This window comes from Kamptonema sp. UHCC 0994 (genome assembly GCF_029167235.1).
Classification (GTDB): domain Bacteria; phylum Cyanobacteriota; class Cyanobacteriia; order Cyanobacteriales; family Microcoleaceae; genus Kamptonema.
Window position 1 is genome coordinate 1 of sequence record NZ_JARFTR010000288.1, and the last position, 40,522, is coordinate 40,522.

General features: G+C 42.5%; 36 protein-coding genes. 19 read left to right on the plus strand and 17 right to left on the minus strand.

Going from position 1 to position 40,522, the window contains the following annotated elements; translation table 11 throughout:
• Positions 1–199 precede the first annotated feature (199 nt).
• Complete coding sequence (locus tag PY364_RS25610; protein WP_275570531.1) at positions 200–346, minus strand: isochorismate synthase; 147 nt, start codon at positions 344–346, stop codon at positions 200–202.
• A 432-nt stretch (positions 347–778) separates the two neighbouring features.
• On the opposite strand from PY364_RS25610, the gene PY364_RS25615 reads away from it, so the two are divergent.
• The 8 genes from PY364_RS25615 to PY364_RS25650 all read left to right on the plus strand — a co-directional run bounded on the left by PY364_RS25615 (position 779) and on the right by PY364_RS25650 (position 12,257).
• Positions 779–2,227, plus strand: a complete 1,449-nt coding sequence (locus tag PY364_RS25615) for a nicotinate phosphoribosyltransferase (RefSeq protein ID WP_275570532.1) — start codon at positions 779–781, stop codon at positions 2,225–2,227.
• A gap of 187 nt (positions 2,228–2,414) precedes the next feature.
• Complete coding sequence (locus tag PY364_RS25620) at positions 2,415–3,017, plus strand: nicotinate-nucleotide adenylyltransferase (RefSeq protein WP_275570533.1); 603 nt, start codon at positions 2,415–2,417, stop codon at positions 3,015–3,017.
• Positions 2,975–3,703 (plus strand): NUDIX domain-containing protein, encoded by a 729-nt coding sequence (locus PY364_RS25625; RefSeq protein WP_275570534.1) that lies wholly within the window; start codon positions 2,975–2,977, stop codon positions 3,701–3,703. Before PY364_RS25620 ends, PY364_RS25625 begins: the two co-directional genes overlap by 43 nt.
• Positions 3,704–3,907: 204 nt before the next feature.
• Positions 3,908–5,620 carry an NAD+ synthase gene (locus tag PY364_RS25630; RefSeq protein ID WP_275570535.1) on the plus strand — a complete coding sequence of 571 codons (1,713 nt, stop codon included), beginning with the start codon at positions 3,908–3,910 and terminating at the stop codon, positions 5,618–5,620.
• Positions 5,621–5,799: 179 nt separating this feature from the next.
• A complete protein-coding gene (locus tag PY364_RS25635) occupies positions 5,800–6,630 on the plus strand; it encodes a prohibitin family protein (RefSeq protein WP_275570536.1) in 831 nt (276 codons plus the stop codon).
• Between the two features lie 263 nt (positions 6,631–6,893).
• Positions 6,894–7,811, plus strand: a complete 918-nt coding sequence (locus PY364_RS25640) for a DUF192 domain-containing protein (RefSeq protein ID WP_275570537.1) — start codon at positions 6,894–6,896, stop codon at positions 7,809–7,811.
• Positions 7,812–7,877: 66 nt separating this feature from the next.
• Positions 7,878–9,869 (plus strand): adenylate/guanylate cyclase domain-containing protein, encoded by a 1,992-nt coding sequence (locus PY364_RS25645; RefSeq protein WP_275570538.1) that lies wholly within the window; start codon positions 7,878–7,880, stop codon positions 9,867–9,869.
• Between the two features lie 186 nt (positions 9,870–10,055).
• Positions 10,056–12,257, plus strand: coding sequence for a CHAT domain-containing protein (locus PY364_RS25650; RefSeq protein ID WP_275570539.1), 2,202 nt, complete (start codon positions 10,056–10,058; stop codon positions 12,255–12,257).
• A 199-nt stretch (positions 12,258–12,456) separates the two neighbouring features.
• Here the strand turns inward: PY364_RS25650 and PY364_RS25655 are convergent, their stop codons facing one another.
• Entirely contained in the window at positions 12,457–12,960 is a 504-nt protein-coding gene (locus tag PY364_RS25655) for a hypothetical protein (protein WP_275570540.1), read from the minus strand.
• Between the two features lie 18 nt (positions 12,961–12,978).
• On the opposite strand from PY364_RS25655, the gene PY364_RS25660 reads away from it, so the two are divergent.
• Positions 12,979–13,101, plus strand: coding sequence for a hypothetical protein (locus PY364_RS25660; RefSeq protein WP_275570541.1), 123 nt, complete (start codon positions 12,979–12,981; stop codon positions 13,099–13,101).
• 252 nt (positions 13,102–13,353) lie between these two features.
• Here the strand turns inward: PY364_RS25660 and PY364_RS25665 are convergent, their stop codons facing one another.
• The 6 genes from PY364_RS25665 to PY364_RS25690 all read right to left on the minus strand — a co-directional run bounded on the left by PY364_RS25665 (position 13,354) and on the right by PY364_RS25690 (position 21,364).
• On the minus strand, positions 13,354–14,640 hold the full coding sequence (locus tag PY364_RS25665; RefSeq protein WP_275570542.1) for a RusA family crossover junction endodeoxyribonuclease: 1,287 nt from the start codon (positions 14,638–14,640) through the stop codon (positions 13,354–13,356).
• Positions 14,641–14,814: 174 nt separating this feature from the next.
• Positions 14,815–18,333 (minus strand): maltose alpha-D-glucosyltransferase, encoded by a 3,519-nt coding sequence (treS, locus tag PY364_RS25670; protein WP_275570543.1) that lies wholly within the window; start codon positions 18,331–18,333, stop codon positions 14,815–14,817.
• Between the two features lie 386 nt (positions 18,334–18,719).
• Entirely contained in the window at positions 18,720–19,139 is a 420-nt protein-coding gene (locus tag PY364_RS25675; RefSeq protein WP_275570544.1) for a hypothetical protein, read from the minus strand.
• Between the two features lie 16 nt (positions 19,140–19,155).
• Complete coding sequence (locus tag PY364_RS25680) at positions 19,156–19,488, minus strand: 2Fe-2S iron-sulfur cluster-binding protein (RefSeq protein ID WP_275570545.1); 333 nt, start codon at positions 19,486–19,488, stop codon at positions 19,156–19,158.
• A gap of 299 nt (positions 19,489–19,787) precedes the next feature.
• Entirely contained in the window at positions 19,788–20,432 is a 645-nt protein-coding gene (locus PY364_RS25685) for a sigma-70 family RNA polymerase sigma factor (protein ID WP_275570546.1), read from the minus strand.
• Positions 20,433–20,602: 170 nt separating this feature from the next.
• Positions 20,603–21,364, minus strand: a complete 762-nt coding sequence (locus tag PY364_RS25690) for a pentapeptide repeat-containing protein (RefSeq protein ID WP_275570547.1) — start codon at positions 21,362–21,364, stop codon at positions 20,603–20,605.
• A gap of 279 nt (positions 21,365–21,643) precedes the next feature.
• On the opposite strand from PY364_RS25690, the gene PY364_RS25695 reads away from it, so the two are divergent.
• From PY364_RS25695 to PY364_RS25710, 4 genes are all read left to right on the plus strand, one after another.
• Positions 21,644–22,504: an ABC transporter permease gene (locus PY364_RS25695; RefSeq protein WP_275570548.1), complete on the plus strand. Its 861-nt coding sequence runs from the start codon at positions 21,644–21,646 to the stop codon at positions 22,502–22,504.
• A gap of 212 nt (positions 22,505–22,716) precedes the next feature.
• Complete coding sequence (locus tag PY364_RS25700) at positions 22,717–23,601, plus strand: ABC transporter permease (protein WP_275570549.1); 885 nt, start codon at positions 22,717–22,719, stop codon at positions 23,599–23,601.
• A gap of 49 nt (positions 23,602–23,650) precedes the next feature.
• Positions 23,651–24,733, plus strand: coding sequence for a spermidine/putrescine ABC transporter substrate-binding protein (locus tag PY364_RS25705; protein WP_275570550.1), 1,083 nt, complete (start codon positions 23,651–23,653; stop codon positions 24,731–24,733).
• Positions 24,734–24,960: 227 nt separating this feature from the next.
• Positions 24,961–26,064 carry an ABC transporter ATP-binding protein gene (locus tag PY364_RS25710; RefSeq protein ID WP_275570551.1) on the plus strand — a complete coding sequence of 368 codons (1,104 nt, stop codon included), beginning with the start codon at positions 24,961–24,963 and terminating at the stop codon, positions 26,062–26,064.
• Between the two features lie 214 nt (positions 26,065–26,278).
• Here the strand turns inward: PY364_RS25710 and PY364_RS25715 are convergent, their stop codons facing one another.
• Together PY364_RS25715 and glpX are read right to left on the minus strand one after the other, a co-directional pair.
• The gene (locus PY364_RS25715; RefSeq protein WP_275570552.1) at positions 26,279–27,565 is read right to left on the minus strand and encodes a glutamyl-tRNA reductase; all 1,287 of its coding nucleotides are present in this window, start codon (positions 27,563–27,565) and stop codon (positions 26,279–26,281) included.
• Positions 27,566–27,665: 100 nt separating this feature from the next.
• The gene (gene glpX, locus PY364_RS25720) at positions 27,666–28,703 is read right to left on the minus strand and encodes a class II fructose-bisphosphatase (RefSeq protein ID WP_275570553.1); all 1,038 of its coding nucleotides are present in this window, start codon (positions 28,701–28,703) and stop codon (positions 27,666–27,668) included.
• Positions 28,704–28,932: 229 nt separating this feature from the next.
• Here glpX and PY364_RS25725 point away from each other — a divergent pair, with 229 nt between their 5' ends.
• The 4 genes from PY364_RS25725 (at position 28,933) to PY364_RS25740 (ending at position 33,448) form a co-directional block, all read left to right on the plus strand.
• On the plus strand, positions 28,933–29,259 hold the full coding sequence (locus PY364_RS25725; RefSeq protein WP_275570554.1) for a thioredoxin family protein: 327 nt from the start codon (positions 28,933–28,935) through the stop codon (positions 29,257–29,259).
• Between the two features lie 191 nt (positions 29,260–29,450).
• Positions 29,451–30,647 (plus strand): LL-diaminopimelate aminotransferase, encoded by a 1,197-nt coding sequence (locus tag PY364_RS25730; RefSeq protein WP_275570555.1) that lies wholly within the window; start codon positions 29,451–29,453, stop codon positions 30,645–30,647.
• 37 nt (positions 30,648–30,684) lie between these two features.
• Positions 30,685–31,869 carry a tetratricopeptide repeat protein gene (locus PY364_RS25735; protein ID WP_275570556.1) on the plus strand — a complete coding sequence of 395 codons (1,185 nt, stop codon included), beginning with the start codon at positions 30,685–30,687 and terminating at the stop codon, positions 31,867–31,869.
• Positions 31,870–31,924: 55 nt separating this feature from the next.
• Positions 31,925–33,448: a carboxypeptidase M32 gene (locus PY364_RS25740; protein ID WP_275570557.1), complete on the plus strand. Its 1,524-nt coding sequence runs from the start codon at positions 31,925–31,927 to the stop codon at positions 33,446–33,448.
• 353 nt (positions 33,449–33,801) lie between these two features.
• Here the strand turns inward: PY364_RS25740 and PY364_RS25750 are convergent, their stop codons facing one another.
• The 4 genes from PY364_RS25750 to PY364_RS25765 all read right to left on the minus strand — a co-directional run bounded on the left by PY364_RS25750 (position 33,802) and on the right by PY364_RS25765 (position 36,464).
• On the minus strand, positions 33,802–34,233 hold the full coding sequence (locus PY364_RS25750; RefSeq protein ID WP_275570559.1) for a heavy metal-responsive transcriptional regulator: 432 nt from the start codon (positions 34,231–34,233) through the stop codon (positions 33,802–33,804).
• A gap of 131 nt (positions 34,234–34,364) precedes the next feature.
• Entirely contained in the window at positions 34,365–35,297 is a 933-nt protein-coding gene (locus tag PY364_RS25755) for a HEAT repeat domain-containing protein (protein ID WP_275570560.1), read from the minus strand.
• A gap of 19 nt (positions 35,298–35,316) precedes the next feature.
• Positions 35,317–35,550, minus strand: coding sequence for a hypothetical protein (locus tag PY364_RS25760; protein WP_275570561.1), 234 nt, complete (start codon positions 35,548–35,550; stop codon positions 35,317–35,319).
• Positions 35,551–35,924: 374 nt separating this feature from the next.
• Positions 35,925–36,464 carry a Dps family protein gene (locus tag PY364_RS25765; protein WP_275570562.1) on the minus strand — a complete coding sequence of 180 codons (540 nt, stop codon included), beginning with the start codon at positions 36,462–36,464 and terminating at the stop codon, positions 35,925–35,927.
• Between the two features lie 190 nt (positions 36,465–36,654).
• Here PY364_RS25765 and PY364_RS25770 point away from each other — a divergent pair, with 190 nt between their 5' ends.
• Entirely contained in the window at positions 36,655–36,720 is a 66-nt protein-coding gene (locus PY364_RS25770) for a galactokinase family protein (RefSeq protein WP_275570567.1), read from the plus strand.
• 29 nt (positions 36,721–36,749) lie between these two features.
• Here the strand turns inward: PY364_RS25770 and PY364_RS25775 are convergent, their stop codons facing one another.
• The 3 genes from PY364_RS25775 to PY364_RS25785 all read right to left on the minus strand — a co-directional run bounded on the left by PY364_RS25775 (position 36,750) and on the right by PY364_RS25785 (position 38,190).
• The gene (locus PY364_RS25775; protein WP_275570563.1) at positions 36,750–36,971 is read right to left on the minus strand and encodes a hypothetical protein; all 222 of its coding nucleotides are present in this window, start codon (positions 36,969–36,971) and stop codon (positions 36,750–36,752) included.
• Positions 36,972–37,359: 388 nt separating this feature from the next.
• Positions 37,360–37,920, minus strand: a complete 561-nt coding sequence (gmk, locus tag PY364_RS25780; protein ID WP_275570564.1) for a guanylate kinase — start codon at positions 37,918–37,920, stop codon at positions 37,360–37,362.
• Between the two features lie 3 nt (positions 37,921–37,923).
• Entirely contained in the window at positions 37,924–38,190 is a 267-nt protein-coding gene (locus PY364_RS25785; protein WP_275570565.1) for a DUF370 domain-containing protein, read from the minus strand.
• Between the two features lie 306 nt (positions 38,191–38,496).
• Between PY364_RS25785 and PY364_RS25790 the strand changes: the two genes are divergently transcribed.
• Entirely contained in the window at positions 38,497–40,272 is a 1,776-nt protein-coding gene (locus PY364_RS25790; RefSeq protein ID WP_275570566.1) for an NFACT RNA binding domain-containing protein, read from the plus strand.
• The last annotated feature ends 250 nt before the right edge of the window (positions 40,273–40,522 follow it).

Here is a 40,522-nt window from a genome sequence, read left to right on the forward strand (position 1 = left end):
CGGTGAAGATACCGCCCAGAGGGCGGCGTTACGTAATCAAAATCCCCATTCACAGAGGTTGTGGATGGGGCTGATTTGAGCTATTTAAAAGTGAGTTCACATTACCGTTGTTTTGGTTGTACAGTCTAAAGCGATCGCCTTACCTCATTTAAAGTAATTACCTTGGGAGGTAAACGAGTAAAAATCCCTGAATGGCTGCTTAATCTGCGGACTTATCTTTTAACGGTTTGCCTTCAAAAGGCTGTACGCCAACGACAGGATACTTGTCATCACTGAGGCTAAAAATCCGCATCGCCGCTTCCGAAACAAAACGCATGGCATTTCTAACACTTTTGGAAAGATTCATACTGTCCACCTCGTTTGTCTAGGTCTTGATATTGTATATATTAACGTCAATTTTGACGTGGGGATCGAATTAGTAATATTTATTTTTATTCCTTATTAGTACGCAATAATTAAGGCAAACTGAAGATTATAAAATTAGGTATTTTTGATTATTTCTTTACAAGCCTTTACTACTAAGAAATTAGCTATTTTTATATAATTCACCATAATATAGATAGGAATTACGCAAGTCCCACAAGATGGGGGTTGATGGTTATAAGTAGTTGGGCTTTAGCCCTCTACAAAAAAGGGCTAAAGCCCAACTACTTACCTAACCTGCGGTACAAGCAAACTCATGGTCAGAGAGATATGACAAATTTTTATCAAATCTTTCCTAGACAGATTTGGTGTATTTCACTATAATTAGAGAAACTGAGCTTGCAGGGATTTATCCATGAAAACTGCCACTGAAAGCAACGGCCCCATCGGCTTGACCGTAGGCGAAGACCAAGAACTAACCATCTCGCCAGAGGATTATAGCCTGTTAACCGACCTTTACCAATTGACTATGGCGGTTTGTTATGTGGGGGAGGGTTTGGATCGGCAACCTGCGAGTTTTGAGCTTTTTACTCGCAAGTTACCTGAAGGTTTTGGCTATTTGATTGCGATGGGTTTGGCTCAAGCATTGGATTATCTGGAGAAATTCCGCTTTAGTCCGGCACAAATTGAGGCTTTGCAGTCTACGGGAATTTTTGCCAATGCTCCTGAGCGATTTTGGGAGTTGTTGGCGGCGGCGCGTTTTACTGGGGATGTTTGGGCGGTTCCAGAGGGGACAGCAGTGTTTGCGAATGAGCCATTGCTGAGGGTGGATGCACCTTTATGGCAAGCTCAGCTAGTAGAAACTTATTTGCTGAATGCGATCAATTATCAGACTTTGATTGCAACGCGATCGGCGCGGCTGCGGGATGTGGCGGGGCCGCAAGCTCAACTGCTGGAATTTGGGACGCGCCGCGCTTTTAGCCCTCAAGCTTCTATCTGGGCTGCGAGGGCGGCGTTGGCGGCAGGTTTAGATGCGACTTCTAATGTTTTGGCGGCTTTAAAGTTGGGCCGGAAACCTGCGGGGACGATGGCTCATGCTTTGGTGATGGCTGTGGCCGCGACTTCTGGGAGTGAGGAGGCGGCTTTTGCGGCGTTTCACCGCTATTTTCCGGGTGCGCCCCTGTTGATCGATACTTACGATACAATTACGGCGGCGCGTGGGTTGGCGGAACGGGTAAATCAGGGTGAAATGCGGCTGGAAGGGGTGCGGTTGGATTCGGGAGATTTGGTTGAGTTGTCGCGGGAAGTGCGATCGCTACTTCCGGGAGTACCGATTTTTGCTAGTGGTGATTTGGATGAGTGGAAAATTGCTGAGTTGAAGAATGCGGGTGCTTGCATTGATGGCTATGGGTTGGGTACTAAATTAGTCAGTGGTTCCCCTGTAAATGGTGTTTATAAGTTAGTAGAAATTGATGGTATACCAGTGATGAAGGAGGCAAGTGGGAAGGTGACTTATCCAGGCCGTAAGCAAATTTTTAGATATTTGCAAAATGGCCAAACGATCGGAGATTGTTTGGGTTTGATGACAGACGAAGGAAGAAGGAAGAAGGAAGAAGGAAGAAGCAATGAGGAAGAGTTATCTTTAGTTAACTGTTATCAGTCTCCTGTCCCATTGATGCAATTAATGGTTAAGGATGGTAAACGGGTGGTGCCGGTGGAAAGCTTGGATGCGATCGCGCAAAGAACGGCCGCTTCTGTGGCTAGTCTTCCCGCTGAAACTCGCCGCTTAGATCGGCCTATATCGCCGATAGTAGAAATCTCGCCAGAGTTAGAAATTCTCACTGAACGAACAAAAAAGCGATGATTGTTAGTTGTTAGTTGTTGGTTGTTAGTTGTTTGATACTCCCTTGATGATTGGGCGATTGAAATCGCTACTACAGAAACAAAGTCCGCCTACGCGGACTAAGAAATCAACGGGGTATTTTACCACTAACAACTAACAACTAACCACTAACAACTAACCACTAACCACTAACCATTAACCATTAACAATGAAAAAAATTGCTTTATTTGGTACAAGTGCCGATCCGCCAACTGCGGGACACAAAACTATTCTTAGTTGGCTTTCTCAACATTTTGATTGGGTAGCAGTTTGGGCATCTGATAACCCTTTTAAATCGCACCAGACATCATTAGAACATCGTTCAGCGATGCTGCTGCTAACAATTCAAGAAATTAATTCGTCCCGAAATAACATTTGCTTACATCCAGAACTTAGCAGTCCTCGGACACAAGAAACAGTGGAAAAGGCACAATTGATGTGGGAAGATGCAGAGTTGACAATGGTTATCGGTTCTGACTTGGTGACGCAGTTACCACGCTGGTACAAGATTGAACTATTGTTAAAACAAGTGAAATGGCTAGTTGTACCGCGTCCGGGTTATCCGCCGGAAGAGATAGATTTGAGACAGTTGAGGCGAATGGGTGCGGAAGTTGCGATCGCATCTTTAACTGGCCCAAATGTCTCTTCTACAGCTTATCGTGAAAAAGGAGATACGGAAGCCCTAACGCCTCCCATTGAAGCTTATATCCACAGAGAGCATTTGTACGCATGGCTGGACGAGACGAAAAAAAGAGTAAAAGTTACTCACTAGCCGACTTCAAAGTAGGAGTTGATAACGTAATTTTTTCAGTCGATACTGTACAAAATCGCCTGTTAGTTTTGTTGGTAATGCGACAAGATGAACCATTCCTAGATCATTGGGGCCTTCCGGGTACGCTGGTGAGGGAAGGAGAATCTATAGAAGATGCAGCTTATCGGATTTTGGCAGAGAAAATCAGGGTAAAAAATCTGTATTTAGAGCAATTGTATACTTTTGGTAATCCTGGGCGAGATCCCAGAGAATTCTCAAGAGGTGTGCGCTATCTTTCAGTAAGTTATTTTGCTTTAGTTAGATTTGAGGAGGCAGAATTAATTGCTGATGGTGTGAGTGGGATTGCCTGGTATCCTGTTAAACAAGTGCCGAAGTTGGCATTTGACCATAATCAAATCTTAGAATATGGTTATCGGCGTTTGCGTAACAAGCTTGAATACAGTCCGATTGCTTTTGAAGTGTTGCCAGAGGTGTTTACTTTGGGAGAGCTTTATCAACTTTATACTACTATTTTAGGAGAGAATTTCTCCGACTATTCTAATTTTCGCGCCCGGTTGTTAAAATTAGGTTTCTTATCGGATACTGGGGTGAAAGTGTCGCGGGGTGCAGGTCGTCCGGCTAGTTTATATCGGTTTGATAAAAATGCTTTTGCTCCTTTAAAGGATAAGCCGTTAGTGTTTATTTAGTCGTAAGTCTATTGGCTATAATACGAAAATATAGTTTTGATACACTCTCGACATTCGGCGATTGAAATCGCTACTAAACAAACAAAGTCCGCCTACGGGGACTAAAGAATAAAGGGGGTATTTAAGTCGGATTTGTTATGATTGGCAAAAAAGCGGTTTTAACCGCTATTAAGGGAGTTCAACTAACAACTAAAACCAATAATTATGAAAATTGCGATCGTACAGCTCAATCCCACAGTCGGTGATTTAACTGGCAACGCTCAACTAATTTTAGATGCTGCTAAAAAAGCGGCTGTTGCTGGTGTTAAATTGTTACTAACGCCGGAACTTTGTCTAGTAGGTTATCCGCCCCGCGATTTATTAATTAATCCCGGTTTCATCGAAGCTGCGGGCGAACAATTGCAACAATTAGCACAGGATTTACCAATAAATTTAATGGTGTTAGTGGGAACGGTGACAGCAAATCCTAATGCGGGAGAACAGGGAGGTAAGCCATTATATAATAGTGTTGCTTTGCTAGAAAATGGGGAAGTAAAGCAAATTTTTAATAAACGCTTGTTACCTACCTATGATGTTTTTGATGAAGACCGATATTTTGAGCCTGGCGATCGTAGCGATTATTTTACTATTGAAAAATTCAAAATAGGCGTAACTATTTGTGAGGATTTATGGAACAATGAAGAGTTTTGGGGAAAAAGAAGTTATCCTGGTGAACCTTTTTCTGACTTAGCCAAAATGGGTGTAGATTTAGTAGTTAATTTATCAGCATCGCCTTATAGTGTTGGCAAAAGAAAACTACGGGAGGCGATGTTGCGGCATAGCGTTAGTCGTTACGGAAAGCCGATTATTTATGCTAATCAAATAGGTGGAAATGATGATTTAATCTTTGATGGTAGCAGTTTTGCTTTGAATCGTCGCGGTGAATTAGTGTGTAGTTTGCGTTCTTTTCAAACAGATTTTTCTGTGTTAGAATTAGCAACCGATTTGGTAACAAATTTAACGGATTCAACCAATGAGTTATCAGTAGATAACACGGATAATTTAAAATCAGTTAATAATGAAGATGAGGAAATTTGGGAAGCACTGGTTTTAGGAGTGCGAGATTATGTCCGCAAGTGCGGTTTTTCCAAAGTTGTGTTAGGTTTGAGCGGTGGGATTGATTCAGCTTTGGTAGCTGCGATCGCAACTTTTGCTCTGGGTGCAGAAAATGTCTTAGGCGTGCTCATGCCTTCCCCTTATAGTTCCGATCATTCTGTTAAAGATGCTGAAGAATTAGGCAAAAATCTCGGCATTACTACAGAAATTATCCCTATCGGTGAATTGATGAAAGTTTATGACAAAACTTTAGATCCTTTGTTTGCAGGGACAAATTTTGGGCTAGCAGAGGAGAATATTCAATCGCGGATTCGCGGTAATTTGTTAATGGCCATATCTAATAAGTTTGGGCATTTACTACTTTCGACGGGTAATAAGTCAGAAATGGCTGTGGGTTATTGCACGCTTTATGGTGATATGAATGGTGGTTTGGCGGTAATTGCTGATGTTCCGAAGACTCGCGTTTATTCCCTGTGTCAATGGTTGAATAGTGGAGAATTGGGTACTGGAAATAAGGCAATTATTCCTGTTAATATTCTGACTAAACCACCAAGTGCCGAACTAAAACCTGGGCAAGTAGATCAAGATTCTTTACCACCTTATGATATTCTGGATGATATTCTATACCGATTAGTTGAAAAGTACCAATCAGCTAAACAAATTATAGCCGCAGGACATGATGAAAAAGTGGTTAAGCGTGTAGTCCAGATGGTAATGAGGGCAGAGTTTAAGCGGCGACAAGCGCCTCCAGGGTTGAAAATTACTGCTCGCGCTTTTGGCACTGGTTGGCGAATGCCAATTGCTAAAACTTGGGTTCAGTAATTCTCTATGAAAATTCCCGTCAAACTTTAGTTCTTCCGTGCGATGATAAATCTATTGATATAATTAGGGTTTTAGGCTCTGACTCACCTTACTCTATGCGCCAGTTGCATAATTCCTGAATGGATAAGTTTCGTAAGTTCCGTAAAAGAAAAAATCAAAACACCACAGGTTATAAAGTTATGAGAAATACTGAGACTGCTTTTCCCTACAACCTTACCCTATACATCGTTGGCGGTATTGTTGTCCTAATTGGTGTTATCCTCTTCAAGCCCTTTACGATTGTTAATGCGGGGGAAAGAGGTGTAGTGATGCGCTTTGGCAAAGTTCAGGATCGCATATTAGATGAAGGTATTCACCCGATTATGCCAATTATTACCTCTGTTAAAACTCTCACTGTTCGGGTGCAAAAGACTGATTTGAATGCAGATGCCGCTTCTAAAGACTTGCAAAAAATTACCGCAGAATTAGCAATCAACTGGAACATAGATCCGATGAAAGCGAATCAAGTTTATCAGCAGGTAGGAGATGAAGAACAAATTGTTAATGGGATTTTGAATCCGGCAGTTTCCGAAGTTATGAAAGCCGCTACTGCCAAAAAAACTGCTTTAGAAATCATCACTAAACGCACAGAATTAAAAGCAGAAATTGACGAAAGCCTCAGAAAACGTTTAGAACCTTATGGGGTATTAGTTAAAGATGTTTCTCTAGTAAGTTTTGGCTTTTCTCCAGAGTTTAGCAAAGCAATTGAATCCAAACAAATAGCAGAACAAGAAGCTAAACAGGCTCAATATTTGGCCCTGAAAGCTACCCAGGAAGCTCAAGCGGAAATCAACCGCGCCAAAGGTCAAGCAGAAGCCCAACGTTTGCAACGCATGACTTTAACTCCTGAACTATTGCAACAGCAAGCAATTCAAAAATGGAATGGTCAATTTCCAACAGTTATGGCAGGTGAAGGTACGCTACCTTTTATCAATATGACAGTACCAAATTCTACAGCCTCTAAAAAGTAACATAGGACTTATGCAACTGGCACGCTTAAATCAACTTGTAGGGTGCGTCAGACGAAGTTATGGATTGATAGAATAAGAGTTTTAGCCTCGGACGCACCCTACTCTATGTGATACTTGCGTAAGTCCTATAGCCTTTCTCAAAAAGATGAGGTATGACTGACAGCTTACATAACCACCCAGACTAAGAGGGCTGAAGCCCAACAACGTACCTCATCTTTCTGAGAACCGCTATATATAAACGTTAATCTAACATCTAAAATCGAATGACTAATATTGACGGTACTCCTACTTTTGATTTTTTTCAAGGAACTCTCAACAATGACACACTAAGAGGATTTGCAGGTAACGATACCATCCAAGGTTTCGGGGGAAATGACTTAATTTTTGGCAATCAAGATAGCGATTCCCTTGTAGGAAATGAAGGTGCAGATACTCTTTTTGGCGGACAGGGAAATGATACCGTTTATGGCAGTGAAGGAAACGATATAATTAATGGCGATCGCGGTCAAGATTTCCTGATTGGTGGCGAAGGCACAGATATTTTAACTGGTGGTGTAGGTGACGATCTATTTGTCCTCGACACCGCAGGCGGATCTACCTTAGCTGAGGCGGATGCGATCGCAGATTTTGGCAACGGTAACGATCGCCTAGTTTTGACAGGCGGACTGAAGTTTGGCGACTTAAATATTTCTTTCGCTGAGGGTAATGCAGTTGTGAAAGATCGGCTTACAGGCAAATATTTAGCAGTTTTACAAGGTGTTAATAACCTAATAGATTCAAACTTTATCTCCTTGATTGGTGGCATAGAACAAGGTCAAATTTTACCTGTTTCTACTACTACCAACATATCAGGTAATGCGATTGGATTGGAAGTCGCGCAGACTCCTGTTGAACAAGCAATCGGTTTAATGTACCGCACTGAATTACCCGATAATCGGGGGATGTTGTTCCCCATTGAACCGCCACGAAATGTTAAATTTTGGATGAGAAACGTGCCAATGGCATTAGATATGATTTTTCTGCGGGAGGGGGTAGTGCAAGCTGTAATCGCCAATGCACAGCCTTGTTTTGCTGAATCTTGCCCTACTTATGGGCCGGATGCGATCGTTGATGGAGTGATTGAACTCAGGGGAGGAAGGGCGGCAGAATTAGGTTTGAAAGTGGGCGATCGCGTTTTTTGACAGCAAGATTTTTTGAGTTAGACTTGGCAATTGCTATAACATGAAAGCAACAATTATTACTAAGTTATGAGCATCGCCAAACCCCCTCTCCGAAAATTCCGGCTCCGCACCAGCGTTGTGTTGCCCTTTGTGCTGCAAATTATCGCTGCTGTTGGGTTTGTGGGTTATCTCTCCTTCCGAAATAGTCAACAGTCGATTAACGAGTTGACCTTCCAACTTAGCAACAAAGTTACTGGTCAAATCGATCGACATCTGGAAAGCTATCTAGAAAAACCTCATTTGTTGCAGGGGGTTTTGGCCTCGGCATTTCGCAATGGCAATTTAGATCCAAATGATTTTCAGGCCCTAGAGCGGCAATTTTGGTCAGATATTAAACTAACAGATTCAGTTGACTACATTTATATTGGCAAAGACAACGGCGATTTTATCGGGGTGCAGCGATATCTTGATGGTAAATTAGTGGTTAAGTTTCGCGATCGCACGACGGATTCTAATCGAGTAGTTTATGAAATCAAGCAACCCGGCGATCGCTTTGAGCAATTGCAATCTAAGCCCTACGATCCTCGCGATCGACCTTGGTATACTGTTACTATGGCTGCTAAAGTCCCTAGTTGGACTCCGATCTTTAATTCAGAAAATTTGGGAGTTTTACAGATTTCTCCTACTACTCCTGTCTACGATAGCCAAGGGCAATTAGTCGGAGTATTGTCTACAAATTTGCTGCTGGCACAACTCAACCAATTTCTTAATGGTTTATCTATTAGCAAGTCTGGTGAAGCTTTTATCATTGAGCGATCGGGAGATTTAGTTGCTAGTTCAACTGCCGAAATTCCTGCGGTTAAAGTTCCGGGAAAAGAAGAGCCAGGGCGCTTGAAGGCTTTGGATAGTAAGGAACCTATCATTCGATTCACTGCTCAAAAATTGCAAGAACAAAGCAATACTTTTATCCAAATTCAAAAACCTCAGCAATTTCAGTTTGTGTTAAATGGTAAAACGCAACTGGTGCAGATTTCTCCACTACAACAGGTTAAAGGATTGGATTGGTTGATTGTGGTTGTGATTCCAGAAGAAGACTTTATGGCTCAAATTTATGAGAATACTCGTAACACGATATTGTTTGTAATAGTAGCATTGGGAATTGCGATTGCCATTGGCATTCAGACGGCTAATTGGATTACTCGTCCGTTGCTAAGAATGTCTCAGGCATCAACAGAAATTGCTCAAGGAAATCTCGATCAACAGATAGAAACCAGCCCGATTATAGAAATTGATATTTTAAGCCAGTCTTTTAATGATATGAGTAGGCAATTGAAGGATTCATTTGCTGCTTTACACCAAAGTCAAGAAGAGTTACGCCTAGCCAATGAAGAGTTAGAAAATCGGGTAGAACGGCGCACGGCTCAATTACGTAAGGAAAAAGAAAGATCGGAACAACTATTATTAAATATCTTACCATCTGAGATTGCGGAACGTCTCAAAAGAACTAATGAATCTCCGGCAGAACACTTTGAGGAGGCGACTATTTTGTTCGCTGATATTGTTGGCTTCACCAGCCTATCATCCCGCATGGAACCGATGGAATTAGTCGGTGGGCTTAATCAAATTTTCTCTGCCTTCGATCAGTTGACAGAAAAGTATAATCTGGAAAAAATTAAAACTATTGGTGATGCCTATATGGTAGTAGGCGGGTTGCCTCTTCCGCGTTCAGATCATGCTACGGCAATTGCTAATATGGCATTAGATATGCAGGCTTATATGCAAAGTCTGGATAGCATTTTTGGGGAATCTTTAGAAATACGGATTGGGATTAATAGCGGGCCTGTTATTGCTGGAGTTATTGGTATTAAGAAATTTATCTACGATCTTTGGGGAGATGCTGTTAATGTGGCTTCTCGGATGGAATCTCATGGTAAACCTGGTTATATTCAGGTGACAGAGGCTACTTATGCTCATTTGAAAGAGGATTATATACTGGAATCAAGGGGTGCGATTGCTGTGAAGGGTCGGGGAGAAATGACTACTTACTGGTTAGTGGGTAGGCGATCGATTGGAGGTTAATAGTTGATGCAAGTTTTGGGTTGATTGGTGATAATTATGGTAGAATTACAGGACTTACACACAACTAACGCAATTCTGTCATTGCGAGGCTGCCGAAGCAATCTCAAACCCTTGGTACACCGTTACAGTGCGTAAGTCCTGAATTACTAAATAATAATTCTCTCGGTCAATCTCCCCCTACCCGAAATGGATCAACTACGCCGCCAAGCTTATCAAAATTTGATTGATGCTCTCCTCACCTGCGATCGCGAGGAAAGAATGAGCATTATGCAGGCTAATTTAGAGTTGATAGACGAGGGTTTTGCCCAATTTTTGCGGCGAGACTGGGCAACTCAAACTCTGGCAAAGTTGCAGGGTGAAGAAGCTTTCAATTGCGCTATTAATTTATACGGTTTGAATCTTGGTTTTTCTAGTCTGCGGCAAGGCAGTCGGGCAAGTAATTTAGAGGTGGCAATCGCTTGTTTGGAGATTGGGTTAACTGTTATTACTCGCGAAGCTTACTCGGAATATTGGGCAGCGTTTCAAAACAGTCTGGGTGCTACCTACAGCAACAGAATCAGAGGGGAAAAAGCTGAGAATTTGGAACTGGCGATCGCGGCTTATTTGGCATCTTTGGAAGTTCGCACCCGTGAGGCTTTTCCCCCAGATTGGGCAAAGACTCAATATAATTTGGGTAATGCCTACAGCCATAGAATCAGAGGGGAAAAAGCTGAGAATTTGGAACTGGCGATCGCGGCTTATTTGGCATCCTTGGAAGTTCGCACCCGTGAGGCTTTTCCGATCGATAATGCGACAACTTTATATAATCTCGGACTTGCCTACCGCCAGGATAATTCCCAACTCCCAGCAGCTTACGATACCTTTAACACTGCCATTGAGACAGTTGAATTAATGCGGAGTGAAATCATTATCGGTGGTGAAGCAGACAGACAGAAATTAGCCGAAGAATGGAATAAACTTTATCAGGTAATGGTTGAAGTTTGCCTAGCAATGGCAAACCAAACTGCCGCCCTAGAATACGTCGAACGTAGCAAAACCAGAAACCTCGTAGAATTATTTTACAAGGCCCGCAGTCTCGCGCAAAATCCACAGCCGATTAGTTTTGCTGAAATTGGCAATCTGTTAGCTGAAGATGAGGCAATTTTGGAATGGTACATTACCATTAACCACTTTAAAGTTTTTATTGTCACCTCTCAACCCCCCCAACCCCCGCTTACTAAGGGGGGGCTAAGAAGGGTAGATATTTGGGAATCTTCCTATCAAGATTTGCAAGCATTAGAGGAATTTCAACGGGAATATATCGACGACATCAAGGATAATGAAAAATACGACAACTGGAAAAACCAGCTAGAAACCCGCCTGGAAAAATTAGCTGAAATCTTACATATAGATGAAATAATTTCTCGCCTCCCGGAAACTTGTCAGCGATTAATCTTAGTTCCCTTCCGATATTTGCACTTATTACCGCTTCACGCCTTAACCAGTCGCAGACTCAGGCAAAATGTAGAAGAAACTGGCAGTCTCCTCGATCTTTTCCCTGGCGGCGTGAGATATACTCCCAGTTGTCAGCTATTACTATTATCTCAGCGGGTAAATCCGCCTGGGGAAGAGTCATCACCTAGAAGATTGTTTGCCATTCAAAACCCGACAGAAGATTTAGACTTCACCGATATCGAAGTTGAAGCAATTGCTAAATCCTTTAATCCTGCGGAAGTTTTGATTCGGGAAAAGGCAAGTAAGACAGGATTGCAGCAACAAATTGCCGGGTTGCAAAATGCCGATATCGCCCACTTTTCCTGTCACGGCTTTTTCGACTTTTCCAATCCCCGGAAATCAGCTTTAATCTTAGCTGGGGCGAAAATTGCCACCGATAACGTTAACTCGGAGGAAAAAAGTTATATTCGTTCCCGCCGAGGCGAAACCTTCGACATCGCCGAATGTCTGACGCTGGAAGAAATCTTTAATTTGTCACTGAGTAAGTGCCGTTTAGTTACGCTTTCCGCTTGCGAAACTGGGTTAACGGATATTAGATATAGCACTGATGAGTATATCGGATTGCCTAGTGGTTTTTTCTATGCCGGGGCTACGAGTGTAATTAGCACTTTGTGGGCGGTTAATGATGTATCTACGGCAATTTTGATGATCAAGTTTTATGAGATTTTGTTGTCTAAAAGTCGGCCGCCTGTGGCGATCGCTTTGCGGGAGTCGCAGTTGTGGCTAAGGGGGGCAAGTGTGCAAGATTTGCTAGATTGGGCTGATAGTTCAAAGTTACTGGATAGCCAGAATAAGGAGAGGATTAAAAAGAGACTTAGACGCAGTGGCAAACTCGATGATAAACCTTATCAAGACTCTTTATACTGGGCGGCTTTTTGCGCCGTTGGACAATAAATGTTAGGGGTTTATGGTGGGTGGGGGCGGGTTTATTTAACCTGTCGATTTTATTTGAGATTATTGGCGAACCCGCCCCTACAAGTTTGTCGAAAATGAGGCAATATTTCAGGTTAAATAGATATAATTTCTGTAGGGGCGGGTTCACCAGTATCTTTAATCTCCCATCCCAGAACTTCATAAACCCGCCCCGCCCATACTATGAAACTAAAACCTCTCCAACTAATTTTTGAAATTGTCCCGTTTGCAGATTTAAACTAAAGCGATCGCCCTCCACCAATTGAATCACCAAATTATTGCCGATCGTAGAAAATTGTTCAGGAAAATCTGGCAAGCCGCGATTAAATCTCAGGGAACCATTCGGATTAAATAATAATATCTCATTTTCAGTCAAAACAGCAGTAACTTTTTGAATAACTGCCATCTGAATTAAGTTAGCAGTAAGAGGCATCGCCAAACTAAGGCGACCACTTTCTAGGCAAATAGCTACTAACTGCTGATCGATGCCAATCCAGAGCATTTTTTGATCGGTTGAATACTCAATACTTAACTCAACTAATTGACTTCGCCAACTTAGCCCATAATATCCCAAAACTTCCCCCAAATCAAGACGAGCAAATTTTTGAGCATATTGGTGACAAATGATTTGCCTAATGCCTGGGATTTGGTCAAATTCTGATTTGCTAATCGTTTCAATCTTCATGGTAGCTTGTTATTAATAATGATTGCCACTCCTGAAAAGTTGATCCTTTCCATCCGAGGCATAGTTGAAATAGAACAAGCCAGAAGCGATCGCGCCCTACAAACCAGAGTCACCGTTATCGGTGTCGGCTTAGGAGTATAAGGAGTAGCCGCCACCGCTTACCCCTACTTAATCAAGCAAGACCCGCCAAATCCAATAAACTTTATCCTATCCATCATCATCAGCATCATTCTCGGAGGAATAGCCGCCGCCATTACCTTTGCAGCTATTCAAATATGGCCTAAAAAGCCCCGAAATTAAACATCTTAAATATCACATTTAAACTATGATTAAACTCACAAATAACTAGCCTTAGTTTCAATAGTAAAAGAGTCAACCTTTGATTTTGAAAAATCAATCAACCGGAGTAATCTCTATCCAAACACCCGTTTTTTCAGCCACCGGTACATACTCAACACTCAACTTAGAAACACAACTAATTCTATCATCCAGAAGCACTCCCGCCCCATTCATAGTTAGCGCATCCAGACACGCACCCGCTAAATTATCCAAATCAGAATTAGTGCGGTGCTTTCCCACAAAACGCATTAAAATCGACGCTCTTTTTATTGGCAATTCTATAGTTAAATTCAACTCAGATAGTTGACTATAAATTTCCACCTCAGCCATATTTCGCCACGTTCGATATCGCTGTGGCATAAATGTCCCATTCCCAGTTACTCGCGGCCGCGCTTTGGGGACTACATTACCGGGTATAAAAAATATTATAACTTCGCTAGATTGAGGAATATCAAAAACTTCTAATTTTTCAACATTTAGAGTAATTATTTCCTGGGGCGATGAGCAATTAAAAACCTCTAAACTCTCAATTACTTCAGGGGTTATTATCTGTTTTTCAGATGTAATATTCTCAATTACTTCAGAAGTTATTATCGGCTCTTCAGATGCGATTTCCTCAATTATTTCAGAAGTTATTATCGACTCTTCAAATATAATATTTTCAATTATTTCAGAAGTTACGAGCGGCTCTTCAGATGCGATTTCCTCAATTATTTCAGAAGTTATTATCGACTTTTCCGATGTAATATTCTCAATTACTCCAGAAGTTATTACTTGTTCGTCCGATGCAGTATCTTCAATTATTTCAGAATTTATTATAGACTCTTCATACACCATCTCCTCTAATTCTAATTCTTCATCTTCCTCTAAATAATTAATAGATTGCGCTCTGTCAAGACTATCCTCCTGAGTAGAAATAATAAAATTTTGTACAAAACTTTCCCTTCCAACACTTCGGGGTTTATCCTTCGGTAAACCCGGCCATCCTTTAGCCATTTGCATATAAGTTTCTGCCGTTCTTTGTGACAGATTACAATTAGCTTTTAGCCAAATTTCCCATTGTTCAGGTTGTAATTTTGCCTGAGCGTCCAACAACCACTCCCCAGCGTTGCGAGCATACAACAGTCCCGCCATCGGAGAAGTCTGACACTGCTCGTGAGCCCCCTTAATTTCCGCCCCCAATTCCAGAAGCGTCATCGGCAAAGGGGCAGAATTCATCAGCACTTCCAAGTAACTAGATAAAACTAGCCACAAAGTTTTTGCACCCGCCATTTCTCCCCCTTCGCTTGCAGGGAAAGGATTTGCAATGTTGAGTTGTTTGTTGAGATTGTTAGTGTCCACTTACTTAGATGCTTTTCCCTACTCAAAAATAGTGCTTAAACTAAAAAAATGCTCCAACGGGATAGATGCCGAAAGTACGATCGCACATCAGCAATTATAGCCGAATGCAGCATTTTTTAGTTATTTAGAAGAGCAGAAAGTAGAAAGCAATAAAAGCAATGGTTTTACTAGAAATCAACCGAGTAACTGCTCAACCGGAAAATCAATCAAATATAAAATCCGTTCGAGAGTAATTTCTGCCCAATCTGGGTGGCTATTGAGTTCATTAGCCAACTCATAAACCACTTTTTCCAAAATATAAGCATCCAGTAATACTTGCAGTTCCTCCGTAGATTTAGGTAGAAAATTTGCATCGCCTGCTGTCATCAAATAACTCTTGAGGAAAGCAACACTAACCCACCCATACCAAAACTTAGCCCATTGATTCATTGTGGGGAGAGTTTCAGCTCGAATTATGCCGTTTTCTATCTCTTTGCGGAGGGATAAAGTGGCAGCATAATTGAAAGATTGCACCATTCCTGCAACATCTCGCAAAGGCGAGCGCTTCATGCGCCGCTCGCTCAAAGGACGTGCCGGTTCTCCTTCAAAATCAATAATGATAAAATCTTTGCCCGTATAGAGCACTTGACCTAAATGGTAATCCCCGTGACAGCGAATACGCTGAGCTGTGATTTTAAGGTTCAAAATAGACCTAAATTTTCCGATCAACTGCTCTGGATGGCTGAGGATAACTTGCGCCATTTTTTGTCCATCTGGCGATAAATTTAAAAGCCCCTTTCTTAGCAGCAATAAAGTTCTACCAGTGAGATTTCTCATCTGCTGATAAATGGAACGCTGGTAAAAAGATGTGAAATTTTCTGCGGCAAAACTGGGATTCTCTAAATCCGAAGCTAAGGTTAAATGCAGTTCCGCCGTTCGCCGACCCAAAAGTTCGGCAGATGTCAAATAAGTACCGATAAGTTCGTGAGCCAATTCTGGCATTTCAACTGATAGATTAGATACCAGCGAGTTTGATGGCTGTTGCACTGGTAAGGGTAAAGCAGTGGGTAAATAACTTTCGCCATAACCTGATAAATTTTCGTGAGAATGCTTTGCACCTACGACCATTACTTGCTCGAAATAGTGACTTAAGCTATCCAATGTATAAGACCAAGCATCCCTAGCTTCGGGAATAAACTTGTGCAATATTCCAATTGTAATCGATTCGCTTCCTGGGCGGCGGTACTCTAAGGCTCCTGCAACTGGAATATATGGTTGGATGGGGTTTTTCTCAGTTAAGAATTGCCCAATTTCTAGGTCGGGATTGATACCTTCCTCAACTTTGCGGAACAATTTAAGGATTAAGCGATCGCCGTAAACTACTGAAGTATTGCTTTTTTCTCCCTTAATTAAACGGGGTTCAACGTGCGATAAGTCTTCTTCCGGGGTTAATTCCTTGGTAATCGTTGTTAGCAATTTACCAGCAGTACCCATGTATTGACGGGAATTGGCGATCGCGTCCAAGGGAAAGCTCAAAAAGTCTTTCTCTCCCCCAGCGTCAAATAGCACGCCAATTTCATCACTTTTGCCGATAAACTTGAGTTCTGCGATCGCCTGTGCAGAATGAAGACTTTGTGATGGCTGGTTTTGCTTATAATTTGTCACGTTGCCCTCAGCCAATATCTCCCCACCATCCCCAACACTACTAATTTTTTCGTAGCCTAGAGGTAGCACATAAGTTTCGGCCATTCCTTCCGTATAATCTACTTTTAAAAATACCAAATAATAGGTATTAATAAATTGTTTGTGAGCCGATATTGATGGTGAACCTGAACTTTCGCCAGCAAATACAGAGGAATTTATCGGAATAACTTCTGTAATTTGTACCGCTTGAATTGTCCGATCTTTGCCACCAAACCAACGAAAGCTACGTAAGTATTTAGGTAAAATAGTAGCAATCTGGGCTGTTGATTTGTTATTGGGATTAAAAATACTCTCCCAATTACCACTAACAGTCAAAGTCGGCAGTTTTATTTGCGGTAATTGCTGTGGATAAACATCCGGTTTAAGTGCGATCGTAAACCAATAAAACGAGTGAGGAGTGAGACTCAGAAAGTAAGGATAATCCCCAATAGTGGGAAATTCAGAGCGACCAAAAATCTCAATTGGCACCGAACCCTTGAAGGGCGACAGGTCTAATTCAACTGTTTGAACAAAGCGCGACAAATTCGCTACAACTAGGATATGTTCTCCATCGTAAATACGCATAAAAGCCAAGACTTTGCGGTTTTCTGGATACAGAAATTCAAAGGTTCCGCGACCAAATGCTTGGAAGTGCTGCCTAATTCCAATTAAGCGTTTCATCCACCACCACAGCGAATTTAGGTTAGATCGTTGCGCTTCTACATTAATGGCTTCATAGTGGTATTCTGGGTCAAGAATTGGCGGTGCGTATAACTTTTGAGGATTTGCCCGACTAAAGCCCGCATTGCGATCGCCACTCCATTGCATCGGAGTTCTTACCCCATTGCGATCGCCTAAATAAATATTATCCCCCATTCCAATTTCATCCCCGTAGTAAAGTACAGGAGTACCGGGAAGAGAAAGCAAAAGAGCATTCATTAACTCAATGCGGCGGCGGTTATTTCCCATTAAAGGAGCTAAACGACGGCGGATACCTAAATTAATCCTCGCTTGGGTATCTTGAGCATAAACTCGGTACATATAATCCCGGTCTTCATCGCTCACCATTTCTAAGGTTAATTCATCATGATTGCGGAGGAATAAAGCCCATTGACAGTTATCAGGGATGTGAGGAGTTTGCTGAATAATATCAATAATTGGGAAGCTATCTTCCATCTGCAACGACATGAATAAACGTGGCATTAGAGGAAAATGAAAGTTCATGTGACATTCATCTCCCTGAGCATAATATTGCACCGCATCTTCCGGCCACTGATTAGCCTCAGCAAGTAGCATTCGATTCGGGAATTTTTCGTCTACGTGCTTCCGTAATTGTTTTAGGAAAAAGTGCGTTTCTGAAAGGTTTTCACAATTAGTACCATCCCGCTCGTACAGATAAGGAACGGCATCCATCCGTAGCCCATCTACACCCATAGCTAACCAGAAATCGACAGTATCTAAAATTGCTTGGCGCACCGCTGGATTGTCATAATTTAAATCAGGTTGATGGGAGTAAAATCTATGCCAATAGTAAGATTTTGCCACCGCATCCCAAGCCCAGTTTGAATTCTCAAAATCTTGGAAAATAATCCGCGCATCTTGATATTTTTCGGGTGTATCGCTCCAAACGTAAAAATCTCGCTCCTTGCTGCCTTTCGGTGCTCTCCGCGCCTTTTGAAACCAGGGATGCTGGTCAGAAGTATGATTGACAATTAACTCAATAATTACCCTAATTCCCCGCTGGTGTGCGGCATCTAAAAGGTTTTGAAAATCTTCTAAATTACCGTAAATTGGGTTGACGCTAGTGTAGTCTGAAGTATCATAGCCATCGTCTCGCAAGGGGGAGGGAAAGAAAGGCAGCACCCAGATAGCTGTAACTCCCAAATCTTGCAAGTAATCTAGTTTTTCTGTCAGTCCCCGAAAGTCGCCAATGCCGTCAGCATTGCTATCAGCAAAGGCACGAACAGGCACTTCATAAATGATGGCATCTTTAAACCACAAAGGATCGTCATTTAAACTTGAGTGGAGCATTTTAAGTAATGGGTAATGGGTAATGGGTAATTGGCAACTGGTAATTACTGATTGCCGATCGTCCTAGATACTACAGATATTGGGTAAAGTTACACCCAACTTGAGTTAATTATACCTGTTAATAGCTAGCTGTCAAAAATTTAACGCTCAGCTTAGTTGAGATCAATTCTATACTAGAGTTGTTGTTCTCAGAATATCTAAAATGCTAAGTTTTATTATCTGTCTTAAGTAAGATAAACACCAAGTCATTTACCTAACTCACAAAAAAGTATTCACTGATACAGCCAAAATGAATGGCTTACTGTTACCTGTAGGTGTTGCCAAAAGAGTTGCCAAAAGATAGGACAAATATTAAAAGCAAAATCAAAAATCTGTCAGTCGCTATTTCAATAATCGAGTCCCTGTTTAATCCAGTTGAGGCAATCACCTTCAGATAAAAATATTTTGGGAGCAGCGATATTGTTTAACTTTCCTGGTGGATAATGGTCATAGAAATATTTACCAGCTTCTTGATAAACAATGATTAAATTGTCCCGATAAGTATACCGGCACTTAAAATAATCTTCCTGAGCGACAATATCTGAATTTTCATCAAGATGCTCTTTGGCAACTTTAATTATTTCCTCTACGCTACTCGAACAAATCCCAGCAGGATTTTCCAATTTGTGAAATTTCCCTTGATGGCTTAATTCAGAAAGTAAGGTATAAGAATAAATATCTTTCCTATCAACTATAGCCACAATAAAAGGCAAAATTAAATGCCCATTATAGGAAACAGACTTTTCGTAAATAAAACGATCTACCATAACTTAATCTCTCAGCTCAACCTGAATTTTGCTGATAATAAAGAGATGATTGATATAAAACTTGTTCTTGATGAGTAAGCAATGTACAATCAGATAGCGGGTAAGCTACACAAGTAACAGTATAACCTGCCTTTAATTCTGATGGTCGCAGAAATTTTTGCTCGCTTTGATCCACTTCGCCGCTTACCAGTTTAGCAATGCAAGCCGAACATTCCCCCTGTTTACATCCAGAAGGAAGGCGGAGACCACCTTCTTCTGCCATATCTAGAATATACTGGTCATCTGGTACTGCAATTGTACGATCTAGTGCGATCGCAGGATTTACTAACCGAACTTGATAAACTACCATTTTTGCTCCTAATAAGAAGAAGGAAGAAGGAAGAAGGAAGAAGGAAGAAGGAAGAAGGAAGAAGTAAAAAATAAAAAATACTTACTTATGTTGTAGCAAGCTTTTTATCTTATTTTACTTAAATTAGGTGGGTTTACTTATTAATATTCCTCTTGTTTAACTAAGATAAACTCTAGATTGCTAATGGCTGATTGTTAATACCTAACAACTAAATCCTGTAGATTTGGCATTACCATAGTATTTTAAAATTTGGTGAGACAGAACCTCTTAATTAGCAATTAGCAATTACCCATTACCCATTACCCATTACCCATTACCATCAAATCCTCCTCAAAGTAAATAGCTCGAATATCCTCCGGCAAATTTACCTCTAAACTTTGATACCCCTTTTGCAACAAAACTCTCACCTGAGCGGGAGAAATTGCTTCACCCTCCGCTTGCAAATAAGCCGCAATTCGCGTCTCGCTCCAGCGAAAAGTCTGAGCCATTAAAACCGTCAACCGCAGCAAGGGAGCTAATTGTTCTAATGCCTGTCCGACGTAACACCAAAGCGGCGGGGGAGCCGCTTGTAAAGAGTAATGAATCGATTCCACTGACGGTAAATCGGTTTGATTAATGCAGATAGCCGTTACATTAATCAGCCAGTTCTGAAGAGTAATATTATCCCCTCCCTCCTCTCGGTTCTCACGCCGCAAATCTAGGCCGCGCAATTCGTAGTAAATATGCCGCCAAGTCCGAGCAAATAGGTAATCAGCCTGCACTGGCGATCGCACTGAATGCCGAATCAGAGTGTAGACAATTTGAGCGTATCGACAAAAAATTGCCGTAAAAAATTTTCCCTGATCGGGATGATTTTGAAACAGAGTCAGCAACTCCTGGTCGCTGTTATGAAACAGCGATTTGACAATCGGATGGTTGGATTCAGGAAATTGAGGCGTTTGCACAATTTTTCCGCACTAGCTGAGCTAAAAAACGCTGATGCACTAGCATAATACATCATCCCTGAGAGTTCTGGCAAACCTCCCACTCAGAATTTTGTAGAGAGGTATTGTCTACCAAAAAAGCTAGAAACTTAAAACCCGCCGTAGCGGGTTTGAATGTGAATGTAGATGTATTAATCGGAATTCCAGGCTTGCGGGTCATTTTCTACCTGCACCGAGCGATTGCTACGGTTAAAGTAAATCCTGATCGTGTTCGTGCGGCCCCGCCCCAAATCCAGTTTGCCAGATTTCCAAGGCTTATACCCAGATTGGCTACCGAAGAAACTGACTCTGTAAGTTGTAGCTGGCAGATAAATTCTCTCCTTAGTATTATTGCCGCTTAATCTAATTTCTTTCCTATTGCCATCTCCTTCTATTTGAATCCTAACCTCATCATTACTGCGAGAAATAAACTCAACTGCTACCCTTTGATTATCATTGCGTCCCCGATCGTTGTCGCGTCCCCGATTATCCCCTGGCAAACCCGTATCTTTTACATTTGCTCCTCTTAAATCGGTTCCCTGGAAATTGATACCTCTGACCTCAGCTCGCTCTAAATCGGCATTCCTTAAGTTAGCATCACTCAAGTTGGCATTTCTCAAATTAGACCTACTCAAATCTGCATCCCTTAAATCAGCTCCTCGGAGGTCAGCATTGCTTAAGTCGGCATTTCTAAGAGCAGCGCCTCGCAGATTTGCACCTCTAAGGTTGGCATTTCTAAGGTCTGCTCCTTGTAGGTTCGCACCTCTAAGATTAGCATCTCTGAGGTCGCACCGAGAACACTGACCAGTTTCTTTTAGTTTCTCGACATCCCTGCGACTTGCGGACTGAACTGGCATCGCTAGGCTGAGTGCGATCGCCAGCGTTGCAAATCCTAAAATAGGTTTCATTTTCATCTTACTGGACTCGAAATTGATTAATATTTCAGACTATGAGACGTTCGATTGGATCGAAAAGATTCCTGCAAATCGACAAATACCATTAGGTAGAGATTAGCCTCTAAGGTATAGTTTAACTTAAGCGAGTAAGTTTTGACTTCTTATACCTGGATTATCCTCTCCGGCAAAGCCATTAGGACTCAACACTTAGGCATTTCTATCCTAAAACCAAGGAAAAAACTTTCTAGGGGGCATTTTTTCTTACCTCCTACTTTTCCAAACTTAATATATCAACAAATGACTAGCAAAACCCGGAAAAAAATTAATCTTTTACTGCTGTTATTTCCCGGCACATTTTGGCTGATAATTTTTTTCGTTGTACCGCTGCTGATTGTCTTACTTTACAGTTTCCTAGAACGTGGTACTTACGGCGGTGTCACCTGGACTTTTACCATCAGTAACTATCAGCGTTTATTAGGCGATATCAATAGTTATATTTACTTAGGAGTGCTTTGGCGATCGCTCTGGCTAGCATTGCTTACCACCGCAGCTTGCTTGCTAATTGGCTATCCCCTAGCATTTTTCATTGCCACGCGATCGCCCCGATGGAAAAATGCTTTACTATTGCTAGTTATTATTCCCTTTTGGACTAACTTTCTTGTACGGACTTACGCCTGGATAGTTCTCCTACAAAGTAAAGGAGTAATTAATGTAGCCCTACAAAGCCTGCAAATTATCAACGAACCATTACACTTGCTTTTCACTCCTTTTGCCGTCACAATTGGTTTAATTTATGGTTATCTGCCATTTATGGTCTTACCATTATATTCTACCATAGAACGTTTCAACTTTAGATTAGTAGAAGCCGCCCAAGATTTAGGAGCTAATGACCTTCGTACCTTATGGCGCATCATATTACCGTTAACAATGCGCGGGATTATCGCTGGTTCTATACTGGTATTTGTCCCAACAGTAGGTGCTTTTATCACACCCGATATTTTAGGCGGTGCTAAAACAATGATGGTAGGAAACTTGATTCAAAATCAATTCCTCAAAGCTCGTGACTGGCCCTTTGGTTCTGCACTTTCTATGTTACTAATGGTATTAATCTTAGTTCCTATGTTAATTTATTTCCATCTTTCAGAAGAGGAAAGCTAAATAGTAAAATTTTCAAATTTCACCCGCCATTCTTTCAACCACAAGACTTACACGCACGCATGGTACGGCCGCAATACGTATACTTTTATATAAGTATTGAACCACAAATTAGCCATTAGCCATTAGCCATTAGCCATTAGCCATTAGCCATTAGCCATTAGCCATTAGCCATTAGCCATTAGCCATTAGCCATTAGCCATTAGCCATTACCAATGAATCACAAAAGCCCCAAATTAGATTTATTAATTCGTTCACTTGGCAAACGTTTGCTCTGGGTACAAGCAGCATTAGGATTTACCTTTCTTTACCTACCAATTTTAATATTAATTATTTACTCCTTCAATACCTCCCGATCTAATGCCGTTTGGCACGGCTTTACCCTAAACTGGTATCGCAGCTTATTCGTAAGTGCGGGTGTAATCGTAGAGGGCTCAGCCCAAGGATCTGCTAACATTAGCGATGCAGGATTATGGGAAGCGCTAAATAATAGCTTGCTAATTGCCGCTATTTCTACTCTGCTAGCGACAATCTTTGGTACGATGATAGCACTGGCATTAGAGCGGTTTCGTTTCCCCGGCAGGAGAACATTAGAAGCCTTACTTTTTTTACCGATTATCATTCCTGAGATTACAATGGGTATTTCCTTGCTAGTTTTCTTTACCCTAGTATTTAGGCTAGTAGAAAATCTAATAGGAATTCGCATTACCCTCGGCTTGCCTACGGTAATTATCGGTCACATTGCCTTTAATATTTCCTTTGTTACTATTACTGTGAGGGCGCGTTTGGCAGAATTAGATCCGGCTTTAGAAGAAGCAGCCTTAGACTTAGGCGCGAATGAATGGCGGACTTTTTGGCGCGTCATCTTGCCTTTAATTTGGCCAGGAATTTTCAGCGCTGCTTTATTAGCTTTCACCATATCCTTAGATGATTTTGTAATAAGTTTTTTTACTAGCGGTGTGGGATCGACAACTCTGCCGTTGTTCGTTTATGGGATGATTAAGTTTACGGTGACACCAGCCATCAATGCAATCTCAACTTTGATGTTGCTAGCTTCCCTGTTACTTGTGGTATCATCGCTAACTATCCAGAAAAGTTAAAATACTTAAAATGGTACAGACTTATTCCCTCTTCCTTCAGACAAAAATTATGAAGCGTCTACTAACCTTCCTCCTGTTGTTTATAATCAGTGCAATCTTACCCTTCGGTTGTAGTAGTAACAATGCAAATACTCCCGGAATAAGTAGCGGCAGTGAAAAAGTGCTAAGCATTTATAACTATTCAACTTATGTCGCACCAGAGGTAATTGCACAATTTGAGAAAGAGAATAATGTCAAAATTAAATACGACACCTACGATAATAGTGATGCCCTTTATGCCAAACTAAAGCAAGGAAACCCCGGTTACGACTTAGTATTTCCAGCCGATTACATGGTGAAAATCATGGTGTCTGAGAATATGCTTGAGCCGCTTAATTTAGAGAAAATTCCTAATCAGAAAAACCTCGATCCTAAGTTTGTAAAGCAATCCTTCGATCCAGACAATAAATACTCATTTCCTTACCAGTGGGGGACTATGGGGATTGGCTATAATCTGAAAGCAACAAAGACTGAAATTAACAGTTGGGAGGCAATGTTTGATCCAAAATTTACTGGCAAAGTAGCATGGCAAGACGATGCACGATACACATTTTCTGGTGTATTGATGTATTTAGGATATAACCCAAATACAACAAATCCCGATGAGATTAACAAAGCCCGTGACTTACTGATCAAAAATAAAGCCATGATTGCCGCTTTTGTCCCAGATACAGGTCAAAACTTGCTTGCTCAAGGAGAAGTAAATTTGACAATGGAATGGAGCGGCGATATTTTCCAGGTGATGACAGAAAACCCAGATTTACGTTTTGCTATTCCTAAAGAAGGAACAATTGTTTTTACTGACAATATAGCTATTCCGAAGGATGCACCAAATAAGGAATTAGCTGAGAAATTTATCAACTTCGTTTTACAGCCAGAAATTGGTGCTAAAATCTCTAATTTTATCCATTTTGGTTCGCCCAATAAGGCGGCTATAGACCAGGGTTTAATAGATGAAAAAGACCGGAAAAATCCTCAAATTTATCCTCCAAATGAAATATTTTCTAAACTCAAATACATTGAAGATATCGGCAAGGCAACGGCATTATACGATCGAGCTTGGACGGAGGTTAAGGCTGCATTTGGCAAATAGGAAATGGTTGTTATTTAGTGGTTATTGGTTGTTAATTAGCAAACAAAAATAAACTTTTATGCGATAATCAACAGATAACCATAGGACTTACGCAAAACTATCCGTAACGCCGCCATCCTGGCGGTAAAGTCACCCCCAGGATCGCGACGTTAGGTAAATGATGCGTAAGTCCTGAAACATTAACCATTAACTATCAACAACTAACAACTAACAACTAACAACTAACAATGTACGCCGTTGAACTGGTTAATATTTCTAAGTGTTTTAAAGATTCCCGGAAAAAAGATTGCTTAGCTGTAGATAACATCAACTTGCAAATTACTGACGGGGAATTCTTTTCACTATTAGGGCCTTCTGGCTGTGGTAAAACTACTACTTTGCGAATGATTGCTGGCTTTGAAATCCCTACAACAGGCGAAATTTACATTCACGGGGAACCGATGAAAGATCGGCCTCCGTTTCACCGCCCAGTCAATACAGTTTTCCAAAATTATGCTTTATTTCCTCATTTAACTCTGGCTCAAAATGTAGCTTTTGGGCTAGAAATGGAGAATTTACCACGCCGAGAAATTCGGAATCGCGTTGCTGATACTTTGGCATTAGTGCAGTTAACTGATATGGAAAAGCGCTATCCACGTCAGTTATCAGGAGGACAGCAGCAGCGAGTAGCTTTAGCAAGAGCATTAGTAAAACAACCTTCTGTATTACTATTTGATGAACCGCTGGGAGCTCTGGATTTGAAGCTGCGGAAGGAAATGCAGACGGAATTGAAACGGATGCAGCAAAAGTTAGGAATTACTTTTATTTATGTGACTCACGATCAGGAAGAAGCTTTAACGATGTCTGATAGAATTGCAGTGATATATGAAGGTCAGATACAACAAGTTGGGACACCTATTGATATTTATGAGTATCCGAAAACTCGCTTTATTGCTGATTTTATTGGGGAGACTAATTTCTTAACTGGGCGAGTAATTCAAACCTTGGCTGGTAAAGTTATCGTGTTGGTTGATGAACAGTTATCAGTATTAGTTACGGAAACAAAAGATATGCCAGTTGGTAAGGTTGTAACCTTGGTTGTGCGGCCGGAAAAGGCGACTATTTATCCTTCAGATTATGGGGTAGAAAATGCTTGGTTAGGAACGGTAGAAGATGAGGTTTATATTGGTACTGATACGCGGTATTCTGTGCGGTTGACGGATCGGAGTTCTGTGGTGGTTCGCAGACAGAATTTGCACCGAGATGATTTGCGGCGGTATGCGGTAGGTGATAGGGTGCGGGTGGTGGTTTCGCCGGAGAGTATTTGTATTTTGGAATCGGATAAGTATTAGATTCTATCATGTTTTTAGTTTGAATTTTAAACAATTCAGAGGCTATCTAAATTATAAGTAGCTGGACAAAAATAAACAATGTCATTGCGAGCCCAGCGAAGCAATCTCAAGGCGCAAGCGAATTGCTTCGCTGGGCTCGCAATGACATGACTACGTTTATTTTTGTCCGACTACTTAACGCTGTAAAGTGGGCGCTATTGCGCCCACTCTGCATTTAACTGAACTGCTTACCCACATCAAGATTGAAAAGCGTTTGCAAAGTCTGCATCGCTTGGCGGCGCACCTCAATATCTTGCTGTGCTCGCAACTGCACCATCGGATCGTGTAAAATTTTATTCACAATCCCCCTGGTTAAAGCTTCAATCACTTCTTGATGTTTTTCTGCAAACTCAGAACCCAAACGAGACAAAGCCTTTTCTAACTCTTGTTCGCGAATTGATTCGATCTTATCCCGCAGACAGCTAATAGTTGGAACGGTTTCCAAACTCCGCCACCAGACATCAAAGGCTTCTACTTCCTCTTCCAACAATCCCTCAGCTTCCTGAGCCATCTTGCGGCGAGTTTCATGATTTTGAGCTACAACAGCTTTCAGGTCATCTACATTAAACGACCTCACATTACGCAAGTCATTAACATCAGCATCAACGTTGCGGGGAACGGAAATATCCACCAACATTAAATACTGATTCTGACCTAAAACTGCTTCTAATTTAGCTTTATTTAACAGCGGATCTGTTGCTGCTGTACTGGTAAAAACCAAATCCGATGCAGCAATAACTTGCATCATTTCCGACAGCGGATAAAGGTTTAACCGCGCTTCTTTAAACTGACTCGCTAATTCCTCAGCTCGTCGTACAGAACGGTTAATAATCGCAATTTCGCTAGCTCCTTTTGAGACCAAATGCTGCACCAAAAGCCGCGACATTTTGCCAGCACCGAGAATAGCGATCTTACTTGATGCTAAATTTTGACCTTTCATGTGAGCTAATTCTGCCGCCGCAGAACTAATAGAAACAGCGCCAGTACCGATGCTAGTTTCGGTGCGAACTCGCTTGCCTGCGGTGAGCGCCTGCTTGAACAAGCGTTCTAAAATTCGGCTAATTCCTTTATACTGCTGTGCGAGTTTATGGGTTTGTTTCACCTGAGCTAAAATTTGCCCTTCTCCGAGCACTAAGCTATCGAGTCCTGCTGCAACTCGCATCAGGTGCATGACGGCATCTTCGTGCAGCAACATGAATAGGTGAGGTCTTAAAGAAACGAGTGGCAATTTGCTTGACTCAGAAAGAAATTGAGTAACTTCTCTAATTCCCGGTTCTGTGTCGCTGGTGACAATATAAATCTCTAAGCGGTTACAAGTGCTGAGAATAGCAACTTCTTCAACGTGAGGATAACCGCAAAGTTGGGCGATCGCGCTTTCTATTTTTGTTTCTGGAATGCTCAGTTTTTCCCGAACTTCCACTGGCGCTGTTTTATGACTGAGACCTATGACTGCAATATTCATTTGCTAATGGTTAATTGCTAATGGTTAATTGCTAATTTGTTAATTTGCTGGTTAACAGTTAACTGTTAACTGTTAACAGTTAACAGTTAACTGTTAAGAATTACTTCAATTGCAGTGACTTCGGTTCATCAAACATATGGATTGTATCCACAAACCGAGCTGTTTTTGACTGAGAAGAAATTACCAAACTTTGGGTACGTGCGCCGCCTGCAAAGAAGCGTACACCTTCCATCAGTGTGCCGGGAGTAATGCCACAGGCTGCAAACAAGACTGTTTCGCCAGAGGCCAGTTCTTCTGCGTTGTAAACTTTGTCTGGGTCTGTGATACCCATTTCTTTCAGCCGCTTAAGATTTCCCTCTTTACTTTCACCGATCAAGCCAGTTTTTACAACGTCTGGATCGTAGATAAGTTGACCTTGGAAGTGACCACCCAAACAGCGCATCGCCGCTGCTGAGATTACGCCTTCAGGTGCAGCGCCAATTCCCATCAATGCGTGGATGTTTGTACCCGAAAATGCACAGGAAATCGCGGCGGAAACGTCACCATCGCTGATCAAGCGCACTCTTGCACCTGCTTCGCGAATTTCATTAATCAAGTCTTTGTGCCGGGGGCGATCCATTACTACCACCACCAAGTCGGAGATGGCGCGATTCATGCAATCTGAAATAATTTTCAGGTTTTCGGTGGCTGACTTGTTAATATCTACATGATTGCGGGCAACTGCTGGAGCTGCTAGCTTTTTCATGTAGAAATCTGGCGCTGCAAACAAACCACCTTTTTCGGAGATTGCTAGCACTGCCATTGACCCGTTTTGACCGTAGGCCACTAGGTTAGTGCCTTCGCAGGGGTCAACAGCGATGTCAATTTCCATCAGTTCATCGGGGTTACAAAAATCTTTGGCATTTTCCTGGGTACAAATGCCGACTTGTTCGCCGATATAAAGCATGGGAGCATCGTCGCGTTCGCCTTCACCGATGACGATGCGGCCGCGCATATGAATTTTGTTCATGCGATCGCGCATGGCTGTCACAGCTACCTGGTCGGCTTCATTCTTGTCGCCTTTACCCATCAAGCGAGATGACGCGATCGCAGCCAGCTCAACTACCTCAATAATCTCTAAACCGATTACATTATCCACGAAGTATATCCTCCCAATTAAGTCGTCCGTGCCTGTATTCTCTAGCACTCCCAGTGTTAAAGTCTATCAGAGGCGGGGATCTCGTTAACGTTGGGGTTTACTTCAGTTTGTGTTAAGTTTTGCTGCTGACTATGGATTAGCTGAGAAAACTGAGGAATCGAGACATAAGTGATATAATATACAGTCCGAGATCGGTGTGTTTCCAGCGGTACTGTCAGATTGGAGAGCCATGAGCAGCAGCGTTTTAGTCATTAGCGACGAGCAATTTGAAACCGAAGTTTTGAAAGCAGAGCAACCTGTTCTAGCATATTTTTGGGCTGCTTGGTGCGGCCCTTGTAAGTTGGTTGCACCTGCTGTGGAGTGGGTAGCGTCGGAGTATAGCGATCGCCTCAAGGTCGTTAAGATGGAAATAGACCCCAATCCCATTGCCGTTAAGCAGTATAAAGTTGAAGGAGTCCCCGCTCTAAGGCTGTTTAAAGACTCTGAGGTAATTGCCACCTTTGAGGGAGCTATTACTAAGCAAAAGTTAGCTAGTCTTCTTGAGGAACACTTGTAAGAGAAATTAAAAATTAAAAATTAAAAATTAAAAATGATATTTTGGGTCGGCGGTAGTGTCTACCAACATTTTTGATTTTTAATTTGTTTTTTTTAACCATAACAACCAACAACTAACAACTAACAACTAACAACTAACAACCAACAACCAACAACTAACAACCAACAACTAACAACTAACAAATTAATATTATGCAATTTGCTAAACGTTTAGACGCTATGAGAGCGAATGTATTTGCTGATATGGATCGGGCGAAGGCATTAGCTAGGGCGGCGGGACAGGAGACAATTGATTTGTCTCTGGGTTCTTCTGATTTGCCAACGGCGCAGAATGTCATAGATGCGATCGCAGAGTCTTTATCTGATAGCAGCACTCATGGCTATTTACTCTTTAACGGAACTAAAGCTTTTCGAGAAGCAGCGGCGAATTGGTACGCCCAGAAATTCGGTATTCAAGTTAACCCTGAAACTGAAGTTTTACCTTTAATTGGTTCTCAGGAAGGGACGGCTCATTTACCCTTAGCAGTGCTAAACCCCGGAGATTTTGCCTTGTTGCTCGATCCCGGTTATCCTTCTCATGCAGGCGGTGTTTACTTAGCTTCAGGTCAGATTTATCCAATGCCATTGTGGGCGGAGAATGGCTTTTTACCTGTATTTGAGGAGATTCCGGCTGCGGTACTCGCACAGTCGAGGATGATGGTGTTGAGCTATCCTCATAATCCTACAACTGCGATCGCACCTCTCTCTTTTTTCCAAAAAGCCGTTGCCTTTTGTCAGGAACACGATCTAGTTTTAGTTCACGATTTCCCTTATGTCGATTTAGTATTTTCAGAGGAGTTATCCCGTTGCGACACCGCCCCTTCCATTTTACAAGCTGACCCCGAAAAAAGCGTTTCTATTGAGTTTTTCACCCTTTCCAAATCCTACAACATGGGGGGGTTTCGAGTCGGATATGCGATTGGAAATGCTCAGTTAATAGAGGCGTTGCGAAAGGTGAAAGCTGCGATTGACTTCAACCAGTACCGAGGAATTTTGAACGGCGCGATCGCAGCATTAACGGGCCCCCAAGATCGTGTCACGACAACAGTTGAAACCTTCCGCCAGCGCCGGGATGCCTTTGTAGCAGCACTTCATAGTATAGGCTGGCAAGTACCTGAGCCTGTGGCTACTATGTATGTATGGGCTAAACTACCTGAGCCTTGGAATCAAGATTCTATCAAATTTTGTATGGAATTAGTACAAAAAACAGGAGTAGCAGTTTCACCAGGTGCAGGTTTTGGTAAGGCAGGAGAAGGCTATGTTAGATTTGCCCTAGTAGAGCCGCCAGCAGTTTTGGAGTTAGCCGCAGCTAAAATTGGCAAATTCCTAAGCGTTTACTCAGATTTCTAAATGGTGAGGCAATTTGATTTTACAGAGGTCAAATACTTTGGAAAAATTAGCTACCATAGAAAAGCCGATCGCTTCTGGGAATAAAGCAGCCATAGAAACCACACCCCACAATCCTCAAGCCTGTTACGACCAGGGCAATGCTCTGGTAGAATTAGGACGCTTCCAAGATGCGATCGCGTCTTGGACTCAAGCTGTCGAACTCGATCCTGACTTTTATGAAGCATGGTACAATCGCGGCGTAGCCCAGAGAAAACTGGGACGCAATCAAGAGGCGATCGCGGACTATGATAAAAGTCTGGAAATTAAACCAGAGAATCCTGAAGCTTGGTACAATCGAGCTAATGCTCTGAGAAGTTTAGAGCGATTTGAAGAAGCGATCGCTGACTACGACAAAGCTTTACAGTTAAGACCAGACTACTACGAGGCTTGGTCAAATCGCGGCAATACTTTCGTCAACCTAGAACGGAATGAAGAGGCGATCGCAGACTATGACAAAGCTTTAGCAATTAGACTAGATTACTACGAAGCCTGGTATAACCGAGGCATGGCATTGAAAAGTTTAGGAAAATTCGCAGAAGCGATCGCCTCCTACGACCAAAGCTTAGAAATCAGACCTAACTTACATCAAGCATGGTATAATCGCGGTTTAGCACTGGCCAACTTAGAGAAATTTGCAGAAGCGATCGCCTCCTACGACAAAACTTTAGAACTCAAACCCAACGCCTGGGAAGTTTGGAACAAAAGAGGAACAGCTTTAATCCAGTCAGGAGAATTACAAGAAGCGATCGCATCCTGGGATCGAGCCGTTGAACTCAAACCAGACTATCACGAAGCCTGGTACAATCGCGGTTTAGCACTAGCCAACTTAGAGAAATTTGCAGAAGCGATCGCCTCTTGGGACAAAAGCCTAGAATTCCACCCACAGAACCGCGAAGCTTGGTACAATCGGGCAATAGCCCTCAGCAAATTGGAGCGAATAGAAGAAGCGATCGCTTCCTACAACAAAGTTCTAGAAATCAAACCCGACGATGCCGCCGCACTTTATCACAAAGCAGGCTTGTACTGCCAACAAAACAACATAGACAGCGCGATCGAAAACCTCCAATACGCGATCGCACTCAATCCCAAAAAATATCGCAAATTGTGCAAAACTGACTCAAAGTTTCATAAACTACAGAAAGATGTGCGATTTGTCGATTTAACTCAAAATAAAGCTAATTGAAATAGAAGAATGCCACAAATACAATGGCATTACTGAGCACCCGTACCCCCAAATCATGCACGCACTCGACCAAACCGAAGCAAAATTCGCTCTCCTCAAAACGCGCCTGAGCGAAATTAGTGACATCGAATCAGCCGCAGCCGTGCTGCACTGGGATCAGGCAACATATATGCCAGTGGGAGGAGCCAATGCTAGAGGCCGCCAACTGGCAACCCTCAAACAAATTAGCCACGAAAAATTCATCGATCCCGCCATCGGACAACTGCTAGAAGATTTGCGACCCTGCGAAGCCAGCCTACCCTACGACTCTACCGCAGCCAGTCTGATCCGCATAGCCCGCAAAGATTACGATCGCGCCGCACGAGTCCCCTCAGAATTCATGGCCAAATTCTCCCGCCACCAAGCCGCCTGCTACGAAGCTTGGGCCAAAGCTAAGGCAGAGAACAACTTCGCCGCCGTAGAGCCCTATTTGGAAAAAACTTTAGAATTAAGTCAAGAATATAGCGACTTTTTCCCCGACAACGAACATATCGCTGACCCGCTAATCGACTTAAGCGACTGCGGAATGACAGTTGCCAAACTCCGACCATTGTTTGCCGAATTACGTCAGGAATTAGTACCAATTGTAGACGCGATCGCCTCCCAACCGCCTACAGACGACTCCTGTTTACACCAAGATTTTCCCGAAAGTCAACAGTTAGAATTCTGTCGCACAATCATAGAACGCATTGGTTTTGATTTTAAACGAGGACGGCAAGATAAAAGTCTGCACCCATTTATGACCAACTTTTCCATAGACGACGTGCGAATTACTGCCCGCATCTATGAAAACAACATCGCTCAAGCACTTTTTAGCACTATCCATGAAATGGGACACGCCCTTTATGAATTGGGCAATTCTCCTGAATTTGAAAGCACACCTCTGGCCGGCGGTATTTCTTCCGGTGTCCACGAAAGTCAGTCCCGATTATGGGAAAATTTAGTAGGTCACAGTCGCGGTTTTTGGGAGTGCTTCTATCCACAGTTGCAAGGCGTATTCTTAAGACAATTAGGCCAGGTTTCTATCAATACATTTTATCGAGCGATTAATAAGGTAGAGCGATCGCTGATCCGCACTGATGCTGACGAAGTAACCTACAACCTCCACGTCATGATCCGCTTTGACTTGGAATTAGCACTGCTAGAAGGAAAAATAGCAGTTCGCGATCTCCCCGAAGCCTGGAATGAACGTTACAGAAGTGACCTTGGTTTAGTACCCACCAGCGATAGCATTGGAGTCATGCAGGATGTCCACTGGTATGTAGCGACGATTGGAGGAATGTTCCAAGGTTATGCCCTTGGTAATTTGATCGGTGCTCAATTTTACGAAGCCGCCGTTAAATTCGATCCAGAAATTCCCGTTGAAATTGAGCAAGGAAACTTTAGTTTACTACACAACTGGCTGAAAGAAAACATCTATCAGCACGGCCGCAAATACACCGCCGCTGAACTGATGGAGCGCGTTACAGGTTCACCCTTAACGATCGAACCCTTTATACGTTACATTCGGCAAAAATATGGGGATTTTTATTCCCTTTGAGGAATTATAGCAACCGCTTTCAGCGGTTAGGGGCTAGGGGCTAGGGGCTAGGGGCTAGGGAAAGAAGGGAAAGAAGGGAAAGAAGGGAAAGTGCTTAAGTTCTGCTCTTGATCTTTTCCAAGAGTGGTGTATATAATAAAAAAAGCTATACAGCTTAGCTTAAAAAGGACAAACTTATGAGACTAAAAAGTTGGGAGTCTCCCCGTAATGAGGGCAGGAACTCCAAAGGTAGAGGCGGATCGGCGAGAGCTCGACAGCTCAAAAAGCAAAATCAAACTCTGCGAAAACAGCTAAAAGCACAAAACAATCAAAACAATCAAGGGAAGAGAACCGATGTTCTCTTCCTTTATTTTTTATCGTTCCAGTTGAATATTCGGGCAAATAGTGCGGCTAACACGCTCAGCAGGGGGTCGGTCTTGCCAGTTATGGAGGATTCCTTGTAACTCCGCTTTCAAAGCTTCTAGGGCCTCAATCTGTTGAGTAATGGCCTCTACCTTGGTTTCTAAATGCCGCTTCACTTCCCCACAGGGTAGCTGACCTCGATCGCGAATGTCTAAAATATCTTTAATTTCGCTCAGACTTAAGCCTAGAGATTGCGATCGCTTGATGAAAGTCAGTCGATTCAGTACCCCTTCCCCAAACAGGCGATAACGTGATTCCGAACGCTCGACTGTAGGCGCTAACAGACCAATCTCTTCATAATAGCGAATAGTTTTTACAGATATGCCGCTAATCGCCGCGACTTCGCCAATTTTGTGCAATTTTTCCGCAACAGATGTACCCATAATTTTAGTTGGTAATAAGGGGACTTAAACAAATTTTAAACCCAAATTTTCTACTCTTATAGGACTTACGCAAAGCTATCCGTAACGCCGCCTTCTAGGCGGTATTCTTACCGCCTAGAAGGCGGCGTTACTTAATCGTGCGTAAGTTCTGTCTTGGTGATTGTGGTTGGGGTGGTGGGGGGATAGTGCCATGCTTCATAGAAAGTCGGGTAAGGGAGACTTTGGGCGCAGTGCCAGAGGACTTTGTAGCAATTATTTAATCTATCAAAATCATTGTTGTAAGTCTCATCTGATAAGTAGTCTTTTAGAGCAGTTACCACTCCTGCTATCTGCTGAGGTAATGTTAAGATTTTCCCTAAGCTTTCTGCCGCTTGCCTCCGGGTCAATTCATACTGAGAAGTGCCGATTAATTCGACTAAACTGGCGATCGCAACTGGGTTGTCTTTGCCGATTTTCCCTAAGCTTTCTGTCGCTGCCACTTCCAGCAGGGTAAATTCATACTGAGAAGTGCGGATTATTTCGACTAAAGCGGCGATCGCAACTGTGTTGTCTTTGCCGATTTTTCCTAAGCTTTCTGCCGCTTGCATCAGGATATATTCATTCTGAGAAGTACGGATTATTTCGACTAAAGCGGCGATCGCAACTGCGTTGTCTTTATCGATTTCCCCTAAGCTATTTGCCGCTTGCATCAGGATATATTCATTCTGAGAAGTACGGATTATTTCGACTAAAGTGGCGATCGCTCTTGGCTTTTCCTTCTCTTTCATAACTTCCCTTGCTCCCTCTACAATTGGATCTAGAAGTTTCCACCACTCTAGTTTCTCATAATTAAAATATACAGAACTCCACATAACAATTTGATCGACTATTGCATTACTTAGGGAACAATCCTTAAACTCTGCCATCAATACAGCAGCTAGAAAATAGGCTCGATACTTATAAACACCTTTTACTTTTCCTGCTTTCCACTCACCACAGTCATCCTCAAACTCTACCAATGCCTTAATAAATCCTTCCTTCTGAGGCTTTAGCTTTTCATCCTCCCGCCCCACCCACAACAACATCACCTCTTTCCACCGCTGCTCAAAAATTTGAAGCGGCTGACTGAATCTCCTGTACGGCTTTACTGTAATCCAAAGGTTGAGCCGGAGCAAGTTCAATAGCGGCTACAGTCTCCGGCGACTGTTCTTGGAGAGATGACAGAAACTTGTTACTTTTATCAAATACCACTTCACCAAGCTTTTCTCCTGTTTTTTCAACAGCCTTTGTAGCCAACGTAGTACCAAGAGCGATAATTGCAGCAAGCAGGAGTTCCATATTAACCTCTTTAAAATTACGAAAAGTTACTTATACTGATTGTGATTATAGTTTAAGTGTTAAACAATTGACTAGCTAAGGACTTACGAAACTGGGACATAGAGTATGGACAGTAGAATAAGACATGGGGCGGAAATGGATGGGAAAATTTCCCAAATAATCTCCGCTTAATTAGCCAGCCATTTATCTACTTCAATCTCAGACAACGCTGGTTGAAGATATTTCCTATTTTCCTCTGCTTAGAGTGACAGAAGAGCGTTAACTACTGCATATAATAATAATATGTAGTTGCGCTTTAGTGAAGATAGCGCAACTACATATTTAAGAGTCAATTATTTAATTGTCTTCATTCCTTAGAAATGAACCCGCCATTTCTAGGCGTGAGACGCGGTAGCAGTTTTAGCTTTTGGTTGCTGGTCATCCGACGAGATGGATTCTCCTTCTATAAAAGAGCGTAGCATCCAGGCCATTTGTTCGTGTTGCTCCATCAAACCAGTTAAGAAATCAGCGGTTCCTTGATCCTTAAATTCTTCTGAGCAACTATCAATATGCTTGCGAAGATTGCGGATAACTAACTCGTGATCTTCCACTAAACGCGCCACCATTTCTGTCGCTAAAGGCAAATCGCCGATGTGTTCTTTAATGGAGGCATATTTCAGAAATCCCTCAGCAGTACCAATTGGATATCCACCTAAAGCTCTCACTCGTTCTGCTAGTGCGTCAATATTGATAGTTAATGCTTGGTAGTGTTCTTCCCACAATTGATGTAGCGAACGAAACTGAGGGCCGACAACATCCCAGTGATACTTTTTGGTCTTGATTAAGAGTAGATAAGCATCTGAAAGATCGTGATTCAATAATTCGATCGCGCCAGCACGCTGATCTTCAGATAGACCGATGTTTAACTTACGCATAGAAACGGCTCCTTACATTCATTATTCTCACTTCATTGGAACAAATTTTATCTATGGATTACATCAACCAAGAGGATGATAGAATTTAGATAAATATGGAACAATTCAGGGTAAAATATTCTAATTAGATATCTTTAGATAGATGCAAATGATGCGATATTTTGGGCCGTGCGATCGAGAGAGGTAAGCAGTGAAAATTTTTGTTCCAGGCCGCCTTTGTCTGTTTGGCGAACACAGCGATTGGGCTGGAGGCTAACGCCACGTAAATCCTGCTTTAGAAAAAGGCTACACGCTATTATGGTTAGTAGCTATGTTTAAAAGTAGCAATTCGCGCGCCTCTTGCTTGACTCTACCTTCGATTACTTCTACTTGTAAAGTAATAAAAGCCTCGAAGTCTTCTAATCCGTACTTTGTCATCTGCAAAAGCTGACGCAAATTTTCCTCAGCTTCCAGGGTCAAATAGCCTGTGGCTATGGCGTGTTGAACAATTGTACTAATTAAATTCACAGTAGTTGCCCCTTGAAATTACACATTCGTTAGGCAAGACTAAGCCTCCTTAAACTTTGTTTCACAATTCTGGGGGAATCTAGGTAGTTTCTATCTTAAGAAATAGATGTAATGGCTCAGACTCGTACTAAAGTTAGATATAGCAATTGGTAATTGGTAATTGGTAAGTGGTAATTGGTAAACGTAAGGTGGGCGATCGCCGTCCAAGCCTGTAACTCATAGCTAGAGATGGTTAAGGCAAGCGCCCACCTACATATAGCTAATTGCCTCTACCATTGATTCTATCCCCTTCTTCCTGAGCATCGGAGCATCGTAGTCCCTCTTTTCCCTTCTTCCCTAGCCCTGAGCATCGGAGCATCGTAGCCCCTAGTTATAGTTGCTAGTAAAATTATGACACGGGAACAAATAATACAGATTCTAGACGCTCTAAAGTGCCTTGCAAATCATCATTAATTACTTGGAAATCAAACTCGCCAGCCGCATCTATTTCTTCTTTAGCACGTTGGAGACGACGGGCGATCGCATCCTCTGAATCTTGACCTCGACTCCGCAACCGCCTCTCTAACTCATCCCAGGAAGGCGGTAAAATAAAAATCCTTACTGCTTCTGGGAATGTGTCTCTAATTTGTCTGGCCCCTTCTAACTCAATTTCGAGGACTACTAATTTTCCCTCTTGAATCCCCTGTTTTACAGACTCGATCGGTGTTCCATAAAAATTGCCTGCAAATTCAGCCCACTCTAATAATTCGCCAGCCTCTACCATTTGTACAAACTTGGTGCGACTGACAAAATAGTAGTGTTTCCCCTCAATTTCCCCTTCGCGGGGAGAGCGAGTCGTTACCGATACTGATAAATATAGTTGAGAGTGGCGTTGGAGGAGCGATCGCACTAAAGTCCCCTTTCCCACCCCACTAGGCCCTGTCAACACAATCAATCTACCATTCGTCATTGCTTAATCATCCTTGCCTTGACCATCTTTGTGGAGTACGAATCTGTGAGCAACTGTTTCCGGCTGAATTGCGGATAAAATTACATGACTGGAATCTGTAATAATTACCGCTCTAGTGCGCCGACCGTAAGTAGCATCAATGAGTTGTCCCCGTTCCCGTGCATCACTAATGATACGCTTGATTGGCGCAGACTCAGGACTGACAATTGCAATCACTCGGTTCGCAGACACAATATTGCCAAAACCGATATTAATTAGCTGAATTTCCATGCAGAACTAAAGGGACTCGTGTATGTGAGGCTATCATTGTTAATTTCAATGATATCTACAAAAAATTTGAGTTACAAGCCTCAAACTAATAAAAACTGACTTTTTTAGTTTTTATCGGCATTTTCTAGCATTTTTTAGCATAATTTCTGAATTTTTAATTGCAAAAATTTTAATTTTTAATTTTTAATTTTTAATTCTGCAAGTGCTTTCTGGCTTTTTTGCTCGAAATAGTCTTAAAATATAATTTGTGCTTGCCAGTAGGGAACTGCAACACCTGTAATTTAACGACTAAAAAGGGTGCTGCTCGTGCAACCAGTTGACTTTACCACTTTAATGGCTGCTTGTTGCGAACTGCGCTCAGACTGGCTGCCGGCGCGTCTGGAACAAGTATATCAGCGCGATCGCCACACTGTCGCCTTAGCCCTGCGAACGATCGATCGGCGCGGCTGGCTGGACATTTCCTGGCATCCCCAAGGTGCCCGCCTCTGCATTGGTTCACCACCGCCTCGCACGCCCGATACTTTCACCTTTAGCCAACAACTACGGCATCAACTAGGAAGTTTAGCACTGGTGGCGATCGCACAAGTCGCCCCTTGGGAAAGAGTCATCGACCTACAATTTGCCCGCAGACCCGGAGAACCCGCCCTCTGGCATCTCTACGTCGAGATCATGTCTAAATATAGCAACGTTATCCTCACTACTCAAGACAACCTGATCGTCACCTGCGCCCACCAAGTCAGCGCCCAACAGTCCAGCGTCCGCCCCATCCAAACAGGTCAACCTTACGAACTTCCGCCATCACTTACCGATGCTGTACCAAATTTAAGCGAACCTATAGAGCGATGGCAACAACGCATCAGCCTAGTTCCCGGACAATTGCGGCGGAACTTACTTAAAAATTATCGCGGCTTAAGTTCAGCATTGGTCATGTCTGCGATCGCAGCCGCCGGTTTAGACCCCGATCGATCTACCTTAAATCTCAGTCCTGAAGATTGGAAACAATTATACAATTGTTGGCAACAATGGCTCCAAGCCTTAGAAAAATCCAACTTTCAACCCAGTTTTACGCCCCAAGGCTACACTGTCATCGACTGGAATAGTAGGCAATTTCTGAATGGGAAATCGGCTGTTGAATCCATACAAAAATTACTCAATACCTACTACACAGCCGAGTTAAATCAACAAGTATTCGCGCAACTGAGCCATCAATTAAAACAGAAACTTAGCAGCCTTCTAGCCAAATTACGCCTCAAAGCTAATACCTTTAAAGAACGTTTACAACAATCTGCTAGTGCTGATTCCTACAAATTGCAAGCAGATTTGTTGATGGCAAATTTACATCAATGGCAACCAGGAATGAAAACTATTTCTCTCCCTGATTTTGAAACCGGGGAACCAGCCACCATTCCCCTTGACCCCGAAAAAAACGCCGTCCAAAACGCCCAATCCCTTTATAAACGCCACCAAAAGCTTAAACGGGCTCGTATAGCAGTAGAACCCCTGTTAGCAGTTGTACAGGAAGAAATAGATTACTTAGAACAAGTAGAAGCCGCTCTTTCCCATTTAGAAAGCTACCATAACTCAGAAGATTTGCAGACTCTAGAAGAAATTCGCGACGAGTTAATTCAGCAGAAATATCTCGAAGATCCCGGTAATCGCCTGCGGTTAGGACAAGAAGCCCGCGCCGCTAAGGAACAAGGGCCCGATTTTTATCGCTATAAAACGCCCAGTGGCTTTGAACTATTAATTGGTCGGAATAATCGCCAGAATGACTTATTAACTTTTCGCATAGCAGGAGATTATGACCTGTGGTTTCATACCCAAGAGATTCCGGGGAGTCACGGATTGCTACGCCTAGAACCGGGTACTGTGGCTGAGGAAGCAGATTTGCAATTTGCAGCTAATTTGGCAGCTTACTACAGTCGCGCACGTCAGAGCGAACAAGTGCCTGTGGTTTATACTGAGCCGAAGTATGTTTATAAGCCCAAGGGTGCGAAACCTGGAATGGTAGTGTATAAGCAAGAGCGAATTATTTGGGGTCGTCCGCAACAAGCCTTTGTTAAGGCTGTAGTTAGGGTTTGATGGCTTTGTCTCGCGATCAAGCGAACACAAGCTTAACATTTTGTTATATATCTGCACTTTTTTTGTTAAAGTATTACTTGAGAGGGAAGACAAAAGTCTTCATAACCCCCTGCAAGCTTGGGAAGGCGCAGTTTGGGTTTCCTCCTTCTGAGAACACAACGGAATTAAATATTTTTGCAGACCAGCTTTTATTTAAGCTGGTTGTTCTGTTTGAGGAATATGTAACGCCGCCCTCTGGGCGGTGACATAC

Coding starts and splice junctions, on each gene's coding strand:
- PY364_RS25750 (WP_275570559.1), bottom strand. CDS start 34,233: ATGGGTACATCTGTTGCGGAAAAATTGCACAAAATTGGCGAAGTCGCG.
- PY364_RS25700 (WP_275570549.1), top strand. CDS start 22,717: ATGAATCACAAAAGCCCCAAATTAGATTTATTAATTCGTTCACTTGGC.
- PY364_RS25645 (WP_275570538.1), top strand. CDS start 7,878: ATGAGCATCGCCAAACCCCCTCTCCGAAAATTCCGGCTCCGCACCAGC.
- PY364_RS25730 (WP_275570555.1), top strand. CDS start 29,451: ATGCAATTTGCTAAACGTTTAGACGCTATGAGAGCGAATGTATTTGCT.
- PY364_RS25680 (WP_275570545.1), bottom strand. CDS start 19,488: ATGGTAGTTTATCAAGTTCGGTTAGTAAATCCTGCGATCGCACTAGAT.
- PY364_RS25695 (WP_275570548.1), top strand. CDS start 21,644: ATGACTAGCAAAACCCGGAAAAAAATTAATCTTTTACTGCTGTTATTT.
- PY364_RS25620 (WP_275570533.1), top strand. CDS start 2,415: ATGAAAAAAATTGCTTTATTTGGTACAAGTGCCGATCCGCCAACTGCG.
- PY364_RS25625 (WP_275570534.1), top strand. CDS start 2,975: ATGGCTGGACGAGACGAAAAAAAGAGTAAAAGTTACTCACTAGCCGAC.
- PY364_RS25630 (WP_275570535.1), top strand. CDS start 3,908: ATGAAAATTGCGATCGTACAGCTCAATCCCACAGTCGGTGATTTAACT.
- PY364_RS25740 (WP_275570557.1), top strand. CDS start 31,925: ATGCACGCACTCGACCAAACCGAAGCAAAATTCGCTCTCCTCAAAACG.
- PY364_RS25675 (WP_275570544.1), bottom strand. CDS start 19,139: ATGGTAGATCGTTTTATTTACGAAAAGTCTGTTTCCTATAATGGGCAT.
- PY364_RS25650 (WP_275570539.1), top strand. CDS start 10,056: ATGGATCAACTACGCCGCCAAGCTTATCAAAATTTGATTGATGCTCTC.
- PY364_RS25615 (WP_275570532.1), top strand. CDS start 779: ATGAAAACTGCCACTGAAAGCAACGGCCCCATCGGCTTGACCGTAGGC.
- PY364_RS25710 (WP_275570551.1), top strand. CDS start 24,961: ATGTACGCCGTTGAACTGGTTAATATTTCTAAGTGTTTTAAAGATTCC.
- PY364_RS25765 (WP_275570562.1), bottom strand. CDS start 36,464: ATGCGTAAGTTAAACATCGGTCTATCTGAAGATCAGCGTGCTGGCGCG.
- PY364_RS25640 (WP_275570537.1), top strand. CDS start 6,894: ATGACTAATATTGACGGTACTCCTACTTTTGATTTTTTTCAAGGAACT.
- PY364_RS25715 (WP_275570552.1), bottom strand. CDS start 27,565: ATGAATATTGCAGTCATAGGTCTCAGTCATAAAACAGCGCCAGTGGAA.
- PY364_RS25610 (WP_275570531.1), bottom strand. CDS start 346: ATGAATCTTTCCAAAAGTGTTAGAAATGCCATGCGTTTTGTTTCGGAA.
- PY364_RS25655 (WP_275570540.1), bottom strand. CDS start 12,960: ATGAAGATTGAAACGATTAGCAAATCAGAATTTGACCAAATCCCAGGC.
- treS (WP_275570543.1), bottom strand. CDS start 18,333: ATGCTCCACTCAAGTTTAAATGACGATCCTTTGTGGTTTAAAGATGCC.
- PY364_RS25725 (WP_275570554.1), top strand. CDS start 28,933: ATGAGCAGCAGCGTTTTAGTCATTAGCGACGAGCAATTTGAAACCGAA.
- PY364_RS25785 (WP_275570565.1), bottom strand. CDS start 38,190: ATGGAAATTCAGCTAATTAATATCGGTTTTGGCAATATTGTGTCTGCG.
- PY364_RS25690 (WP_275570547.1), bottom strand. CDS start 21,364: ATGAAAATGAAACCTATTTTAGGATTTGCAACGCTGGCGATCGCACTC.
- PY364_RS25755 (WP_275570560.1), bottom strand. CDS start 35,297: ATGTTGTTGTGGGTGGGGCGGGAGGATGAAAAGCTAAAGCCTCAGAAG.
- PY364_RS25705 (WP_275570550.1), top strand. CDS start 23,651: ATGAAGCGTCTACTAACCTTCCTCCTGTTGTTTATAATCAGTGCAATC.
- PY364_RS25660 (WP_275570541.1), top strand. CDS start 12,979: ATGATTGCCACTCCTGAAAAGTTGATCCTTTCCATCCGAGGCATAGTT.
- gmk (WP_275570564.1), bottom strand. CDS start 37,920: ATGACGAATGGTAGATTGATTGTGTTGACAGGGCCTAGTGGGGTGGGA.
- PY364_RS25635 (WP_275570536.1), top strand. CDS start 5,800: ATGAGAAATACTGAGACTGCTTTTCCCTACAACCTTACCCTATACATC.
- PY364_RS25760 (WP_275570561.1), bottom strand. CDS start 35,550: ATGGAACTCCTGCTTGCTGCAATTATCGCTCTTGGTACTACGTTGGCT.